The sequence below is a fragment of the Sulfitobacter sp. SK011 genome (assembly GCF_003352065.1).
Classification (GTDB): Bacteria; Pseudomonadota; Alphaproteobacteria; order Rhodobacterales; family Rhodobacteraceae; genus Sulfitobacter.
Genome location: NZ_CP025803.1, coordinates 3,650,001 through 3,703,608, shown reverse-complemented (window position 1 = coordinate 3,703,608; position 53,608 = coordinate 3,650,001). Strand labels below are relative to the sequence as shown.

Here is a 53,608-nt window from a genome sequence, read left to right as displayed (position 1 = left end):
GAATGAGAACTTTCTGCAAGCCGCACGTAACATCGAGGGTCTGGATATCCTGCCAACGATGGGTGCAAACGTCTATGATATCCTCAAGCGTGATACACTCGTGATCACCAAAGCAGGTATCGAAGCACTGGAGGCCCGTTTGAAATGACCGCCAAGCACACTCACTACGACGTGATCCGCAAGCCGATCATCACGGAAAAAGCCACCATGGCGTCAGAGCACAATGCCGTTGTGTTCGAAGTCGCGATGGACAGCAACAAGCCGATGATCAAAGAGGCCGTTGAGGCGCTCTTTGGTGTCAAGGTGAAGGCCGTGAACACGACCATCACCAAAGGCAAGGTCAAACGTTTCCGGGGCCAGATGGGCCGCCGCAAGGACGTGAAAAAGGCCTATGTGACGCTCGAAGAAGGCAACACCATCGACGTCTCCACCGGTCTCTGATCGGGTCAGACAAGCATGATTGAAAGGCCCTCGCACCCGCGGGGGCCTTTTGCATTTAGGCGGCGGCGGGTACGGGCGGGTTAAGCCCTTGTGAATAAAGATGCTTGCTATTGTGCGGCCAATGCCCCATGTGAGCGGTGCGACGTTACTATATCTATCGGAATTACTGCTCCTTACGGCTCAGTCTTACGATCTTTATGACTTAGCCGACCTGCCGCATTCTGTGGGCAGTAAATACAAGGAATACAATAATGGCCACTGGTACAGTAAAATGGTTCAACACCACTAAAGGTTTCGGTTTTATCGCTCCCGATGGCGGCAGCAAAGACGTGTTTGTGCACATCTCTGCCGTTGAGCAAGCTGGTTTGACCGGTTTGAACGATGACCAAAAAGTAACTTTCGACATCGAAGCAGGCCGTGACGGTCGCGAGTCCGCGACGAACATCGTTCTGGCGTAAGCTTTGGTTGGCTCCTTCGGGGGCTGATGATTGGAAGAGAATTGGAAGGGCGTGGCTTTAGGGCTACGCCCTTTTTTATTTGCAGCAAATGTCAGTTTCGAGCCCAGAGTCCCGGATGCCGCACGCTGCACAAATGACCTGAAACCGCGGAAAAGCTGCCTTACGACCTATTAGCTGAGCAAAGCAGAGTGTCAGTCCCAGCTCTTGATAGCCTGTTTTACACAGGAGTAATGATGTCCTCGGGCAGGTTTGATGGAAACAGGCTTTTTGATTAATTTCACGCTGGCTGATGCGCGCCCATCACCCGGACCCTGATAAACGAACTAAGCGACACCAAGATGATACCAATCGAGAACAGGCACCATATTGCGGGTTGTTCATTTGGGTTGGTCGTCAGTGCGAAGGCGAGAAATGGTCCGATCAACAAATGAAATAACGCAAAGCGCCATGCGCCGTACCAAAGAGGCAGGGCAAAAACAGCAAGAAAATAGGCTGGGAACCAGATGTGGATACCAAAGGTCGAGCTGAAACCTTCCATGAAACCGTTGAGCGGCAAAATCCAGCCAATGTGCCAATCGCCTGAGATCAGGCAAGTTTGTAGCCCGCAAAGTGGCGACCCGGGCGTGCAATTGCCAAGTGCCTGTAGCGGAACCAGTTTCAGCAGCATGAATCCTGTGGCGAGAGCAGCAAGGCCATATACTCTGCGTGCCTGCCACTTCGGCACCGGGGATGGTGCAATTGCCATTGCAAAAGCGTTGATGAACAAGGGCTGAAAGGCAATGTGTAGATAGGACAGCAATGTAATCGATTGGTTTGCGGGGTTCGAGCATTCATCTACAACTGCATATCCAACGGCTTGCAAACCCTCCATCACGGTGAAAAAGCCCAGAGTGATCCAAATCGCTTTCGGTTCACCGCGCATCGCTGTGACCGCGACTGCAGCGCCGCCCAATGCCACCATCGCGACAGACGCCGTTGCGCTCCAACACATGGCAAATACCTCCTGTTCGATCAACCGTGCCTCAAGATTGGACACATTAGCAAGGGTCTCTGATCTGGAAGCCTTTGTGACTGCGAGGCCGCAGAGGTTGGCTTGTTCGTCAAGTAGTTCAGACCACCAATTTCATGCGAGCTTTTGCACCAATGGCTGGAAAGACGATTTAGCAGGCATTCACAGATCAGAAGCGAAGGGCAGCAACGTCCGCAAAGCGGACTTCAGGCAATTACGGGCTTCTTCATTGGATCGGCATGTGCCGAGCGCATGCTCCGGTCGGCACCGGGGTGTGTTAATGCCTCGCCGCGCACGCATCCTTGACCCGGCGCTTTTCCGACCCTTGCACCGACGCAATACCGACGTTTTCCCAACAGCGGATTTCCCTTGTTTTGCTGACTTTCCAGGTGGGGTCCGGGGAGGGGGCGGAAATAACAGAGAGCGGTCGATTATCCCGCGGGCTGCTCTTGACCCCACATCCCTCATCCCCTAGACGGACGCATCGGCAAGGCCCCGGATTCGTCCGGGGCTTCGTTGTTGTTCTCCGTCAGGTTTTTTCTGACGATCAAGAACATCCAAACCGGGCACCTACGGGGGCCTATAAACCATAGCCGCCATGCGCGGCTGACAAGCAAAACGGAAGACAGACAACATGGCACTCAAGTCGTACAAACCGACGACGCCGGGCCAGCGTGGGCTGGTACTGATTGACCGTTCGGAGCTTTGGAAAGGTCGCCCTGTCAAGGCCCTCACTGAGGGACTTTCAAAACACGGCGGACGGAACAACACCGGACGGATCACAATGCGTCGCAAAGGTGGGGGTGCAAAGCGCCTTTACCGTATCGTTGATTTCAAGCGTAACAAGCTGGACATGTCCGCTGTTGTCGCTCGGATCGAATATGACCCGAACCGGACCGCGTTTATCGCGCTCATTCAATACGAAGATGGCGAACAGGCCTATATCCTCGCACCGCAGCGTCTGGCTGTTGGGGACAAGGTGATCGCAAGCGCCAAGGCAGACATCAAGCCCGGCAACGCGATGCCGTTCTCAGGCATGCCAATTGGTACCATCATCCACAACATCGAGATGAAGCCCGGCAAGGGTGGTCAAATCGCGCGTGCGGCTGGTACCTATGCCCAGTTTGTGGGTCGTGATGGTGGCTACGCTCAGATCCGCCTGTCATCAGGTGAACTGCGCTTGGTGCGTCAGGAATGTATGGCCACCGTTGGTGCCGTGTCTAACCCCGACAACTCCAACCAGAACTACGGTAAAGCGGGCCGCATGCGTCACAAGGGCATCCGCCCCTCTGTACGTGGTGTCGTGATGAACCCGATCGACCACCCGCACGGTGGTGGTGAAGGCCGGACATCTGGTGGTCGTCATCCGGTTACGCCTTGGGGCAAGCCGACTAAGGGTGCAAAAACCCGGAACAAGAAAAAAGCGTCAAGTGCACTGATTATCCGGTCACGCCACGCCAAGAAGAAGGGGCGTTAATTTATGTCTCGTTCAGTATGGAAAGGTCCTTTTGTTGACTCTTATGTCCTCAAAAAGGCCGAAGCCTCCCGCGAAAGCGGTCGCAGCGAAGTGATCAAAATCTGGTCGCGCCGTTCAACGATCCTGCCACAGTTTGTTGGCCTGACGTTCGGTGTGTACAATGGTCACAAGCACATCCCTGTAAACGTCAGCGAAGACATGATTGGTCAGAAGTTTGGTGAATATTCACCAACACGGACTTACTACGGTCATGCCGCCGACAAAAAAGCGAAGCGGAAATAAGCCATGAGCAAGGATAAAAATCCCCGCCGCGTGGCAGACAATGAAGCACGTGCAAAACTGCGCATGTTGCGGACGTCGCCGCAGAAACTGAACCTCGTCGCCGCATTGATCCGTGGCAAGAAAGTGGACAAGGCCCTGACGGACCTCACCTTCTCGAAAAAGCGGATCGCAGCAGATGTGAAGAAGTGTCTTCAGTCCGCGATTGCAAACGGCGAAAACAACCACAACCTCGACGTTGATGAACTGGTCGTTGCCGAAGCTTATGTTGGCAAGAACCTGATCATGAAGCGCGGTCGCCCGCGTGCGCGTGGCCGTTTCGGCAAGATCATCAAGCCGTTCTCAGAGATTACAATCGTCGTGCGTCAAGTTGAGGAGCAAGCATAATGGGTAACAAAGTAAACCCGATCGGCATGCGCCTTCAGGTCAACCGCACCTGGGACAGCCGCTGGTACGCCGACACGAAGGACTATGGTGACCTTCTGCTCGAAGACCTCGCCATCCGCGCCTTCGTCAAAGAAGAATGCAAGCAAGCGGGCATCAGCCGTGTGATCATTGAACGTCCGCACAAAAAGTGCCGCGTCACAATCCACACCGCACGCCCCGGTGTGATCATTGGCAAGAAAGGGGCAGACATCGAAGGTCTGCGTCAGAAGATCGCCAAGATCACCAAGTCTGACCTGCACCTCAACATCGTTGAGGTTCGCAAGCCAGAGCTGGACGCGGCATTGGTTGGTGAAAGCATTGCACAGCAATTGGAACGCCGGGTGTCTTTCCGCCGCGCCATGAAACGCGCCGTGCAGAACGCCATGCGCATGGGGTCTTTGGGCATCCGTGTGAACCTAGCCGGTCGTTTGGGCGGCGCAGAGATTGCGCGGACCGAATGGTACCGTGAAGGTCGCGTGCCGTTGCACACATTGCGTGCCGACATTGATTACGCCCATGTTGAGGCGATGACTGCTTATGGCATCATCGGCATCAAGACGTGGATCTTCAAGGGTGAGATCATGGAACATGATCCCGCCGCGCGTGATCGTAAGGCACAGGAACTTCAAGACGGCCCAGCACCTCGCGGTGCCGGCGGTCGGCGTTAAGGAGTAGATAGATGCTACAGCCAAAACGGACGAAATTCCGCAAGCAACACAAAGGCAAGATCAAGGGTCTGGCAAAGGGCGGGTCTGACCTGAACTTTGGCACCTATGGTCTCAAGGCAACCGAGCCTGAGCGTGTTACAGCACGCCAGATCGAAGCCGCCCGTCGTGCCATGACGCGCCACATGAAGCGCCAGGGCCGCGTCTGGATCCGGATTTTCCCGGATCTGCCAGTGACGTCAAAACCAACCGAAGTCCGTATGGGTAAAGGTAAAGGTTCTGTCGATTTCTGGGCCTGCCGGGTCAAACCGGGCCGGGTGATGTTCGAAATCGACGGCGTGAACGACGATATCGCACGTGAAGCCCTGCGTCTGGCGGCGATGAAGCTGCCAATCAAGACACGGGTTGTTGTACGCGAAGATTGGTAATCCCGTCGCCCCAGCAATGCTGGGGCTGACGCGTGTGTGGCAGTCGTCTTTTGTTCTTCACAAAAGGCGATGAGAACACACACCGGTAGAGTTTAAGTGAAACCTCCGTCGCGCAAGCGGCGGGGGTTTCTTATTTGAAGAATTTAGCACCGCAATATTGCGTTATTGGGTGACAATCCTGATATGTGGTGAAAGTAAGCTTTCAGTTGAGAGCGAGTTCAAAATGCCAGCAAGCACCAAACAATAACAGTGAAGGGTGGATGGATCGCCCGCAGCGCGAAGACAGGAAGATTTGTTGCTGTAGGTACCAGTTCAGGAACTTTCAAAAAGAGCCCAAAGTCTTCGGCAAAGATCAAGGAGGTTTCAAGTTGACGCAGTTCCGCTTTGAAACGGCTAGCAGATCGCGAGGCGCCATTATCGTCTGACTTTGGCTGACGCGCTAACTGCGCATGACGAAGCATTGACATATGGAGGAAGAGAGGGGATTTCCAGTCTGCACCTCATTCAGTCTGCCATTGCGCGCCCTTATTCTGGCTTTCATTTGCCGATCTCGTCAACGGCGGCTGCATTGCTACACAGTGTGGTTAGCATCACGGCTTCATTGATGGAAACAAGAGAACGGCGTGGGTACTTGTTGAAATCTTGGTGGAACGAAGCGGTTACCGACTTGATATTCTGGATGACGAGCCAATTGACGATCTTGTAGTGGACATAGCGAGCGGGCAGCTGGATTTTGAAGAAATCCGAAATTGGTTTAAAGATCGCCTAGTTCGCCAGTAACTCTATCGACTGATATATCCAATCACCCTACCTTCTACCCAACAAGCCCCACCACGGGCCACATCTAGAAAGATGTTTCTAATCCCACCACAGACGCCGACCTGATCCAGCAGTTCATCGACAAGTGCGGCGAAGCCAAACACGTCAAGAATAATTCCGTCCCTGAAAATCTGGGGCCAAACAGAAACTAACGGGCAAAGAGCGAACCAAATGGGAAAAAGCGTCGCGGAAGACGTCGGAAGAAGAAGCAGAGATAGGTAAGATTCCTAAGAGTTTGGACTGTTCGCGATCCAGTCGCTCACCCCCACCTATAATTAAAGCTCACCGACACCCGGTCCTCATCTACCAAGTTCATAGGCACCTCGTGCCTTAACCAGCTTTCCCACAACAACACATCGCCGACCTGCGGCGCGATATACATAAACGTCCGCATTTCCTCGCGCGCATCTTTCACCCGCGCGGGCGCGGCCATCATCATGGCCAGTCGGGGGTCCTCAAACTTGATCGCGCTGGCACCTTCGGGCATGGCCACATAGGTTGTGCCGGAAATCACCGAATGGGGATGGATGTGCGCCGTGTGGATGCCGCCCTGAGGCAGGATGTTGATCCACAGGTCCTCAAGCTTCAACTTTTTGCCATCCAGATCAAAGGCCAGATCCCTGGCAAATACCTTTACATGTTTATCCAGTACCTTTTTCAGGTCCTTGAAGATCGGAAAGCGCCAGGGCAGGTCGGTCAGGGACGCGTAAGAGGTGTAGCCCGGAAAGTCGTTTTCCGCGCACCAGTTCTGTCCGGCCTCGTCATCTTCGGCAACAGACAAGCATGAATCCTCCAATTCCTCCGCGTCAATCGGATTGCCCTGTTCTGACAGAGCGGCGTGATAGAGGCGGGTGGCAAAGAGCGATTTGATATCAGACATGACGTTTCATACCTGATCCGAACCGCCGATGCGATAGGCTGGATCAAAACGCCGTTTGATTGGCCCGCGAAAGGTGAAACCCATGGCCGCTCTCGTTACGACATTGCAGCCCGGACGTTGCGGAGTAACAGGTAAAGCCACCGAATTTGCCTTCTACATTGTATTCGGCGACGCCTTGCGTACCGGTTGGGCGCGCACCCGCCGGGGCACATGCGCCGCGCACGCCGCCGATGTCGTTCATCGAAAACGTGATTCCACGGCTCAGTGGGCAACCGGCCAGCGCGGCGACCTTTGCAGGCGCGCTGCGTTTGTAGATCGTGCACTCGATGTCGGAGCCTTCGAAATCTTCGCCTACGATACATTCGATGTTCCCCGACGGGGTGTTGAAGCTCCAGACATCCGCATGGACAGGGGACGAAATAAATGCGAGTGCGCAGAACAGGCGGATGGACATAATGAGCTCCTATCAAAATCGGTGTTCGAACGTGTAGAATAACGTAATTGCGCCGATCTGTCTTGAGTTGCGGTCATCGCCCTGCGCAGGGGGTTGCGCGGGCCATGAAACCCCCCTATACGGCGCACTTCACCCCACTCCACCGGGAATCAGGGTCACGCTTTTGCGGCCCTCCGGTGATGTTGAAAAGGAAGATGGCAATGAAAGCCAGCGAACTGCATGACAAGACGCCGGACCAGCTCCGCGACGAACTTGTGAACCTGAAAAAAGAATCGTTCAACCTGCGTTTTCAGCAGGCCACAGGCCAGTTGGAAAACCCTGCACGTCTGCGCACCGTCAAGCGTGACGTGGCCCGTGTGCACACCGTGTTGAACCAAAAAGCTGCCGCTGCAGCATCCGAAGAATAAGGAGCCTGAGAAATGCCCAAGCGTATCCTAACAGGCACCGTTACTTCGGACGCCAACGCCCAGACAGTTACCGTATCCGTAGAACGCCGCTTTACGCACCCGGTTCTGAAGAAGACCATTCGTAAGTCCAAGAAATACCGGGCCCACGATGAGAACAACACATTCAAAGTGGGCGATTCAGTTCGCATCATCGAATGTGCACCAAAGTCGAAAACCAAACGTTGGGAAGTGTTGCAAGCCGCTGAGGTCTGAACCACGCCCACTTAATCGAAACCCTGGGGACCACGCACGCATCGCGCCCCAAAGGTCGGGAGAAACCAAATGATCCAGATGCAGACCAACCTGGATGTTGCTGACAACTCAGGCGCGCGCCGAGTTCAGTGCATCAAGGTACTGGGTGGTTCCAAGCGTAAATACGCATCCGTCGGCGACATTATTGTCGTGTCGGTCAAGGAAGCCATCCCTCGCGGTCGTGTGAAAAAAGGCGACGTCCGCAAGGCCGTCGTTGTTCGCACCGCCAAAGAAGTACGTCGTGACGATGGCACCGCCATCCGTTTCGACCGCAACGCCGCCGTTATTCTCAACAACAACAACGAACCCATCGGTACACGTATCTTTGGCCCGGTTGTTCGTGAGTTGCGTGCGAAAAACTTCATGAAGATCATCTCGCTTGCGCCGGAGGTGCTGTAATGGCTGCTAAACTTCGCAAAGGTGACAAGGTCATCGTGTTGGCTGGTAAAGACAAAGGCAAGACAGGCAGCATTACGTCTGTTGACCCAAAGTCGAACAAAGCCATCGTGGACGGCATCAACATTTCCATCCGCGCCACACGTCAATCACAAGAAAGCCAGGGGGGCCGCATCCCCAAGGCGATGCCGATTGACCTGAGCAACCTCGCAATTGCAGATGCCAATGGCAAAGCAAGCCGCGTGGGTTTCAAAATGGACGGCGACAAGAAAGTCCGTTTCGCCAAGACAACAGGGGATGTGATCTGATGCTTGATAACGCAACATATACGCCTCGGTTGAAGGGCGTTTACAACGACACCATCCGCGCCGCGATGAAAGAACAGTTTGGTTACAAGAACGGGATGCAAATTCCGCGCTTGGACAAGATCGTTCTGAACATCGGCTGTGGTGCTGCTGCTGTCCGTGACAGCAAGAAAGCCAAATCCGCGCAAGAAGACCTGACGCTGATCGCGGGCCAAAAAGCCATGACGACCATCGCCAAGAAATCTATCGCTGGTTTCCGTGTACGTGAAGAGATGCCGATGGGCGCGAAAGTGACCCTGCGCGGCGATCGCATGTACGAATTCCTGGATCGTCTGATCACGGTTGCAATGCCCCGTATCCGCGACTTTCGCGGCGTATCGGGCAAGTCTTTTGACGGGCGTGGCAACTATGCCATGGGCCTCAAAGAGCACCTCGTGTTCCCTGAAATCGATTTTGATAAAATCGACGAAAATTGGGGAATGGATATCGTGATCGCCACAACGGCGAAAACCGACGACGAAGCCAAGGCGCTGTTGAAAGCTTTCAACATGCCCTTCAATTCGTAAGCGGAAGGATTAGACATGGCTAAGAAATCTATGATCGCACGCGAGAAAAAGCGTGAAGCACTGGTCAAGAAGTACGCCGAAAAGCGTGCTGCCTTGAAGGCGATTGTAAGCGACCAGGAAAAGCCGATGGAAGAGCGTTTTCGCGCCTCCCTCGCGCTGGCGAAACTGCCCCGCAACTCTTCTGCTGTGCGTTTGCACAACCGTTGCCAGCTGACAGGCCGTCCGCACGCTTACTACCGTAAACTGAAAATTTCGCGGATCGCGCTGCGGGATCTTGGCTCTGCTGGCCAAATCCCCGGCATGGTCAAGTCAAGCTGGTAAAGGAGCGCATCAGATGAACGATCCTATCGCAGATATGCTGACACGCATCCGTAACTCTTCGATGCGCGGCAAATCCACCGTTGAAACACCAGCTTCCAAGCTGCGTGCATGGGTGTTGGACGTGCTGGCAGACGAGGGCTACATCCGTGGCTACGAAGCAACAACTGGTAAAGACGGCCATCCGGCCATCGAAATCAGCCTGAAGTACTACGAGGGCGAACCTGTTATTCGCGAATTGAAGCGGGTCTCAAAGCCCGGTCGCCGCGTCTATATGGGCGTCAATGACATTCCGGTGGTCCGTCAGGGCCTTGGCGTGTCGATTGTCTCCACCCCCAAGGGTGTGATGTCGGATCAAAGCGCACGCAGCCAGAACGTTGGCGGCGAAGTGCTCTGCACCGTATTCTAAGGAGAGCAAGATGTCTCGTATTGGTAAAAAAGCGGTTGATCTGCCCAGCGGTGTTACCGCATCGGTGAGCGGCCAGACCATTGAAGTGAAAGGTCCCAAGGGAACCCGCACTTTCAAAGCAACGGATGATGTCACGATCACGGTCGACGACAATTCCGTATCCGTGATGCCCCGTGGCAAATCCAAGCGCGCGCGCCAGCAGTGGGGCATGAGCCGCACAATGGTTGCAAACCTGGTCACAGGCGTCACAGATGGCTTTCGCAAAGAGCTGGAGATTCAGGGTGTTGGTTATCGTGCCGCGATCACCGGGAACACGCTGAAACTGAACCTCGGCCTCAGCCACGACGTGGATTACACCGCACCCGAGGGTGTGACTGTAACCGCGCCGAAGCAAACCGAAATCGTTGTGGAAGGCATTGACGAACAGCTTGTTGGTCAGGTCGCTGCGAACATCCGCGCATGGCGCAAGCCCGAGCCCTATAAAGGCAAAGGCATCCGCTATAAGGGTGAGTTCGTGTTCCGCAAAGAAGGCAAGAAGAAGTAAGGACGCATACAATGGCAAACAGCAAAAGACAGTTGTTCTTGAAGCGCCGCATGCGCGTTCGGAACAAGCTTCGCAAAGTGAACGCAGGGCGCATGCGCCTTTCCGTTCATCGCTCCAACAAAAACATCTCCGTGCAGTTGATCGACGATGTGGCTGGCACAACCTTGGCCTCCGCATCCTCGCTTGAAAAAGCACTTGGTGTTGTGGGCAAAAACAACATCGACGCGGCCACCAAAGTGGGTTCGGCAATTGCCGAGCGCGCCAAGAAGGCTGGCGTTGAAAGCGCATATTTTGACCGGGGCGGTTTCCTGTTCCACGGCAAGGTAAAAGCACTGGCCGACGCCGCACGCGAAGGCGGTCTGAAAATATAAGAACGGCGGTGCGCAGTGAATGCGCACCCTACACAACACCGTAGGGTGTGCCTTTATCGCACACCTTCGATGACCGGGGCCTGATTGGCACTTCGGTTGGACAGTTAGGGCGCAGGCCCGCAGATCAAGGAGGCCAGCATGGCCAGAGACGACAACCGTGGCGGCAACCGCCGTAACCAACGTGATGAGACGCCTGAGTTCCAGGACCGCCTTGTCGCGATCAACCGTGTGTCCAAGACCGTAAAAGGTGGTAAGCGTTTTGGCTTTGCCGCTTTGGTCGTGGTCGGCGATCAAAAGGGCCGCGTCGGCTTTGGCAAAGGTAAAGCGAAAGAAGTGCCTGAGGCCATTCGCAAAGCCACAGAGCAGGCCAAGCGTCAGATGATCCGCGTGCAGCTGCGCGAAGGTCGGACGTTGCACCACGACATGGAAGGTCGCCACGGCGCAGGCCGCGTTGTGATGCGGACGGCCCCGGAAGGTACCGGGATCATCGCCGGTGGTCCGATGCGTGCCGTTTTCGAAATGCTGGGCGTTAAGGACGTTGTGTCCAAGTCCATCGGTTCGCAAAACCCGTATAACATGATCCGCGCCACCATGGACGGATTGCGCAAGGAATCTTCACCTCGCTCCGTCGCACAGCGTCGCGGCAAGAAGGTGGCGGACATCCTGCCAAAAACCGACGTCAAAATCGACGAGCAAAGCGATTTGGCCCACAACAGCCCGTCCGCTTCTGCGACAGCAGACGCGTAAGGAGAGAGCATCATGGCTAAAACAATCGTCATCAAACAGATCGGTTCCCCGATCCGCCGCCCCGCCAAACAGAAACAGACACTGATCGGTCTGGGCCTGAACAAAATGCACCGTGTGCGCGAACTGGAAGACACCCCAGCCGTGCGCGGCATGATCAACAAGATCAGCCATATGGTTGAGATTGTGGAAGAGAAGGGATAACGATTTCTTCGCTTCGAAGAAATCGGATCGGAGTTTTTGAAAACTCCGTGTGCCAGAGATTGAGCGCCTCGCAGGAAACTGCGGGGCGTTTTCAATGTTCTGTATCTGATAAACGGCTTTGCAATTTGTCTGCCGCCGCTCCGCTTTTTATCTCTCCAATGATCAACTTACCTGCAATGGTGCCTGCTCCAAAACCTATTGGATTCAAACCAGTTATCAGCGCGCCAATCGCTCCACAAAAAAGTATTACGCCCGCAGGGGCAGTTGTATGTCCCAGTGCTTCTGGCGAAATGTACTCTTGCAGTTTTGGAAGCGCAGAATTTACGTAACGCTCCGTCCAAGATGACAATTTTCTAAGTTCTTTCTCATCCGGTTCATTCGCGAGAGGAAGTATTGTCAGGAGTATTTCAAGATTTCTTGAAAGCGCATCTAGTAAGGCAATCAATCGCTCGCGATGCTCTGGCTTCTCAGCGCCTAGAAAATTATCCTTCCTAATCCGCTCTCGGAATTCGGCTATTGCTTCAAGTGTGCCTCGTGCCAACATGATTATACTCGTGGCGTTCCGTTTGGAATTTTCCCTGACTATATGTTCTGAAACATATCCGGCTACAACTTTATCTGCTAAACTTGGTTGCTTCTCTTCGCTGGTATTAGCAGCCATGGTTCTCAATGCCTCAACCATGATAAGAAAATCATTAAGATCAGTTTGAGTTACAATTTCACTATCCTGAATGCCAATCTCGTTAGCATCATTGAAGACTTGATCTAAAACGAGAAGCGTTTTCTGCGGTTCCGCCTGAAGGCAAAATGAAACAAGTCGATTGCCCTTGGAAGTTCCAAGATCGGCGTACCGTTCACTAGCAATGTCGACTGCCCAATGCTGCATGAACCAGTCTCTGAAGGAGGTGTCAGAGTGGTCTAATACATAGCCGATACCTCGAGGGTGAGAGACAAACTTTTTGATAGCGTGTTTTTGATGAGTAGTGAGCTTGGTCATTATCAATCGGTAGTATGCCCAGAGAGGTTCTTCAAGTGGACTGATATACCCTTGCCGCACTACCTGCTATCCCCTATACGCCCCCAGTGGCCCCGAATCCGGCCATCTTATTTATCAACGCCGCGTTTGCTCACTCCCGTCGCTGGGGAGCATTTCCGGCAAAAGGAGAAGCGACATGAAACTGCATGAACTTTCAGACAACGAAGGTGCCACCAAGAAACGCAAGCGCGTTGGTCGTGGCCCAGGCTCCGGCACCGGTAAGATGGGTGGCCGTGGTATCAAAGGTCAAAAATCCCGCTCAGGTGTGGCGATCAATGGCTACGAAGGCGGCCAAATGCCCCTCTACCAACGTCTGCCAAAGCGTGGCTTTAACAAGCCGAACCGCAAATCCTATGCCGTGGTGAACCTTGGTCTGATCCAGAAATTCATCGACGCCAAAAAGCTCGACGCAAAGAAAGCCATCGACGGCGCGGCATTGGTCGCGTCCGGCCTCGTGCGCCGTGAGCTTGACGGTATCCGCGTGTTGGCCAAGGGTGATATCACCTCCAAAGTCGATTTGCAGGTTGCTGGCGCATCCAAGTCAGCGATCGAAGCGGTGGAAAAAGCGGGCGGCAAACTGACCGTCGCGGCACCGAAAGTGGCCGAAACAACCGCGTAAAGCGGCCTTAAGGCTTGTGAGCGGGCCGCGTCCCGCTTACATAACTTCAAGTTTTCCTTAATGCCGCCTGCCGGAAAACGGTTCGGGCGGTATTTTCGTTATAGAAAAGAGCCCTCACATGGTATCTGCCGTCGAAAACATGGCCGCCAACACCAGCTGGTCCGCGTTGGGCAAAGCAACGGACCTGCGCAACCGCATCCTCTTTACCCTCGGCCTGCTGATCGTTTACCGCCTTGGCACGTTTATCCCGGTGCCTGGCATCGACGGTGGCGCGCTGCGCGACTTTATGGAGCAGGCGGGTCAGGGCATCGGCGGCATGGTCAGCATGTTCACCGGTGGCGCTTTGGGTCGGATGGGTATCTTTGCCCTTGGCATCATGCCCTATATTTCGGCCTCGATCATTGTGCAGCTTCTGACCTCGATGGTGCCTTCGCTTGAGGCAATCAAGAAAGAGGGCGAACAGGGCCGCAAAAAGATCAACCAGTACACGCGCTATGGAACCGTGGCGCTGGCGACGTTGCAGTCTTACGGGTTGGCCGTGTCACTGGAGGCGGGCGATATCGCCGCTGATCCGGGGCTTTATTTCCGCATTGCCTGTATGATCACGCTGGTGGGCGGCACCATGTTCCTGATGTGGCTGGGTGAACAGATCACCGCACGCGGCATTGGCAACGGTATTTCGCTGATCATCTTTGTCGGCATCATCGCCGAGGTTCCTGCGGCGATTGCACAGTTCTTTGCCTCTGGCCGGTCCGGCGCGATCAGCCCGGCGGTGATTATCGCGGTGCTGGTCATGGTGATCGTCACCATCATGTTCGTGGTGTTCATGGAGCGTGCCCAGCGCAAGATCCACATTCAATACCCGCGTCGTCAGGTCGGGATGAAGATGTATGATGGCGGGGCCTCGCACCTGCCGGTAAAAGTGAACCCTGCGGGCGTTATCCCGGCGATCTTTGCCTCATCCTTGCTGTTGCTGCCTGTCACCATCAGCACCTTTTCGGGGAATTCGACCAGCCCGATTATGTCATGGCTTCTGGCGAACTTTGGCCCCGGTCAGCCCCTCTATCTGTTGTTCTTTGTGGCGATGATCGTGTTCTTTGCGTATTTCTATACGTTCAACGTCAGCTTTAAACCCGACGACGTTGCCGAAAACCTCAAGAACCAAAACGGCTTTGTCCCCGGTATCCGTCCCGGTAAAAAGACCGCCGAATATCTGGAATACGTGGTGAACCGGGTTCTGGTTCTAGGTGCGGCCTATCTGGCGGCGGTTTGTATCCTGCCAGAAATCCTGCGCGGGCAGTTTGCCATTCCATTTTATTTTGGCGGCACATCGGTGCTGATTGTGGTATCCGTGACAATGGACACGATTCAACAGGTTCAAAGTCACCTGTTGGCCCATCAATATGAAGGTCTGCTGGAGCGGTCGCAGTTACGCGGCAAAGGTGCTGGCAAAAAAGGCCCACGCAAAAAACGGAGCCCAGTACGTCGATGAACATAATTCTTCTCGGGCCTCCGGGCGCAGGCAAAGGCACACAAGCACGCTATCTGGTTGAGAACCGCAACATGGTCCAGCTTTCCACTGGCGACATGCTGCGCGAGGCCAAGGATTCTGGCACGGAAATGGGCAAGATGGTCGCCGGTGTCATGGCGCGCGGCGAATTGGTCACCGATGAGATTGTCATCGGGCTGATCAAAGAGAAGCTGGAAAGTGATACAACCCACGACGGTTTCATCTTTGATGGCTTTCCCCGCACGTTGGAGCAAGCCGACGCATTGGCGGACTTGATGGAATTTGAAGGGCAACGGATCGACGCCGTGATTGAGATGCGCGTTGACGATGATGCCCTTGTGGAACGGATTACCGCGCGGTCTACCTGCGGCAATTGCGGTGAGGTCTTTAATGACAAAACCAAGCCGATCCCCGCTGATGGCAAATGTGACCACTGCGGCGGCACCGAATTCAAACGCCGTGCCGATGATAACGAAGAAAGCCTCAAGATCCGGTTGATGGCCTACTACAAACAGACCTCGCCGCTGATTGGGTACTACTATGCCAAAGGTTTGCTGAAGGCTGTGAACGGTCTGGGTGAGATCGAAGAGGTGCAGGCTGAGATTGCGGCGGCGCTTAAGGGCTAACGCATGTTCGCATGTCTCATTTTGCCGCTTCGGACCTCATTCTCGGCATGAAATTTTCCCAAGGCACCGGGGCCTGACCGCCGTCTGGGCGCGGCCCGATCAACGCGCCTTGACGCCCTGTGCAAAACCTCCTAATCACCCCTATCTCTAACGAGAATCAATTTGCGACGAGGGTAGCGCCCGACATCGCAAGATCACCTGATCAGCTCAAGCCCGGTGGCCTAATCGCCTCGGGCTAATGTTGTGAAAAAAGGGTCTGGTATGACGGACCCGCAACGAAAAGGAATATGACACGTGGCACGTATTGCCGGCGTAAACATCCCGACTGCAAAGCGGGTTCCAATCGCCCTCACATATATCACTGGTATCGGCAACTCTTCCGCAGAAGCGATCTGCGAAGCGGTTGGTATTGACCGTTCACGTCGCGTGAACGAGCTTTCTGATGCCGAAGTTCTGGCCGTGCGCGAGCACATCGACGCAAACTTCACCGTTGAAGGTGACCTGCGCCGTGACACCCAGATGAACATCAAGCGTCTGATGGACCTTGGTTGCTACCGTGGCCTGCGCCACCGTCGCAACCTGCCGGTTCGTGGTCAGCGTACCCACACCAATGCTCGCACCCGCAAAGGCCCCGCTAAGGCCATTGCCGGCAAGAAGAAATAAGGGAGGGTCTGACCAATGGCACGTGAAAAGACACGCGTTAAGAAGAAGGTTTCCAAGAACATCGCCGCAGGTGTGGCGCATGTGAACTCTTCCTTTAACAACACAAAAATCCTGATCTCTGACGTTCAGGGCAATGCGATTGCATGGTCCTCTGCGGGCACAATGGGTTTCAAGGGGTCACGTAAATCGACACCCTATGCCGCCCAAATGGCAGCAGAAGATGTGGGCCGTAAGGCTGCGGACCACGGCGTGAAAACGCTGGAGGTCGAAGTGCAAGGCCCTGGCTCAGGCCGTGAGAGCGCATTGCGCGCTTTGGCTGCCGCTGGTTTCAACATCACCTCGATCCGTGATGTGACGCCAATGGCCCACAACGGCTGCCGCCCACCAAAGCGCCGCCGCGTCTAAGAGAGATATTTCTATTCGGGGCCGGGTGTTTTGCTCGGCCCCATACCGCTTTTTTGAAACCTCGAGCGTTTGTGTCTTTTGGACATGAAGCACAAACAAGGATGGAGGGACCGCATGATCCATAAAAATTGGGCTGAATTGATTAAGCCAACACAACTTGAAGTCAAACAGGGCAATGACCCTGCGCGTCAGGCAACCGTTGTGGCCGAACCGCTGGAACGCGGTTTTGGTCTGACCATGGGCAACGCGTTGCGTCGCGTTCTGATGTCGTCACTGCAAGGTGCCGCGATCACGTCCGTGCAAATCGACAACGTGCTGCATGAGTTCTCAAGCGTCGCCGGTGTGCGTGAAGACGTCACCGACATCATCCTGAACCTCAAGGGTGTCAGCATCCGTATGGAAGTCGAAGGGCCAAAGCGCCTGTCGATTTCGGCCAAAGGTCCGGGCGTTGTCACGGCTGGCGATATCAGCGAATCCGCTGGCATCGAAATTCTCAACCGTGATCATGTGATCTGTCACCTTGATGACGGCGCGGACGTGTACATGGAACTGACCGTGAACACGGGCAAAGGCTATGTTTCGGCTGAAAAGAACAAGCCAGAGGATGCGCCAATTGGTTTGATCCCAATCGACGCGATCTATAGCCCGGTCAAGAAGGTGTCATATGATGTGCAACCAACCCGCGAAGGTCAGGTGCTGGATTATGACAAACTGACGATGAAGGTCGAAACCGATGGGTCGATCACGCCGGATGACGCCGTGGCGTTTGCCGCGCGTATCCTGCAGGACCAATTGGGTATCTTCGTGAACTTTGACGAACCTGAATCAGCGTCTCATCAGGACGATGACGATGGTTTGGAATTCAACCCGCTGCTCTTGAAGAAAGTGGACGAGTTGGAATTGTCTGTGCGTTCGGCAAACTGCCTCAAGAACGACAACATCGTTTACATCGGCGATCTGATCCAGAAGACCGAAGCGGAAATGCTGCGCACGCCGAACTTTGGCCGCAAGTCCCTGAACGAGATCAAGGAAGTGCTGTCAGGCATGGGTCTGCACCTTGGTATGGACGTCGAGGACTGGCCACCGGACAATATCGAAGACCTCGCCAAGAAGTTCGAGGATTCGTTCTAAACAACAAAGGTGGGCGATGCGCCCACCTTACGACACGACCGGGAATAATTCCCCAATAAGGCCGCTGACACGCATCACGGCTGGTACAAAGTATAAATGCCCGTAGAGGGCCATCTAGGAGACTACAAAATGCGTCACGCACGTGGATACCGCCGCCTGAACCGCACACATGAGCACCGCAAGGCGCTCTGGGCGAACATGGCAGGCTCGCTCATCGAACATGAGCAGATCAAGACAACATTGCCCAAGGCCAAAGAACTGCGCCCGATCATCGAAAAGATGATCACGCTGGCCAAACGTGGTGATTTGCACGCCCGCCGTCAGGCAGCGTCAAAACTGAAAGAAGATCAGTACGTTACCAAACTGTTCGACATCCTTGGCCCACGGTACAAAGATCGCCAGGGTGGTTATGTGCGCGTGCTCAAGGCCGGTTTCCGCTATGGCGACATGGCCCCGATGGCGATCATCGAATTTGTGGACCGTGACCGCGACGCCAAAGGCGCCGGCGACAAAGCCCGTGTGGCCGCCGAAGAAGCAGCTGCAGACGAATAAATTCAAGCCGCATTTTGCGACTGTAAAGCCCCGCCATTGGCGGGGTTTTTTATTTTGTGCGATGCGAAAGCATGACCAGATTGAGCAGAGGAGTTGCGCATCGCCGCAAGGCTGCGCATATCAGGACTATGAGATATTTACTTTTGATCCTTGCCTTGATGGCCGCCCCGCTGGCCGCGCAACAGGTCCCGCAATCGGCCGCACAGATGCAGCTCAGCTTTGTGCCGTTGGTCAAACAGGCCGCCCCGGCCGTCGTCAACATCTATGCCAAGATCATGTCCGCACCCCAGCGCACGCCGCTGCAATCCGATCCGTTTTTTGAGCGGTTCTTTCGGGATCCGTTCTCGGAAAAGCCGCGTGTGCAGAATTCTCTTGGGTCCGGGGTGATCTTGTCCGAGGACGGGATTATCGTGTCGAATTATCATGTGGTCGGAATGGCCACGGATATTCGTGTGGTGTTGAACGACCGGCGCGAATTCAGCGCGCGGGTGCTTTTGAGCGATGCTGATGCGGATCTTGCGATCCTCAAGATTGACGCACCCGAGAGTTTGCCCTTTCTCCCTCTGCGCGAAAGCGATGGGGTTGAGGTGGGTGAATTGACGCTGGCGATTGGAAACCCGTTTGGTGTGGGGCAAACCGTCAGCAGCGGGATTGTGTCCGGTCTGGCGCGGTCAGGTGCCGCGGGCAATGGCGGACTTGGGTATTTCATACAGACCGACGCGCCGATCAATCCCGGCAACTCTGGCGGTGCCTTGATTGATATCGAGGGGCGTTTGATTGGGGTAAATACGTCGATCCTGACCAGATCCGGCGGGTCAAATGGCATCGGTTTTGCGATCCCTGCCGATCTGGTTGCAGCATTTGTTGCGCAGGCGCGTGCAGGTGCTGCGCAGTTTGAGCGGCCTTGGGCGGGGATCAATGGTCAGCCGGTTGATGCGGATATGGCGGGACCCTTGGGCCTGGATCGGCCTGGCGGCATCATTGTGTCCGGCCTGCATGCGGTGAGCCCCTTCTTGACTGCGGGTCTGGCGGTTGGGGATGTCATCGTCTCTGTGGACGGTCAGTTGGTGAACACGCCCGCAGAGATGATCTATCGCATGAGTGTCGCGGGGTCCGGGCAGACAGTCCAAGTGGCGCGGCTGCGCGACGGCCAATCCGCTGAAATCGAGGTGGCGTTGATCGGAGCACCTGATGATCCACCGCGTGCGCAACTGGCCTTGGATGAGCAGAGCATGCTGCCCGGTCTGACCATCGCGCGGGTCAATCCGGCACTGATATCTGAGATGAATTTGCCGTTGGAGGCCACCGGGGTCGTTGTTGTGGATGCAGGTCCGTTTGCGCCGCGCGTGGGCCTGGGTACCGGCGATCTTATTCTCAGCGTCAACGGCGTTGAGATCACGCACCCTGATGAGGTTGCAACTGTGCTTAGTGGGCAGGTGCGGCGTGTTCAGATGCTGATTCAACGTGGTGATCGGCGTATTTCCCTGCGGTTTCGGGTCTGAGCATGGTCGATTTATTCGATAACGGCGCGGCTTTGCCCGACAGCGCCCACCGGCCTTTGGCGGATCGGTTGCGTCCCAAGGCCTTGTCGGAGGTCATCGGCCAGCAAAAGGTACTGGGACCGGACGCACCCCTGACCGTCATGTTGGCCTCTGGTGCGCTAAGCTCGCTTATTTTTTGGGGCCCGCCCGGCGTTGGCAAAACCACCATCGCGCGGTTGCTGGCGGATGAGACGGACCTGCATTTTGTGCAAATATCTGCGATTTTCAGCGGTGTGCCGGAACTGCGCAAAGTATTTGAGGCCGCCAAGATACGGCGTCAAAACGGGCAGGGGACATTGCTTTTCGTTGATGAAATCCATCGCTTTAACAAAGCGCAGCAAGACGGGTTTTTGCCGCATATGGAGGATGGCACCATCCTTCTTGTCGGGGCGACCACGGAAAACCCCAGTTTTGAGCTGAACGCCGCTGTGCTGAGCCGCGCTCAGGTTTTGGTGTTGGAGCGGCTGCCGCTGTCCGATCTGGAGAAACTCGCGCAGCGGGCTGAGCAGGAGGTGGGCAAACCGCTGCCATTGGACGGTCCGGCGCGTGAGGCATTGCTTGAGATGGCGGACGGCGACGGGCGCGCGTTGTTGAACCTGATCGAACAAGTGGTGGCGTGGAAGGGCGAAGGCAAGCTGGATAAAACTGCGCTTGCGACTCGTCTGATGCGCCGGGCGGCGCAATACGACAAGGGCGGCGATGCGCATTACAATCTGATTTCCGCGCTGCACAAGTCGGTGCGAGGGTCGGACCCGGATGCGGCACTTTATTGGTTTGCGCGGATGTTGGAGGGTGGTGAGGATCCACGCTATCTGGCGCGCCGGATCACCCGGATGGCGGTGGAGGACATCGGTCTGGCCGACCCACAGGCGCAGGCGGTGTGTTTGCAATCATGGGAGACCTTTGAACGCCTAGGCAGCCCCGAGGGGGAACTGGCGCTGGCCCAAGCGGTGGCCTATCTGGCGCTCGCCCCGAAATCGAACGCCGCCTATGTTGCCTATAAAGGGGCGCGCAAGGCAGCCAAGGAAACCGGGTCAGAACCGCCGCCAAAGCATATTCTGAATGCGCCGACCAAGATGATGAAAGAACAAGGATACGGCGCGGGTTATGCCTATGACCATGATGCAGAGGATGGGTTTTCGGGGCAGGATTATTTTCCCGAAACCATGAAACGGCCGGTGCTTTATGCCCCGGTTGAACGTGGGTTTGAACGCGAGCTGAAAAAGCGGCTCGATTATTTCACCAAGCTGCGGATGAAACGCGACGACCAGACGTAAGTGCCAGTCAAACTTGACTCTGGCGTCCGCCCGCGCGATGGGATGCGAATGATTTCAACCCTGTCCCTTGTTGCCCTTGGTGGTGCGATTGGCGCGTCTTTGCGTTTCATTTTCGGCACGGTCGCCCTGCGTCTGGCTGGCCCGACCGAATTCCCGTTTGCGATCCTGACTGTAAATGTCATCGGATCCTTTCTGATGGGCTTTTTTGTTGTTGCCGCTGCACATCGCGGGCTGACACACCTTAGCCCCTTTGTGATGACCGGGTTGCTGGGTGGCTTCACCACGTTCTCGGCGTTTTCGCTGGAAACAGTCACGTTGATGGAACGCGGGCAGATTGGGGCGGCGGCTGGATATGTCGCGCTCTCTGTGGGGTTGTCGATAATTGGATTGATGTTGGGCCTATGGTTGGCCCGAGGAGTATTTGTATGAGCCGGGTTCAGACCCTGATTGTGGAAGATGGCGACGGCGACCAGCGGCTGGACCGCTGGTTCAAGCGCACGTTCCCGTTAATCTCGCAGGGGCGCATCGAAAAGATGTGCCGCAAGGGCGACATTCGTGTCGATGGCGGTCGCGTTAAGGCGTCGACGCGGCTGGAGGTTGGTCAACAGGTCCGCATCCCGCCGCTGCCTGATAAAGAAGCACCGCCGCCGCCCAAACGCACGCGGGTGACGGAAGCGGATGCCAAATTCATCCGATCTTGTGTGATTTACCGCGACGATCATGTGATTGCGCTGAACAAACCACCCGGCCTGCCGGTGCAGGGGGGATCTGGGCAATCGGACCGTCATGTTGATGCCTTGGCAGAGGCGTTGATGTTTGATCTGGATGAAAAACCAAGGCTGGTGCACCGGATCGATAAGGATACGTCTGGTGTTCTGTTGATGGCGCGCACCCGGTCGGTTGCGGCGGCACTGACGGCAAGTTTCCGGCACCGGGAGACGCGCAAGATATATTGGGCCGCTGTCGCAGGCGTGCCGCATCCAAAACATGGTCAGATCAAATATGGTCTGGTCAAAGCGGGCGGCCATGGCGCACGGGGCGAAGGCGAAAAGATGATCGCAGTCCATCCGCGTGACGTCGACACAACCGAAGGCGCAAAGCGCGCGGTAACGGACTACGCGGTGCTGGCGCAGGCCGGAACACGCACCTGCTGGGCGGCGCTGATCCCGGTGACGGGCCGCACCCACCAGTTGCGCGCGCACATGGCCGAGATTGGGCATCCGATTGTCGGTGATGGCAAGTATGGTGGATCCGGTCAGGACAACATGGGTGACGGATGGGGCGCACAGCTGGGCGGTGATATCTCGAAAAAGCTGCATCTGCACGCGCGCTCTCTGACAATCGAGCATCCCGTGACCAAAGCACAGCTCAAGTTGATTGCCCCAATGCCGGATCACATGCAGCGCACGTGGGATACGTTTCAGTGGTCCGCCTCTGATGTTCCTGACGATCCGTTTGAGGAGGATTGGGGGTGAGCGCCCCCTTGCGTTTAGTGATCTTTGATGTCGATGGCACGCTTGTAGACAGCCAAGGCGATATTGTCGCAGCGATGACGGCGGCTTTTGCGTCTGTGAAGGTGCCATTGCCACCGCGTGAGACGTTGTTGAGCATTGTCGGGCTGTCTTTGAATGTCGCAATACCCGTCCTTGCGCCTGACGCTGCCAGTGATGTCCATGCGAAGATGGTTCAGGCCTATAAGGACGCCTACATTCAGCTGCGCGCGGATGCCGGTGTGGCGCAGTCATCGCCGCTTTATCCGGGGGCATTGGCGGCACTCAAGATATTGGGCGCAAGGCCGGATACGTTGTTAGGTGTGGCGACGGGAAAATCGCGACGTGGTCTGGACAAGCTGATCGAAGGTCATGCGCTGCATGACGTATTTATTACTCAACAGGTTGCGGATTTTCATCCGTCAAAACCACACCCATCGATGATCCTGCAGGCGATGACGGATGCAGGCGTGACCGCTGACAACACCGTGATGATCGGCGATACCAGCTTTGACATGGATATGGCGGTGGCTGCTGGGGTCAGAGGCATTGGCGTAAGCTGGGGCTATCATGGCCGCGAAAAGCTGGGCAATGCCCACTTGGTGATTGACGGATTTGCTGATCTGCTTCCGACCCTTCAATCGGTATGGGGTGAGGCGAGATGAGCGACTGGAAAGCAAAACGATTCTGGAAAGAAGCTGTTGTCGTGCCTTCAACGGGTGGCTTTACCATCGAGCTTGATGGGCGATTGGTCAAAACGCCTGCCAAACGCCCGCTGATCTTACCAACTGAGGTGATCGCAGATGCTGTTGCTGCAGAATGGCAGGCCCAAGAGGGTGTGATCAAACCTCAGACCATGCCAGTGACCAAAACCGCCAACGCCGCGATTGACAAAGTGTCGGTGCAGCACGCTGAGGTCGCGGATATGCTGGCGGCCTACGGCGACGCTGATTTGATGTGTTACCGCGCCGAGGCCCCCGAGGCGCTGGTTGCAAGGCAGACGGCGCAATGGGATCCTATGCTGGATTGGGCGGAACAAGCGCTGAATGTTCGGTTGCAGACCCGCCCTGGTGTGATCCATCAGCCCCAGGACCCTGTTGAATTGCATAAACTCAGCGCCCGAACGCACGCGTTTGACGCCTTTGAACTGACCGCATTTCATGATCTGGTCAGTCTGTCAGGCTCACTTATTTTGGGGTTTGCTGCCACACTTGAAGCACGCGACCCACAAGAGCTGTGGGACCTATCGCGGTTAGACGAAATCTGGCAGGCTGAACAATGGGGTCACGACGACGATGCCGAAGCGATGGCAGCACTGAAAAAGGCTGGTTTCCTGCATGCCTGCCGCATGTTCCGGCTTTGTCAGACCAATTAATACGGTTTTAATCGCCTTACACGGGTCTCAGAGCCTTGGTTTACGCGATTTTGAACAACCCACCCTTGACCTTCAAATGGGAATCCGACCACACTGCGGGCGACTGAGTAGAGATCACTTTGCACAGTATCACCTCCGGCTTCAAAAGAGGTCGGTTTAACCGCCCATAAACGCGGCGGAATATCAGGAAGAGGTAACAATGAAAAAATCCGTAATTTTTGGCGCGCTGACCGTAGCTGGTCTTGCTGCCGGTGCCGCAGCAGCTGGCACAATTGACGACGTGAAAGCGCGCGGCAAGCTGAACTGTGGTGTGACAACCGGTCTGGTTGGTTTCGCTGCTCCGGACGCCAATGGCGTTTGGGATGGCTTTGACGTCGCGGTCTGCCGCGCTGTTGCAGCCGCGGTTCTGAATGATCCGACAGCTGTTGAATTCATTCCAACAACGGGCAAAACACGCTTTACCGCGCTGGCGTCTGGCGAAATCGACATGTTGGCTCGTAACACAACATGGACATTCTCACGTGATGTCGACCTTAAGTTCGATTTCATCGGCGTGAACTACTATGACGGCCAAGGCTTCATGGTACCCAAAGCACTGGGTGTTTCATCTGCCAAGGATCTGGACGGCGCAACCGTCTGCATTCAGACCGGTACAACAACAGAGCTGAACCTCGCGGATTTCTTCCGTGCGAACAACATCAGCTATGAGCCGGTGCCAATTGAAACAAACGCCGAAGGCCAGCAGCAGTACCTTGCCGGTGCCTGCGACACGTACACCACAGACGCATCCGGTCTGGCTGCGACACGTGCGACCTTTGAAAACCCAGGCGATCACGTTTTGCTGCCTGAGATCATTTCAAAAGAACCACTTGGCCCGCTTGTTCGCCATGGCGACAACGAATGGGGTGACGTTGTCCGTTGGACATTGAACGCACTGATCGCAGCGGAAGAGCTGGGTGTGTCATCGGCCAACATCGAAGAGATGGCTGGCAACACCACCAACCCCGAGGTTGCCCGTCTGTTGGGTACCGAAGGTACATTGGGTGAAATGCTGGGTCTTGACGCTGGCTGGGCCAAAGCGGCCATTATGGCTGGTGGCAACTATGGCGAAATCTTTGCCAAGAACATTGGCGAAGAAACACCAATCGGTCTGGCCCGTGGCCTGAACGCACAGTGGACAGATGGCGGGCTGCTTTATACGCCTCCGTTCCGCTAAGAACTGATGCCAAAGGGCGCGAGGATCACCTCGCGCCCTTTGCGCTTAGACGATTATGCTGCACATAAGATGCAGTGGGACGACCAATAAATGACCCGGCCACGCATCAAAAAGATGCACCATAAAAAAGGCCAGGGACACAGGGAACAGTTTCATGACGACACTCACCGACGCCCCGAAGGGAGAGTTCCGGCTCTCCATGCTATTGTACGATACGCGCTATCGCGCAATGACAATGCAAGCCATTGCCTTGATCTTACTGGTTGCGGCCTTTTGGTATCTTGGCTCCAACCTTGCCGCGAACCTCCGCGCCGCTGGCCTGAATATCAGCTATGAATTCTTGGGCAGCCCCGCCGGGTATGACATCAACCAGACGCTTATCTCTTATACCAGCCAGTCCTCGAACCTTCAGGCGGCCTGGGTCGGGATTCTAAACACGCTACTGGTTGCTTTTCTGGCTTGTATTACCGCCACCATCTTTGGCGTGCTCGCCGGGGTGCTGCGCCTTTCCAAAAACTGGCTGGTGCGCAAGTTGATGTCTTTTTACGTCGAGATATTCCGCAACATCCCGGTGCTGATCTGGATTTTGATCATCTATACGATCATGACGGTTTCCATGCCTGCGCCGAACGCGTTCCGGGGTGAAACGCCAAGCTCGACCTTGTTCCTGGATGCGGTCGCCTTTACCAACCGTGGCGTCTATATTCCATCTCCTGTCTGGGGACCGGGATCAATGGTGGTCGTGGCAACGTTTCTCTTGTCGATAATCGGTGTGTTCGCGTATCGCCGATATGCCACAAAGCTGCTGTTTGATACGGGCCGCCTGTTGCCAATGCTCTGGCCATCAATTGCGATCTTTTTCGTACCGACGATCCTGATGTACTTCATCATGGGGTCACCGATCGGGCTCGATTATCCTGCACTTAAAGGCTTTAACTTTCAGGGGGGGCTGCAGATTGGTGCGCCCTTGATCGCACTGTGGTTCGCTTTGTCGATCTATACCGGTGCCTTTATCGCTGAAAACGTCCGTGCTGGCATTCAAGCGGTTTCACGTGGCCAAACCGAAGCGGCATCTGCGCTGGGCCTGCGTCCCGGTCGTGTGATGAACCTTGTGGTGCTGCCACAGGCGTTGAGGGTGATCATTCCACCGCTCATTTCACAATACCTGAACATCACCAAAAACTCGTCACTGGCGATTTTGGTGGGCTATGCGGACATCACAGCGACCCTTGGCGGGATTACCCTCAACCAAACAGGCCGCGCGATTGAATGCGTCCTGCTGCTGATGTTGTTCTATCTGATCATATCGCTGTCGATCTCGCTGGTGATGAACGTCTACAACAATGCCACCAAGCTGAAGGAGCGTTAAGCCATGTCAGATACACATGCACAATCCGTCGCTTTTGTCCGTGAAACGGCGCTGCCTCCGGTGGCACCACCCACGGCGGCAAGTGGCCCTGTTCTTTGGATGCGCACCAATCTTTTTGCCACATGGCCGAATGCGCTTCTGACCGTTGCGGCGATCTATGTGATCTATGTGATCCTGACAGCAACCTTGCCTTGGATGCTGAACGGACTTTGGAACACTACAAGTCTGGCAGAATGCCGCGAAGCCCTTGATGGGGTGACCGGCGCATGCTTTTCGGTTCTGACAGAACGCTGGAACCAGCTTTTGTTTGGGTTTACCTATCCAAGTGACAGCTACTGGCGTCCGACGCTCGCATTCGTGCTGCTGTTTGTAGCCGCCGCACCGGTGTTGTTCTTTGACCTGCCCCGCAAGTTGTTGCTTTTCACAGGCGTCTATCCATTTCTTGCCTATTGGCTGATTTGGGGCGGCACGATCTTTGTGCCAATTCTGGCGCTCCTGGGTTTTGTCGCGGGCTATTTCGTTTATGAACGGTTCGTAAAAAACAGCTTTGCCGCAGGGTTCTTTGGCGGGATCGCCGTCGCCTGTGTGGTCTGGTACATCGGTGGCCTGCTGATCCCTGCCGGCGCGTCTGACAATGCGATGCTTGCCGCTGTACCCAGCCGCAATCTGGGTGGTTTCATGCTGAACATGATGCTGGGCGTGACATGTGTGTCATTGTCAGTACCGATCGGGATCGCGCTCGCATTGGGGCGTCAATCCAACCTGCCGGTCGTCAAGATGATCAGCGTTTTGTTCATCGAATTCATCCGGGGCGTCCCGTTGATCACGCTGCTTTTTGTGGCGAATGTCATGCTGGCGTATTTCTTTCCACCGGATGCGACGGTTGATTTGTTCCTGCGCGTGGTGATCATGATCACGATGTTCTCGTCGGCCTATATCGCCGAAGTGATACGGGGTGGTCTGGCTGCCTTGCCAAAAGGACAATATGAAGCGGGCGATTCACTGGGGTTGGACTATGCGCAATCCATGCGGCTGATCATCCTGCCGCAGGCGCTTAAGATCTCGATCCCCGGTATCGTCAATATCGCCGTGGGCTTGTTCAAGGACACCACGCTGGTTTCCGTGATCTCGCTTTTCGACATTGTCGGTATGATCCGCGGGCCGATCCTTGCCTCTACAGACTGGAACGGAGTCTATTGGGAACTCTTTATGTTCGCTGCCGTCCTGTTCTTCATCGTTTGCTATGGCATTTCACAATATTCGCAGTGGCTTGAACGCCGCCTCGCGACAGATCACCGTTAAGAAAGGGCTAAACAATGGCCGAAGCAAAACAGATGCAAGTATCCGACGAAATCGCGATCAGCATTAACAGTATGAACAAATGGTACGGCACATTCCATGTGCTGCGCGACATTGATCTGACCGTCCATCGCGGCGAACGGATCGTGATTTGCGGGCCGTCCGGTTCTGGTAAATCCACGCTGATCCGCTGCATCAACGCGCTGGAAGAGCATCAAAAAGGAACGATTGAGGTGGACGGCACATTGTTGTCCTCGGACCTCAAGAACATCGACAAGATCCGGTCGGAAGTCGGCATGTGCTTTCAGCACTTCAACTTGTTCCCACATCTCACAATCCTTGAGAATTGTACGCTGGCTCCGATCTGGGTGCGGAAAACACCCAAGAAAGAGGCCGAAGAAACGGCGATGCATTTCTTGAAAAAGGTTAAGATCCCGGAACAGGCGGATAAATATCCCGGTCAGCTTTCCGGTGGTCAGCAACAGCGTGTGGCGATTGCGCGTTCGTTGTGCATGCGCCCACGTATCATGCTTTTCGATGAACCAACATCGGCGCTTGATCCTGAGATGATCAAGGAGGTTCTCGACACCATGATCGAGCTTGCCGAAGAAGGCATGACCATGCTCTGCGTCACGCACGAGATGGGCTTTGCCCGTCAGGTTGCGAACCGGGTTATCTTTATGGATGAAGGGCAGATCGTCGAACAGAATGAGCCTGAAGAGTTCTTTAACAACCCAAAATCGCCCCGGACGCAGCTGTTCCTGAGCCAGATTCTGGGTCACTAAGACCGGCGGGGTCCTGGCCCCACCAGCACAGAATTACAGATCGCGCGGCACGACAAAGTGTCGCGCGACTGCGTTTCCCCAATCTGCATCACGCCAGTGATCAATCTCAAAATCAGCGACCAGCGTGGCACCTGTCGGGTATTGATTAAATTTCGGGTGGTCCGGTGGTGTCGAAACCAGCTGTGCCGCAGTGATTGAGATACCGGGATTATGCCCCAACATCAGCACCACGTTTCCCGTCGCCTGACGCAAGGCCGCCAACAAGTCGTTGTGTGTGGCAAGATAAAGATCACGTGTGAAAGTCGTCGGCGTATCATCGGCCAGTCCAAGCCCGATGAAAGTCTGACCTGTGCGCTTCGACGACGAGCTTAGGACCTGATCTGGCAACAGATCCTGCGCGCGAAGCCAATCCCCAAGCGCTTGGGCCGCTGCCACGCCGCGCGCATTCAGTGGCCTGTCGTGATCAGACCCGGCCCCAGCGGACCAATCTGATTTTGCGTGTCGCATCAGGATTAGGCGTTTCATCTCAATCTCCTTTAAACGCGCGCATGTGAAAGGCCGATTGGGCAGGGATGCGGCCAAATCTCTGGGACACCGGGCATGCGCGGCGCACAGCGCAGCCGCTGGTCAAACAGTCTGCACCCGCTGCCGTATCCAGATAGTCCTTGCATCCTACCACATCATAGCCTTCGGGGGTTAGGGCACCCACGGGGCACGCGGTTCTGCAGGGCTGGTCAGGGCAGGTGAGGCATGGGTTTGGCGGTGCTGCCGGTAACGGTATTTTATCTTTGAGACACAGCGCCCCACGGAAGGACACAAACAATCCGGCCCTATCGTGTACGAGAAAATTAATGGGCGAGGCGTGAATGCGCCCTGTGCGCAGCGCCCATGTATAAAACGGATGATACGGCGCGCCACCAAAAGGATAGAGCGCCGTTGCATTCAGTTCTTGCGCCAAGGCACCGACGACCCGCGTTGACCAGCGATCAAGGGGGTTTGCGGCACCGTCGGTATATTCGCCTGACGCGATAAACGCGGGCCAAAATGCGGGCTCGTTCGGGCCAAGCAGGATAAGCGTCTGGCATCCCTGAGGTACAATATCGTCAGCGCTTGGATGAAACCCGCCCAATACGCTCAGATGATGCGCGCACGCTTTGGTTTTCAGGGCGTCCCAGTTCATCCGTTACGGATGATGCTGCCTGCACCGTGTTCGGTGAAGAGTTCCAGCAAGCAGGCATTGGGCGCACGACCGTCCAGGATAACTGCAGCACGCACACCACCGTCCAACGCATCAAGCGCTGTCTGGGTTTTCGGGATCATACCGCCCGCAATGGTCCCATCGGCCACCATGTCGCGAATCTGACCAGCGCTGAGTTCAGTCAGCACGTCACCTGACGCATTCTTGACCCCGGCAACGTCCGTTAACAGCAACAGGCGATCCGCCTTGAGTGCAGCAGCAATCGCACCCGCAGCCGTGTCGCCATTGATGTTAAATGTCTCGCCGTTTTCGCCCATGCCCAGCGGTGCAATCACTGGAATGATCCCCTTGTCGGCAAAGTCGCGCAACAGGCGCGGGTTCACTTTGGTGGGTCTGCCGACCAGCCCCAGTTCGGGATTTTCCTGATCGCAGATGATCAATCCGCCATCCTTGCCCGAAACGCCAACAGCGCGCCCCCCCTGTTCGGTGATGGCCTGCACGATTTTGGAGTTCACGACGCCGCTTAACACCATTTCGACCACTTCCATGGTCGCGGCATCGGTAACACGCTTGCCATTCACAAACTCAGATTTGATGTCAAGCCGTCTGAGCATGTCGTTGATCATCGGGCCACCGCCATGCACGATCACCGGGTTCACGCCGACTTGCCGCATCAATGCAACGTCGCGGGCAAATTCGTCCATCGCGTCGTCACTGCCCATGGCGTGACCACCAAGTTTTATGACCACAGTCGCATCTGCATAGCGCTGCAGATAGGGCAGCGCTTGCGATAAGGTACGGGCCGTGCCAATCCAATCACGATTCATGTCTTGTGTTCTCATTCTTTTGACCCTTGAGCAGACCAGCGGAAAGCGGGCCTGTGATGCTATTCCAGCGTGGCGATGATGGCACGCAATGTTGGGATGCCCCAGCCTTTTTCTGAAGAGGTCACAATAATTTCTGGATACGCTGCAGGGTGCTTGGCGAGCGCGCCGCGTACCTGATCCAGTACCTTGGCGCGTTCGGCTTCTTTCACTTTATCGGCCTTGGTCAGCACCGCCTGAAAAATGACCGCCGAACTGTCGAGCAGCGACATGATTTCATCGTCGACCTTTTTGACGCCGTGGCGCGCATCAATCAAAACAAAGGCACGGCGCAGGGTTTGGCGGCCCGACAAATATTGCTTGAGCAACCGTTGCCATTTTTCAACGACTGGGACCGGCGCGTTGGCATATCCATAGCCGGGCAAATCAACCAGATAATGTTCCTCACCTGCGGTGAAATAGTTAATCTCTTGCGTGCGACCCGGGGTGTTGGACGCTCGTGCCAAGGCCTTCATGCCGGTCAGCGCGTTGATCAGAGTGGATTTGCCCACGTTGGATCGCCCGGCAAAGCAGACCTCCATCCGATCGGCAGGGGGCAGGCCGTCCATGGCCACCACACCTTTGACAAACTGGGTTTCACCCGCGAAAAGAAGCCGGCCTTTTTCGATGGCGATCGCATCCGGCTCTTCGGCAACGGGAAATGGCAATTGCATGTCAGTGTACCGTCAGGCTGTCGCCCAATGCGACTGGCCCGCCCTTGATAACTTCGGCGTAAATGCCGAAATTCTGATGATCCCACGTGCTGTTGAGGATGCCCAATGTATCGACATCGCGCGCACCGGTCTCGGGGTTCGCGGTCGTCGCCAGGCAGCGCTGGATCGGTTCGCGGATGGCGAGCGTGGCCGCGCCAAGCGCTATTTCCTTGCCGATCCAATCCATTTCCTGCCACGGTGCCTCGCCCTCAAACCAGATGTTGCCACGCCAGCGCAGGGGCGACAAATCTGTGCCGGCCCGTTCTGACACGGCTGCATGGGACGCGGTATTGCACAGGCTGATTGACGCATAGTCTGAATCAGTGAAACCACGCCCGGACAACTGCAATATGCGGTCCGGCAGGGCGCGGTTCTGGGGCACCAGCGGCTTGACCCATTTTAGGAAAATATCTGCTTCCTGATTTGGATCAAAGGTCAGATCGGGACGGTCCGGGTGGCTAAGGGTAAGCCGCCCCGACTTTTCATCCAGCACGGCGTTGATGGCCATCAGCGCGGGGGCCTTGGACCCCCGGCTGAAATTCTGGCACGGTGCCCAGGTGCTGCCATCCGCCTTGGACGCGTCATGGGCCACTGCCCAGCTGCGGTCAAAAGGCATGCTTTGACCAGCATGCAAAGTGACCGTTTGCAGTGCTTCGCGCCCATGGCTTTTCAGCGGATGCCGATAAAGGGCTGTAATCTGCATTACTTTTTGCTCTTGCCGGACGGCGCTTTTGTATCATTGGCAGCAGCCGCTTTTTTGCGTTTCAGGCCGCTGGTGATGTTGCCCAGCAGATCAGGTTTGTACCCTTGGCTGCGCATGATCAGATACTGCTGCGTAAAGGTGATCGTGTTGTTCGCGATCCAGTACACCACGAGGCCAGAGGCAAACCCGCCCAGCATGAACATGAACACCCAAGGCATCCATGCAAAGATCATTTGCTGTGTCGGGTCGGTGGGGGCCGGGTTCAGCTTTTGCTGAAGGAACATTGAGATGCCCAGCAACAGCGGCAGGATGCCGATAAAGATCAGCGCCATGATTGAACCCGCTTCGGGACCAGCCCAGGGGAGCAGGCCAAAAAGGTTCAACAGCGATGTCGGGTCGGGGTTGCTGAGGTCCTGGAAGGGGCCAAAGAACGGCGCGTGGCGCAATTCAATGGTGACAAAGATCACCTTGTAGAGCGAGAAAAAGATCGGGATTTGCAGCAGGATCGGCAAACAGCCCGCGGCCGGGTTCACTTTTTCGCGCTTGTAAAGCTCCATCATGCCTTGCTGCATTTTCTGGCGATCATCGCCTGCGTCTTTCTTGAGCTTCTCCATCTGCGGTTGCAGCTCTTTCATTTTGGCCATGGAGACATAGGACTTGTAGGCCAGCGGAAACAGCATGGCCTTGATCAGCAGTGTCAGACCGATGATGGCAATGCCCATATTCCCGATCAGGCCGTTCAGATAGTGCAACAGCCAGAAGATCGGTTTGGTCAGGAAAAAGAACCAGCCCCAGTCAATGCTGTCGATAAATTTCGTAACCCCGTCAGCTTCGTAGGCGCGCAGTGTTTCCCACTCTTTCGCCCCTGCAAAAAGCTTGGTGGTCGATGTTGTCGTTGCCCCTGCTGCAATGGTCTGGGTCGGAAGGCGGGCAAACGCACGGTAGATGTCGCTGCGCGCATCATAGGTCAATGCCTGGTCGTATGCCTGTTCGGTCGCGGGGATCAGGACCGCTTGCCAATAGTGGTCGCTAAAGCCAATCCAGCCGTCGGCGACGTCCTCGGTCACAATCGCCGGGCGGCCCCATTTGGCATTCACTTCGGCCTCTGCGATGTCATCCCAATCGGTTTCGGCCAATTCGCCATCGGCGTGTGCAACCGCACCTTCGTGCAGAATAAAGAACTTTTTGAGGTCTTGCGGTTCACCGTGTTGGGCGATCATGCCGTAGGGGGCCATGCTGATTGGGGCATCGCTGTTGTTGGTGACAGATTGCGAGACCGTGAACATATATTCGTCATCCACGGCGATGGTGCGTGAAAACACCTGTCCAGCGCCATTGTCCCAGGTCAGGGTGATTGGGCTGTTGATGCCAAGTGTTTCACCCGTGCTGAGCGTCCATTCGGTGTCCACGCCGGGTACCGAAGCGGCGTCAACGCCCGCACCGGGTGCCCAGCCATGCAGGGCATAGTAAGCGTCATTGGTGCCTTCGGGTGACAACATGGTCACGACCTCAGCATCCGCATCAAGCGTTGTGCGATAGTCATTGAGCTTCAAATCGTCGATCCGCCCTCCTAACAGAGAGATCGATCCGCTCAGGCGGTCAGTGGCAATTGGCACACGAGGCGCATTTGCAAGCGCTTCGGTCGGCGATTGAGGGCTTGTGCCGATGGCAGCAGCGGGGGCTGTGGTATCTGCGGGTGCGATGGGCACAACAGCGCCATCCACGGCCCCTTCAGTCGTCTGAACCGTGCCGTCGATGGGTGTTTCCGGCTCAGGCGGCGGGAAGAGAACGAACCAAACAAGGATCACGATGAAACTGAGCGCCGTAGCAAGGATGAGATTCTTGTTCTGTTCGTCCATTGGGACAGCCACCTGATGTCTGTGATATATCAGCGTGGGTTCAACAGAGTGCAGCACCAAAGGTCAAGCGGAATCGGGTTTTTGGGCTATTTGAGCGGGTATTCTTCACCGCATTTTTTCGTATTTGCGCCATAACGCGCAGGCGGCTCATTTTGGTTCTTTTGATCGGGAAAGCGTTACGTTGCTTTGCCGTTCATGATGCGCGGGACTTCTTGCAGTTTGGCCGTGTGTCGCGCGATCCAATCCAAGGTCTGCTCGAACGGCATGGGGCGGGCGATGCCGAACCCCTGAACATGGTCGCAGCCCAGTTGCGCCAGCAGCACATGTTCTCCAACAGATTCGACGCCTTCAGCCAAGGTTTCTACACCCAGCCGCTCTGCCATTGTCAGGATTGCCCCGATCATGCGTTGTTGTTCCGGGTCCCGGTCTGCTTTCATCACAAATGACCGATCAATCTTGATCCGGCTGACTGCAAAGCGTCGGATCGACGCGATTGAGGCGTTTCCAGTGCCAAAGTCATCCAGATCGATACGGCATCCCAACTTGCCCAAAGCATTGATATTGCGGGTGATGACATCGTCCGGAGCGCTGGCCACCACGGTTTCTAAAACCTCGACCGCCAACCTGTCAGGGGTCAGATCAAAGCGATCCAGTTCCCATTTTATCTTTTCCAATAACTGCGGATTGTTCAATTCCGACCCGGCAAAGTTCACGCCCACCTGTGGCACATCAACGCCCGCACCATCCCAAGCTTTCAGGGCCGCAAATGCGTGATACATCATCACCTCGGCCAACCGTTCCAGCATTCCCATCTCTTCAATTGCGGGAAGAAAATCGGCAGGCGCGATCATGCCCCGTTCAGGGTGCGACCAGCGGGCCAATGCCTCAAACCCGGTAATCTGTCCCGTGTCAGTCGAGATCTGGGGCTGGAACCAAGGCTGAATTTGCCCTGAGTTAAGGGCCTGCACCACCTCTTCGCGCAATTCTGCACGGGTCTGGGTATCGCGGCGCATTTGGTCTGAAAAGGCCCTGATCGCCGACGGTCCACGGCGCTGTGCCTCTCGCAATGCGGTTGCCGCGGCTTGCAGCCAGCCGTATCCATCTTTGGCTGGCGATCGGGCGTGCTGGCAAAAGCCGATTGATACCGACACATAGACGCTGATCCCATCGACCGAAATGGGTTCTTCTGCAACATTTTGCAATCGACCGGCCAATTGGATGCACATTTCAAGATCAAGGTGGCGCACCGGTGCCATGCAGATCGCAAATCGGGCATCGCCCATCTGTCCGACGTTGTCATCACCGCGCAGTGCCGCGATCAGACGCTCACCTGTACGCTGCACCACGATGTCAGCCGCAGCTTGTCCATAACGGTCGATGAGTTGTTGATAGTCTTCGATTGCGAGAAAAAAGGTGGCTGAGTGCCGTCCGTTTTCAGCGGCGCGTAAATAGACTTGATTGGTCAATTCTTCGAATGCGCTGCGTTGGAACAGGCCGGTGACAGCGTCGCGTGAGACCATCAGGTTTGTTGGGATTGCAGTGCTGAGCAAATAGATGACAGGCAATAATGCGGAGACAATGACCAGGGTCGCCTCACCACCAAACCAATAGGCTCCAAGCGAAATCGCAGGCAAAAATGCAAGTGCGGCCGTGCTGGAAAATACAGTTGTGATGTTGCGCTGCAATCTGGTGAGTGCTGAAAAATATCGCTGGCTCATCGTCGTCTCCCGAATCCAACGCAGAAACGGCGTTGATCTCAGGCGAAATTAACCCGCCAGAGTTGATGTGCCGGTTAACAGAACACGCTTTGTTCTTTCAGATTTGTCTAAGATTTGTCTGATTTTCGCAGCAGGCCCGCAAAATCAAACAGCGCCGGATCCAAAAGATGCGAAGGTCGGGCGTTCATCAGTGCGCGAAACATGATCTGACGTCTGCCGGGGCTGTTGGCCTCCCAGCCATCCAAAATCGCTTTGACCTGTTGGCGTTGCAACCCATCCTGCGAGCCGCACAAATCACACGGAATAATCGGGTAATTCATGGACTTGGCGAACTTTTCACAATCGGCTTCGGCCACATGGGCGAGGGGACGATAGAGAAACAGATCACCTTCTTCATTCACCAACTTTGGCGGCATGGTGGCCAGACGTCCGCCGTGAAACAGGTTCATAAAGAACGTTTCAAGAATGTCATCGCGGTGATGGCCAAGGACAACAGCGGAACAGCCTTCTTCGCGCGCAATCCGGTAAAGATGCCCGCGCCGCAGACGCGAACACATGGTGCATAGCGTGCGCCCGGCGGGAGTTTTGTCCATCACGACGGAATAGGTGTCCTGATATTCAATCCGGTGTGGCACGCCCATCTTTTTCAGGAATGCGGGCAGGACAGTGGCGGGAAACCCGGGTTGGCCCTGGTCCAGATTGCAGGCCAGCAGATCAACAGGCAGCAGCCCGCGCCATTGCAGCTCATGCAGCACAGCAAGCAACGTATAGCTGTCTTTGCCGCCCGACAGGCACACCAGCCAGCGCTTTTTTGGCGTGCCGTTTTCAATCATCCCGTATCGGTCAATCGCCTCGCGGGTCATGCGCACAATGCGTTTGCGGAGTTTTTTAAACTCTGTCGTCTGGGGGGCACCATCAAAGAGCGGGTGAATGTCTTTGGGTTGATCAAGCATGGGTTTGAATTAGATGATCCACAGTTGGCGTTCAAGCAGCGGTTTCAGAGGGGTAAATGAGATGCGGATTTTGGTGATGGTGTGGATGCTGGCTGTTGGTTTGGCCGGGTGCACCGGCAAACCTTCAATTGATGATCCCAAATTATCTGACCGCGTGCTCAAGATCGAAGAGTTTTTTGATGGACATGTGTTGGCAACGGGGCAGTTTCAGGACACTTTCGGCACGGTGCGCCGCCGTTTTGATGTTGATATCAAGGGCACATGGGACGGCACAACGCTGACACTGGTCGAGGATTTCGTCTATGAGGACGGGTCAGAGGAACAGCGGATCTGGCGCATGACCAAGACCGGGCAGAACACCTGGACCGGCAAGGCAGATGGCGTTCTGGGCACTGCCAAGGGGAGGTCGGATGGTGACACGTTCAACTGGGCCTACAAGATCGATCTGCCGGTGCCGGACGGCACGTTGCGGGTGGCTTTTGATGATTGGCTTTGGCAATTCAGCGACACCCGCGTTTACAATCGGGGCTACATGAAAAAGTACGGCGTTGATATTGGCGAGGTTCAGATCACCTTTGACAAGGTGCGTTAGTCGGGGACGTTATCGACGCCGCTGTCACCCCATGGGTGGCACCGGGCGATACGCCGGGCGGCCAACCAGCCGCCTTTGAGGCCACCGTGCTTTTTCAATGCCTCCAGCGCATAGGCGCTGCACGTGGGATGGTAGCGGCAGTTGTACCCAACCCATGGGCTGAATATCAGACGATAGGCGCGTATGGGCAAGGCGAGGGCATGCGCAAGCAATGTCATTTGCGCCGACCATGCAGAATACCAAGCGCCTTGTGCATATCCGATTGCAATTGGGTAAACGGCAGCTCAGCCGTGGCACCACGGCGGCCGATCAACACGTAATCCATACCGGGCTGACCATGGTGAGGTAAAATCAGGCGGGCGACTTCGCGCAAACGACGCTTGGCGCGGTTGCGGGCGACGGCATTGCCAACTTTCTTGGAACAGGTAAATCCCACACGTATACCGCCGGGATGCGCTGTTGTCTCACCCGGTCGTCGTTGACGCATTTGCAAGATGAACCCGGTGGTCGCCACATGCAGTGCGCGGCTGGCGCGTTGAAAATCCGCGCGTTTGCTAAGTATGTCCACACGTAAAGAAACCGCCGGGGGCGTTTCCCCTTGGGCGGCGTTTGTGCCATCCTTGGGTGCCTCCGGCGGTGTCAATTTCATAGACCTTTTGGGCGCGGTTTACGCGCTTAGTTCTTTGCGGCCCTGGGCGCGGCGTGCATTGATGATCTTACGACCCGCTTTGGTGGCCATGCGCGCGCGAAAACCATGGCGCCGCTTGCGCACGAGGTTGGATGGTTGAAAGGTGCGTTTCATCGCTCCGTCTCCACTTAATACTTTGCCCGTTGCAGGAATCGATCTTGGATTCGTGTAACGTACGTCAATTCAAGCCCGGTCTCTACTGCCGTCATCGGCCCAAGTCAAACCCTCGGGGGCGAAAATCTGCTTTGGTTGCAACAATTGAAGGGTTTGGGCGGAAGATATGTTTCAATAAATCAGGAATGACGTGGAAAACAACACACGAACCACACTGTCTATCAAGCACCTGTGATCGGCCTGTCCCTTTGCGCTGTAACCCGCCATTTATGTTCTCAACCACGCAAACACCTTTGCCCAGAGGCAGAAATGACCGATATGATCGACGAAGCAAATCAAAAACCCGCCCTGGTCCGCTACTTGCCACTGATGGCCATCGCTTTGGTGGCCGCAATCGGCGCGTTTACCTTGCGTGACTATCTGTCGTTTGATGCCTTGCGCGACAACAGAGAGACATTGATCGCGTTCCGGGACAGCAATTATGTGATGACAGCGCTCGTTTTCATGTTGGCCTATATGGTGATTGTTGCCTTCTCTTTGCCCGGTGCCGCAATTGCCACGCTGACAGGAGGGTTCCTGTTTGGCGTCTTTCCCGGAGTTTTGTTCAACGTCATCGGTGCGACGTCTGGGGCGGTGATTATCTTCTTGGCGGCTCAATGGGGGCTGGGTGAAAAGTTGCAGGAACGGATGGACGCCTCTGACGGGATGGTGGCCAAGATCAAACATGGCATCGACGAAAACCAATGGTCGATGTTGTTCTTTATCCGTCTGGTGCCTGCGGTGCCGTTCTTTGTCGCAAACCTGATCCCTGCGTTTTTGGGTGTGCCGCTTTATCGCTTTGTGATCTCGACATTTTTTGGAATCATGCCCGGAGGATTGGTTTACACATCCGTTGGTTCGGGCCTTGGCGAAGTCTTTGCCAAAGATGAAACGCCCAATCTCGGCATCATCTTCGAACCACACATATTGCTGCCCATTCTTGGTCTGTGTGCTCTGTCATTAATGCCAATAGTCATTAAGAAAATCACCGGCAAAAAGGACCTGCTGAAATGAACCGGATGAAAACAGATATTCTGATCATTGGTGCAGGTTCTGGTGGCCTGTCAGTGGCCGCGGGAGCGGTGCAGATGGGCGCGGATGTTGTCCTGCTTGAAGGGCATAAAATGGGCGGTGATTGCCTGAACTACGGCTGCGTGCCGTCAAAGGCGCTTATTGCGACGGGCAAGGCCGCTTATGGTCAGCAACATTCCGCACAATACGGCGTGGAAAACGCGCCCGGTGATGTGGATTATGCTGCTGCCAAGGATCATGTGGCAGATGTGATTGCGCAAATCGCGCCGGTGGACAGCCAGGAACGGTTCGAAGGGCTTGGCGTCAAAGTGATTCGCGACTTTGGCCGGTTCATTTCCAGCGATGAAGTGCAGGCGGGTGATACAATCATCAAAGCGCGCCGTATCGTCATTGCCACAGGTTCATCGCCGCTTGTGCCGCCAATTCCGGGACTTGAAACCGTCCCATATGAAACCAACGAAACGCTGTTTGATCTGCGCGAAAAACCCGAAAATCTGCTGATCGTTGGGGGCGGACCAATCGGCATGGAGATGGCACAGGCGCACATTCGCATGGGTATGAAAGTCACCGTGATCGAGGGCGAAAAGGCGCTGGGCAAAGATGACCCCGAACTGGCCGCCATCGTTCTGGACAGTTTGCGTGACGAAGGTGTGGTCATTGAAGAAGGTGCAATGGCTGCCGAAATTCGCGGCAAGAAAGGTGCGATCGAGGTCGAGGCGAAGGATGGCCGCGTGTTCAAGGGGTCTCATCTGCTTATGGCTGTGGGGCGCAAGGCGAACACAGATCGGCTTGATCTGGAAAAGGCCGGGGTTGAGCCCGTGCGGGGCGGCATCAAAGTGGATGCAAGCCTGCGCACAACAAACCGTAAGGTTTATGCAATTGGTGATGTGGCAGGTGGACTGCAATTTACCCATGTGGCGGGATATCATGCGGGTGTGATCATCCGTTCAATGCTGTTTGGTCTGCCTTCAAAGGCCAAGACACATCACATCCCCTGGGCGACCTATACGGAGCCTGAACTGTCACAGGTTGGTCTGACCGAAGCTCAGGCGCGCGATCAGCATGGTGATAAACTGGAAGTGGTGCGGTTTCACTATCATCACAATGACCGCGCAATCGCGGAACGCAAAACCAAAGGATTTATCAAAGTGATGGTCGTCAAAGGCCGCCCCATTGGCGCGTCGATTGTGGGTTATCAAGCGGGAGAATTGATTAATTTGTGGGCCTTGGCGCTGGCTAATACCATGAAAATGAGCCAGATTGCCGCCATGGTTGCACCGTACCCCACCATCGGCGAGATCAACAAACGCGCGGCTGGCGCGTATTTCAGCCCACGTCTGTTTGAGAGCGATATGGTTAAACGGGTGGTCGGCTTTGTGCAGCGCTTTGTCCCCTAAATGTCGATGATCAATTCCCTCTCTGGTCGATTGCTGATCCTGACGATCGTCTTTGTCATGCTGGCAGAGGTATTGATCTTTGTGCCGTCGATTGCCCGGTTTCGGGAAGATTACATGCTGAACCGTTTGGAACGGGCGCAGATTGCATCATTGGCGCTGTTGGCAGACGACATGCTTGATCCCGCGCTCGAGACAGAACTGCTGAACAATGCCGAGGTGTTCAACGTGGTGTTGCGCCGCGATGAAGTGCGGCAGTTGATGTTGTCATCTGATATGCCGCAATCCATCTCTGCAACCTTTGATCTGCGCGATGCGACTGCGATGTCGCTGATCAAAGACGCGATGATGCGGCTCTTTCGTCCGGAAAACGATGTGATCCGGGTGATTGGGGCACCTGTGCGCGAGGCCGGTTTGCTGATCGAAGTGACGATGGAGACCGCCCCAATGCGGATGGCGATGCTGGACTATGGCAAGCGGATTCTGGCGCTCTCTGCGGCAATCTCTGTGTTCACCGCGTTTTTGTTGTTCGGTGCGATGAGGGTGTTTTTGGTCAAACCGATCAAGGGCGTTGTGGGGCACATGCAGAACTATGCAGAGGCACCCGAAGACGCGCGGCGCATCATTACCCCCAGTGCGGGGGTGACCGAGCTGCGCGAGGCAGAAGAAGCGCTGAAGAAATTGCAAACAGATCTGACCCAGGCGCTAAAGCAAAAAGAGCGGTTGGCGCAGCTGGGGTCTGCCGTGAGTAAGATCAGCCATGATTTGCGCAACATCCTGACCTCGGCGCAGCTCTTTACCGACCGGATCGAGATGTCAGAGGATCCAGCGGTCAAGCGCATGGCACCCAAACTGGTGGGGTCTATCACCCGCGCGGTACACTTGTGCGAATCCACCTTGGCCTTTGGCAGGGCCGAAGAACCGGGGCCTACTCTGACCATGGTCCATCTGGCCGAATTGATCGGTGATGTGATCGAAGGCGAAAAGCTGGCCGCCAGAGAACACGTCATCGACTTTACCACGGAGATCCCAGAGCAGTTGTTGGTCCGCGCTGATCCCGAACAAATGTACCGTGTCTTGTCCAATCTGGTGCGCAATGCGCGACAGGCAATCATGGCAACCGGCCAGCCCGGACAGATCAGTATTCAAGCTTTTGATACGGACGCCGCATGGCAGATCACCGTAAGGGACACCGGTCCGGGACTGCCACCAAAAGCGCAGGCGCATCTGTTCACGCCATTTCAAGGTGGGGCGCGCAAAGGGGGGTCCGGGCTGGGCCTTGCCATTGCCTCAGAACTTGTGAAAGGCCATGGTGGCACCCTTTCTCTGGTCACGACCGACGCATCTGGCACGCAATTTATCATCACTCTGCCAAAGGGCGACGGTACCGTGTGATCCGGGCAAGCGAAAATCGATTTGACGGCAATCAGGGGCTTGCAAACCGCACCCCATCCCACTAAACCGCCCGGCAGTGGACCGATAGCTCAGCTGGATAGAGTACCTGACTACGAATCAGGGGGTCGGGGGTTCGAATCCTCCTCGGTCCGCCACTTATCCAACTTAAGTCATTGTTTTTATAGATAACTAGGAATTGCATCCCCCAATGTATCCCCCACCTCGCCAAGGATCACATTGGAGCACTACGGATCCCAAGGTAATGAATCACTCGGCAGCGAAGTGCGCTAGGCTATCTGCAGGCCGCAATTGATTTTGGGATAAACGACTTAGAGATGTCATTCCATTAGTCGAACACTCATCACTTTGAGAATGTTGCGGAGTGCGCCTGTCGGGCACTTAGGAAGCCTTGACTGACGTTCCCAGCGTAACACCGTTGATGGCGCAACATTGGCGGCCCGAGCTACTTCTCTCATGCTCGCGCCGAAAAACTGAACCCAGCGGGCATTCAAATCTGATCCGGTGCAAACAATTACTGAGCTACCCCCCCCGAAATTGGGACACTGACGTAAGCTGCGATTTGTTGTCTGCTGATCTTCAAGACGAAGGAGATAGGACATGTCGAAACGGAAGCAACATCACGCAGAGTTTAAGGCCAAGGTCGCGTTAGAGGCGTTGAAAGGCGAAGAGACGGTCAGCGAGTTGGCCAGTCGGTTCGGGGTGCAGCCTACATGCTCTTTAAGTGACGCGACAGAGAGTTTCAAAAGTGGTTGATAAAATGAACAAATTACCGACCTGTTAAATTCGGTCAAATTTGGGGAAAGTTTGTCTTAAGCCTTTACTCAAAAACGATGCGGGGGGGGGGAATGCCAGCTTTCAGTCATGCGCGACCGTTCGCTATACTGATCCCGGCTGGAACCCAAATCGGTGAAATGAAAGGCGGCGCATGGATAATCTCACGACTGCACCCACACTGACGACCACGCGGTTGGTGTTGCGCGGACCAGAACGGGATGATTTGCCGGCGTTCACCCGTTTCATGACCAGTGCTCCGTCGATGATAGCGCAGGCAGAGACGGTGACAGCGGAACAAGCCTGGTTCGGGTTTCTGATTGGTATTGGCCACTGGCATTGGCACGGCTTCGGCTTCTTTATCGTCGTTGAGCAAAGCACGGGGCATCCTGTCGGCCGGGTCGGCTTGATCAAGCACTCAAACTGGCCGGATGTAGAGCTGGCATGGCATCTGTTTGAAGGCGCGGAGGGAAAGGGCTTCGCCACGGAAGCGTCTTTCGCCGTCAAAAGATGGGCTTGTGAGGTTCTGGGGTTAGAGAGGCTATACAGCTACATAGACTGCGGAAATACGAGGTCACAGGCTGTGGCAACGAGGCTTGGTGCGGTCACGGACGGAACGCGGGCGAGCCATGAACCTGAGGCAGAAGTTTGGGTGCACTTAATCGATCGCGACAGCACGTCTCAAGAAACCTGAATCACCGGGGCCCGCGCCGGGGAAGGTGCAAAACCGCACAAGCGGCGTCAGGGCGGGCGGAACTTTCAGTTTCGGTCGTTCGCACCCATCTGGTGAAAGTCAGAATTATCCAGCACTGCAGCCAGAAAAACCTCCAAACGAAAAAAGCCGCCCCCGAAGGAGCGGCTTTGATCACGCACTGGTCGGATATCAACCCTGACGGGCTTTGAACCGACGCTGTGTTTTGTTGATCACGTAAACACGGCCCTTGCGACGCACAACGCGGCAATCACGGTGCCGGTTTTTGAGCGAGCGGAGCGAATTGCGAACTTTCATGTTCTTATCCTTCCATCTGTGGCCCCGCCTTATCAATTAAGACAAGGACCAGCGCCGGGTTACGGGCGACCCTGCGGCATGCAGGGCCAATGAAACAGGTGGTGGGCGATACTGGGATCGAACCAGTGACCCCTTCGATGTCAACGAAGTGCTCTACCGCTGAGCTAATCACCCACGTATATAGCGCGAAACCCTTTGCCCCAAACAAAATGGGGCGCGAAATGCCGCGCCGGTTCCGGTGCTATAAAAGGAGTCGTGGATATGATCAAGGGCTTTTGGCAATTGCGAAATATGCGCTAAGGTAGTGGCGAGAGGGACGCTCATGCCGATGTCAGCTTATGAAGTACTGCACCCGGACCAAAACAGGTCTTGCGTGGTGTTCGCATCACCCCATTCGGGGTGCGATTATCCGTGGTCGTTCCTGCGCACAACGGTGTTGGATGAACATGCGATCAGATCGTCAGAGGATGCCTTTGTTGACCAGCTTTTTGAATGCGTCCCGCAATTTGGGGCCCCTTTTATTCGGGCCGGCGCACCACGCGCCTATGTCGACCTGAACAGGTCCTGTGAGGAACTTGATCCTGCATTGATCGAAGGGGTGGGCAGGCAGGGCCATAACCCGCGGGTTGCCTCCGGTCTTGGGGTGGTGCCGCGTGTGGTGGCCAACGGACGGGCGATATATCGCGGCAAGATGAGCCGCAGCGAGGCAGAGCATCGCATCCAGAATTTCTGGCACCCCTATCATAAAAAGCTGCGAGAGCTTTTGGATGCGGCGCAGCAACGCCACGGTCAGGCGGTTCTGATTGATTGCCATTCGATGCCACATGAGGCGATGGACGGGGTGGTGCGATCGGGCATGCTCAGACCGGATGTGGTGCTGGGAGATCGTTTTGGGGCCGCTGCCAGTGGTGACGTCGTTGACCGCGTGGAGGCGGCATTTGCCGCGGCAGGGTTTACGGTGACCCGCAACACGCCGTTCGCAGGGGCCTACATCACCCAGGCCTATGGCCGCCCATCGCGGGGACAGCACGCAGTGCAGGTCGAAATTGACCGATCCCTTTACATGAACGAAGCATTGATCCGCCCGAACGGCAATTACGACACCGTGCGGGCCGCGCTGCGTCAGGTGGTGGCCGAAATCGCAACAATCGGCCAAGGGCGTGTGCCTCTGGCCGCTGAGTAGCGTTCCTTAGGTGCATTTTCCCTGAGCGCGGCTATCGCAGGGCGCGGCCCTTTACGATTGCCTTGGTCCCGAATCGGGTGCGAATGGCATCGGTCGCGCGTTCCGCATTGCTGCGCTTTTCGGCGTTTGGATCCAGCAAATCCCCGGCAAGGTCCGCGCCTTCGGGACTGCTGAGGTCGGAAATGCCGCAGCCGATCAGCCGGTAAGGGCCCGGATCATCCAACTGATCAAACAAGGCGCGCGCGGTTCGGTAAATGCGGTCTGCCAGTTGGGTCGGGTCGTGCAGGGACACGCGGCGTGTCAATTGGGTGAAATCAGACCGTTTGAGTTTGAGGGTGACGACGCGACCGGCCAATGCCTTGGCTTTGGCGCGGTCGGCAACCTGTTCAGACAGCCGCCAGATGTGGCCATCCAGAATGTCTCGGTCAGAGGTGTCGTCGTTGAATGTGGTCTCCTTGCTGATCGACTTTACCGGCTCATGTGACGACACCCTGCGCCGGTCCTGCCCCCGTGCCAGATGCCAAAGCCGATCCCCCATGCCGCCAAATCGCGCGATCAGATCGGTCTTTTCCCAGCGCAGCAGGTCAGAGAAGGTGCGAATGCCCGCCTTGTCGAGAGATGTCTGTGTCGCGGCTCCGACGCCCCAGATCATCCGAACCGGTTTTTCCCGCAGGAAATCCGCCGTCTCAGCGGCACCGATGACCGAAAACCCATGTGGTTTGTCCAAATCTGAAGCCACCTTGGCCAGAAATTTGTTGTGGCTCAACCCAATCGACCCGGTTAGCCCAAGCTCATCCTTCATGCGGCGCACCAGACCGGCCAGCATCACGGCGGGTGGCGCACCATGCAGCCGCGCAGTCCCGCTCATATCCAAAAACGCCTCGTCCAGTGACAGCGGTTCGATGGCAGGGGTCAGTTCTTCCATCATCGCGCGGATAGCACGGGATGCTTCGACATAGGCATCCATGCGGGGTTTGATGATCACGGCATCCGGGCAGAGCTTGAGCGCCTGAAACATCGGCATCGCGGACCGGACCCCGCGAATACGCGCGACATAGCAGGCGGTCGACACGACACCGCGCCGTCCGCCGCCAATGATCACCGGCTTGCCGTTCAGGGCGGGATTGTCGCGTTTTTCGACAGAAGCATAAAAGGCATCGCAATCCATATGGGCAATGGAAAGATCAAAAAGCTCGGGATGGGACAGGATCCGGGGGCTTGTGCAGACAGGGCACCGGCGCACAGCGGAAACTTCGGCAAGGCAATCGCGGCAGAGGGCGGCCATTTTAGATACCATTTCGTCATGAACCTGTGATTAGTCTAATCAATCGAGAGGAGATTGAACATGGCAGAACCCACCCCCTTTGACGGGGCCAAACTGGCCTTGCTTCTGGACGATGACCTTCTGGCAATTTTGCGTGATGACACACCGGGTCTGCCATATGCGGGGTACTGGGATTTGCCCGGCGGGGGTCGCGAAGGGGACGAGGGGCCTTTGGAATGTGCGCTGCGTGAGTGCCACGAAGAATTGGGCCTGCACGTCTCAGACACATCTGTCATCTGGCGAAAGGCCTTCCATGAAGACGGCTGTCTTAAATGGTTCTTTGTCGCCAAGTTGCCACCGGCGACGGCGGCGGAGGTGGTTTTTGGGGATGAAGGGCAACGCTGGTCACTGATGAGCATTACAGAATTTCTGGCCCATCCCAAAGCCATCCCATCATTTCAGAATCGGTTGCGGGGATATCTGGAAGGTGAAGCCTGCGATCCGCCCTGATGCAGAAAGCCCCCCGCTGCGTTAAGCGGGGGGAGGTGACGAACATCAGGAAGAACCAGTTCGTCGGGGAGTATCACCTAGGGTAACGCTAGCACGGGGACGTCCTATGACATAGTCAGGAATACCTGAACCTGCTGTAGAGCCGGCGTTTGTGGTGTATTTGTTACAGTCTTAGGTTGAATTGGTCGGATTGAGCCGCGCTGCTGTGTGACAGAACGGGCCGCAGAGGGCGTTAAGTCGCCGGATCGACTCTAAGACCTGTCAGCGGTTTGGGCTTTGCGCCTGCGGTGACAGCATTTCAGCGACAATCGCCTGAGCTGCCGACAACGGATCATCAGATTGCCAAACCGGGCGGCCGACAACCACATGATCTGCGCCACTGGCAATCGCCTTGGCTGGTGTGGCTACACGTTTTTGATCACCCAATTCTGCGCCTGCCGGGCGTACGCCGGGGGTCACGATCAACTTGCCCGCCGCCTGCGGCAAGGCACGAATGGCGGCGGCCTCTTGCGGAGAGGCGATGACGCCGTCGGCACCTGCGTCAAAGGCCCGATCTGCGCGGGTCAGAACCAGATCTGCCAGGTCTCCCGGTTGGATCAGTGCCGCATCCAGATCCGCGCGGTCGAGCGACGTCAGGATTGTCACGGCAAGGATCTTTAGATCCGAACCGGCAGCGCCCTGTTTGGCGGCATTCACAACATTCGGATCGCCATGTACGGTCAGGAAATCCAGATCAAACTGGGCCAAGCCGCGCACAGCAGCTTCTACCGTGGTACCGATATCAAACAGCTTCATATCCAGGAATATGCGTTTGCCATGTTCTTGCTTCAGCTCATTGGCGAGGGCCAGTCCGCCGCCCGTCAGCATCCCCAGACCGATCTTGTAGAAACTGACACTATCGCCAAGTTTCGTGGCAAGTTCGAGCCCCGCAACAGCATGGGGAACGTCAAGGGCGACAATCAGGCGGTCATCGGACATTTGGGCAGGCTCCTGCAGTAAGAATTCAAACGATCCTGCAGTACGCCGGGGCGACGGCCAAGTCCATCAAAGAAAAACCCGGAACGCGCCTTGGGCGGGATCCGGGTGAGGGTCAGCAACGTTCGGGCAGGCAAACGAAACTGAATTGGGGTCGGGGAATATCTTTATGCGGCGCGACGGCCCGACAGGTCCGCCAGATTTTCCAACCAGCGCATTGGATCAAAACTGCGCCGGCCCGCGCGTTGGGTTGGGGCCGGAAATCTGACCTCGGAGTAAACGCCGACTTTGGATTTATGGCGACGCAGTGCTTGTCTGGCCAATCCATCCGCAGCGTCCTGAAAACTGGTCGAGATCGGTGCATTGATTGCACAGGCATATTTGCGAGAACATTTACCATCATGCACCGTTAACAGTGCTTCAAAGCTTTGATTGGCGGCATTGTATACGACGTCTGTCAACTGAATTGGTCGGGTCTGCATCGTGAGTACCTCATATATCGTTTCTTTGGCCGAGCAGTTGATCTGCTCCGATAGGGCTTTGGTTTTCCCTTTGTCTGAATTATTAACCTGCATTGGCGCAAGAAAGTTCCAATGATACCGAAACATTGTGGATAACTTGATATTGATCAAAGAAATCAGTAATTTATTGCTCTAGAATGTTTGTGTGTTTGGGGCAATATTGCTGCCTAAAGACCTTTCTGATGATCCGTGTTGTCCGAAATACACGGGCTGTCAGTGGCAAGAAATGCAGCACATGTTACGTTCACAACCTCTTGAAACGAGGTGATCAATACCCAAATCGAACCTGAGGCCGAAACTGATGCGTGCCGCCGGGCGGGCGCATCTTGAAACGGCGCTTTTAAAAAGGAGAGACCCATGGACCTAAGCAAGTTCACGGAAAGATCGCGCGGCTTTGTTCAAGCGGCGCAGACGATTGCCACACGGGAAAATCATCAACGGTTGGCCCCGGAACACATCCTCAAAGCAGTTTTGGACGATGAACAGGGATTGGCCAGCAATCTGATCACTGCTGCCGGCGGTAACCCTGGTCGCGTGATGGAGGCATTGTCGCTGGCAATGGGTAAAATGCCCAAGGTGACCGGCGATGCGGCCCAAGTTTATCTGGATGGGACGACCGCCAAAGTACTGGCCGAGGCCGAGGCATTGGCCAAGAAAGCTGGTGACAGTTTTGTCCCTGCTGAACGCATTCTGATGGCGCTTTGCATGGTGAAATCCGGTGCCAAGACCGCGTTGGAAGCAGGTAATGTGACGGCCCAGGCGCTGAACAGTGCGATCAACGATGTCCGAAAGGGGCGCACAGCGGACACTGCGACAGCCGAGGAAGGGTATGAGGCGCTGAAGAAATACAGCCTTGATCTGACTGAACGGGCGCGGGAAGGTAAAATTGACCCCATCATCGGGCGGGACGAGGAAATTCGTCGCGCCATGCAGGTCTTGAGCCGCCGGACCAAGAACAATCCTGTTTTGATTGGTGAACCGGGCGTGGGTAAAACCGCGATTGCCGAAGGACTGGCATTGCGGATTGTCGATGGTGATGTGCCGGAATCCTTGCGCAACAAACGTTTGTTGGCGTTGGATATGGGTGCACTGATCGCCGGTGCGAAATACCGTGGTGAGTTTGAAGAGCGGCTCAAGGCCGTCTTGACCGAGGTCACAGAGGCCGTTGGCGAGGTGATCCTGTTCATTGATGAAATGCACACGCTTGTCGGAGCAGGGGCCAGCGAAGGGGCGATGGATGCCTCGAACTTGTTGAAACCAGCGTTGGCGCGTGGTGAATTGCATTGTGTGGGTGCCACAACTTTGGATGAATACCGCAAGTACGTTGAGAAAGACGCAGCTTTGGCGCGGCGTTTCCAGCCTGTGATGGTGTTGGAGCCAACAGTCGAAGACACCGTATCAATCCTGCGCGGCATCAAGGAGAAATACGAGCTGCATCATGGTGTGCGGATCAGTGACAGCGCGTTGGTCGCGGCAGCAACCCTGAGCCATCGCTATATCACGGATCGGTTTCTTCCCGACAAAGCCATCGACCTGATGGACGAGGCGGCAAGCCGTTTGCGTATGGAAGTCGATAGCAAGCCAGAAGAGCTGGATGCGCTGGACCGTCAGATTCTGCAGTTGCTGATCGAAGAACAGGCGCTGAAAGCAGAAGATGATGTGGCGTCCAAGGACCGGCTCGATACCTTGCAAAAGGATCTGAGTGGTTTGCAGGAACGCAGTGCAGAGATGACGGCACAGTGGCAGGCCGAGCGGGACAAGCTGGCCGGTGCACGCGACATCAAGGAAAAACTGGACCATGCGCGCGCTGAGTTGGACATCGCCAAGCGTGAGGGCAATCTCGCCAAGGCGGGTGAGCTGTCTTATGGCGTGATCCCCCAGCTTGAGCGTGATCTGGAAGCCGCTGAATCGCGTGAAGAAGGTGTGATGGTCGAAGAGGCGGTGCGTCCCGACCAGATCGCCAGCGTCGTGGAGCGGTGGACAGGCATTCCTGCCGGCAAAATGCTGGAAGGTGAGCGGGACAAGCTTTTGCGCATGGAAGAGCAGTTGCATGGCCGGGTGATCGGTCAGAATTCTGCGGTGAAGGCTGTTGCGGATGCGGTGCGTCGTGCGCGGGCGGGTTTGAACGATGAAAACCGCCCCCTGGGATCGTTCCTGTTCCTTGGGCCAACCGGCGTCGGCAAGACCGAACTGACCAAAGCTGTGGCAGAGTTCCTGTTTGACGACGACAACGCCATGGTACGAATTGATATGTCTGAGTTCATGGAGAAACACAGCGTCGCGCGGCTCATTGGGGCGCCTCCCGGTTATGTTGGCTATGACGAAGGCGGTGTGCTGACCGAAGCGGTACGGCGCAGGCCCTATCAGGTGGTGCTGTTTGACGAGGTCGAAAAGGCGCATCCGGATGTGTTCAACGTGCTGTTGCAGGTTCTTGACGACGGGGTGCTGACCGATGGTCAGGGCCGCACCGTTGATTTCAAGCAGACGCTGATCATCCTGACCTCGAACCTTGGTGCGCAGGCGTTGAGCCAACTGCCCGATGGTGGGGATATGGCGCAGGCAAAACGGGATGTCATGGACGCGGTCCGGGCGCATTTCCGGCCTGAGTTCCTGAACCGTCTCGACGAGACGATCATCTTTGACAGGCTGCAACGCAGCGACATGGCAGGGATCGTTGATATCCAGCTTGCGCTTTTGCTCAAGCGTCTGGCCGGGCGCAAGATCGTGCTTGAACTTGATGAAGGGGCGCGGGACTGGCTGGCAGATGAAGGGTATGACCCGGTATTTGGGGCGCGTCCGTTAAAGCGGGTGATTCAGCGTACGTTGCAAAACCCCCTGGCAGAAATGCTGTTGGCCGGTGATATCCACGATGGCGATACAATCGAAGTCACTGCGGGTGCCGATGGTTTGGTCATTGGCGATCGGATTGCCGCCAGTAGCAAACCCAAACCGGATGATGCAACGGTGCATTGATCGGCACTATATATATGCACAAGAAAAAGAGGCCCGCCAGAATTTCTGGCGGGCCTTTTTCGGTCGGGTAAGAAACCGCGTCGCGACATGTGCCTTATTCGGGCAAAATCACCTTGTCGATCACATGGATCACGCCGTTTGTGGCTTCGATATCGGCGGTGGTCACTGTTGCGCCGTCAACCATGACGCCATTGTCCAGATCGATCATGACTGTCGTGCCCTGTACGGTCATCGCCTCGGTGTCGTCGACGAGGTCTGTGGACATGACTTTCCCAGCGATCACGTGATAGGTCAGGATGGCTGCCAACTGGTCTTTATTCTCTGGCAGAAGCAGCGTTTCGACGGTGCCTTCGGGAAGGGCAGCAAAAGCCTCGTCTGTAGGGGCGAAAACGGTAAATGGACCTTCGCTTTTGAGTGTATCGACCAGGCCGGCAGCCTCAGCAGCGGCGAGCAGGGTTGTGAACGATCCTGCCGCGCCGGCAGTATCTACGATGTCTTTGGCGTGGCCATCAGCCAAAGCGGTTGTTCCCATCAGTGTGGCAACGGTAAGTGCGAGTGTTGTTGAACGTAGCATATTCTTCTCCTCAGAGGTTGATAAACAATGCTTGCGTTAGCATTGAAAGAGATACGTCAATCGAAAGGGTTTGGTTCACCGGGGTTATTTGCCGATGCCGTTTGACGAAAACGAAACGTGCGCTAAGCCGCGCACAATTCCAATTTCCACTCACAAATAAGTTATCAAAGCGGGGTGATCCGGTGCGGTTCCGTGCCTATTCTTGTCCGATCGCGGATCTGGCTATGGCGTCCAGCAAGGCCTGCACATCTTGCATCGCCCCGTCAGGAAAGCTGCGATATCCGATGGTGACCATATCGCTGTCCGGGAGTTGCATCACGAAGATGTTGTAGGGACAAAACCGGATGTTCATCACGTCAGCCTCCATCACCTTGCGCGACACTGTCGCAGAGCAAAAGCTGAAGACCTCGGCTGCCTCAAACAAGACAACGTCTGATCCGACATCATCTCGTGTGCGTTCCAGCATCTCGCCGACATGGCTGACGTTCTCGGCGATTAGACCCTGGTCGATGATGGCGTTTTCAACGCCAAATACAACATCATCAAAACTTTGGTCTGTGGTGTAGGTGATCAGATCGTCCGCGAATGCAGGCAGGGCAAAGGCAAGTGCAGCAGCATAAATGAGGCGGTTCATGATGATTTCCCTAATGATGGCGCTATTCTAACAATTGAGTGTGCTGCCTGAAATGTGCGCCGAATTGGTTTGGTGGAGCAGAGCAGCGGCACTACTTACAGATAATACATTAAGGAGCGTCCCATGGCCAATCGTTGGATCAACACGTTAAAAGACAGTGACGTTACGCCAGAGCAGGCTTTTCTCAATCGCCGTCAACTGATGGCGGGTGGTGCTGCCGCGGCGGGGTTGGCCAGCATTGGTGGATCGATACAGGCACAAGAGGCACTTGAGCCGAATGCCTATGAAGACATCACGCAGTACAACAACTATTATGAATTTGGCACCGGAAAAACAGATCCCGCCGCCAATGCCGGATCCCTTGTGACCGCGCCCTGGACGGTTGAGATTAACGGTCTGGTCGACAAACCGGGGGCCTATGCGTTTGAGGACATCATGAAAGCGATGACCATCGAGGAACGCATTTACCGTTTCCGCTGTGTCGAGGCATGGTCGATGGTGATCCCGTGGAATGGTTTTGAACTGGCCGATCTGCTGAATTTGGCCGGTGTTCAGTCGGGCGCGAAATATGTGGCGTTCGAAACTGCACTGCGGCCCGACGAGATGCCCGGCGTTCGGTATCCGGTGCTGGACTGGCCCTACGTCGAAGGCCTGCGCCTTGATGAGGCGATGCATCCGTTGACGATCATGGCGACCGGCATTTACGGCAAGGACATTCCAAACCAGAATGGTGCGCCGCTGCGTTTGGTGGTGCCTTGGAAATACGGGTTCAAGTCGATCAAGTCGATTGTCAGGATCACGCTGACGGACAAAGAGCCGCCGACAAGCTGGAACAAAGCGAATGCGCGTGAATATGGGTTCTATAGTAATGTGAACCCAGAAGTCAGTCACCCACGTTGGTCTCAGGCCAGCGAACGGCCCGTCGGGGGCGGTCTTTTTTCAAAGCGCGTGCCGACGCTGATGTTCAATGGGTATGAAGCTGAGGTGGCGGGCCTTTATGAAGGTATGGACCTCAAGGCGAACTTCTGATGGGTAGTGCTGCCGAATTTCGCGCTGAATGGATCGGTTCTGCTGGCTGCGCTTATTCTCAGCCTTGCTGTAGATTGCCTGGCTGCTATCGGGAATTG

Annotated in this window: 68 protein-coding genes and 2 tRNA genes (1 of these 70 running past the window's edge); 48 read left to right on the top strand and 22 right to left on the bottom strand. The window is 55.7% G+C overall.

All coding sequences use genetic code 11. The annotated features are described in order from the left end of the window. From rplD to C1J02_RS18230, 3 genes are all read left to right on the top strand, one after another. Positions 1–148, top strand: the 3' end of a protein-coding gene (gene rplD, locus C1J02_RS18240; RefSeq protein ID WP_114879839.1) for a 50S ribosomal protein L4. Its footprint begins 470 nt before the window's first position; 148 of the gene's 618 nt are visible here — the last part of the coding sequence; its start codon lies beyond the left edge, outside the window; it ends in the stop codon at positions 146–148. Beyond that, entirely contained in the window at positions 145–441 is a 297-nt protein-coding gene (locus C1J02_RS18235) for a 50S ribosomal protein L23 (RefSeq protein WP_114879838.1), read from the top strand. The genes rplD and C1J02_RS18235 overlap by 4 nt, the downstream gene beginning before the upstream one ends. 251 nt (positions 442–692) lie before the next feature. Beyond that, a complete protein-coding gene (locus tag C1J02_RS18230; RefSeq protein ID WP_114879837.1) occupies positions 693–899 on the top strand; it encodes a cold-shock protein in 207 nt (68 codons plus the stop codon). A gap of 277 nt (positions 900–1,176) precedes the next feature. On the opposite strand, the gene C1J02_RS18225 is transcribed toward C1J02_RS18230, so the two are convergent. Then, positions 1,177–1,890, bottom strand: coding sequence for a DUF5765 domain-containing protein (locus tag C1J02_RS18225; protein ID WP_114880491.1), 714 nt, complete (start codon positions 1,888–1,890; stop codon positions 1,177–1,179). 652 nt (positions 1,891–2,542) lie between these two features. Here C1J02_RS18225 and rplB point away from each other — a divergent pair. The 6 genes from rplB to C1J02_RS21325 all read left to right on the top strand — a co-directional run bounded on the left by rplB (position 2,543) and on the right by C1J02_RS21325 (position 5,963). Then, a complete protein-coding gene (gene rplB, locus C1J02_RS18220) occupies positions 2,543–3,385 on the top strand; it encodes a 50S ribosomal protein L2 (protein WP_114879836.1) in 843 nt (280 codons plus the stop codon). A gap of 3 nt (positions 3,386–3,388) precedes the next feature. After that, entirely contained in the window at positions 3,389–3,667 is a 279-nt protein-coding gene (gene rpsS / locus C1J02_RS18215) for a 30S ribosomal protein S19 (protein ID WP_114879835.1), read from the top strand. Between the two features lie 3 nt (positions 3,668–3,670). Beyond that, positions 3,671–4,051 carry a 50S ribosomal protein L22 gene (rplV, locus tag C1J02_RS18210; protein ID WP_114879834.1) on the top strand — a complete coding sequence of 127 codons (381 nt, stop codon included), beginning with the start codon at positions 3,671–3,673 and terminating at the stop codon, positions 4,049–4,051. Next, positions 4,051–4,758 (top strand): 30S ribosomal protein S3, encoded by a 708-nt coding sequence (gene rpsC, locus C1J02_RS18205; protein ID WP_114879833.1) that lies wholly within the window; start codon positions 4,051–4,053, stop codon positions 4,756–4,758. The genes rplV and rpsC overlap by 1 nt, the downstream gene beginning before the upstream one ends. A gap of 11 nt (positions 4,759–4,769) precedes the next feature. Continuing rightward, complete coding sequence (gene rplP, locus C1J02_RS18200; RefSeq protein WP_114879832.1) at positions 4,770–5,183, top strand: 50S ribosomal protein L16; 414 nt, start codon at positions 4,770–4,772, stop codon at positions 5,181–5,183. A 600-nt stretch (positions 5,184–5,783) separates the two neighbouring features. Then, positions 5,784–5,963 (top strand): hypothetical protein, encoded by a 180-nt coding sequence (locus C1J02_RS21325; RefSeq protein ID WP_368073789.1) that lies wholly within the window; start codon positions 5,784–5,786, stop codon positions 5,961–5,963. A gap of 298 nt (positions 5,964–6,261) precedes the next feature. On the opposite strand, the gene C1J02_RS18190 is transcribed toward C1J02_RS21325, so the two are convergent. Next, complete coding sequence (locus C1J02_RS18190) at positions 6,262–6,882, bottom strand: 2OG-Fe(II) oxygenase family protein (RefSeq protein WP_114879830.1); 621 nt, start codon at positions 6,880–6,882, stop codon at positions 6,262–6,264. Between the two features lie 43 nt (positions 6,883–6,925). After that, positions 6,926–7,336, bottom strand: coding sequence for a DUF6636 domain-containing protein (locus C1J02_RS18185; RefSeq protein ID WP_114879829.1), 411 nt, complete (start codon positions 7,334–7,336; stop codon positions 6,926–6,928). A gap of 200 nt (positions 7,337–7,536) precedes the next feature. Between C1J02_RS18185 and rpmC the strand changes: the two genes are divergently transcribed. The 11 genes from rpmC to rpmD all read left to right on the top strand — a co-directional run bounded on the left by rpmC (position 7,537) and on the right by rpmD (position 11,891). Beyond that, complete coding sequence (gene rpmC / locus C1J02_RS18180; RefSeq protein ID WP_114880702.1) at positions 7,537–7,743, top strand: 50S ribosomal protein L29; 207 nt, start codon at positions 7,537–7,539, stop codon at positions 7,741–7,743. A 12-nt stretch (positions 7,744–7,755) separates the two neighbouring features. Beyond that, complete coding sequence (rpsQ, locus tag C1J02_RS18175) at positions 7,756–7,995, top strand: 30S ribosomal protein S17 (RefSeq protein ID WP_114879828.1); 240 nt, start codon at positions 7,756–7,758, stop codon at positions 7,993–7,995. A 69-nt stretch (positions 7,996–8,064) separates the two neighbouring features. Further along, positions 8,065–8,433 carry a 50S ribosomal protein L14 gene (rplN, locus tag C1J02_RS18170; RefSeq protein WP_013963207.1) on the top strand — a complete coding sequence of 123 codons (369 nt, stop codon included), beginning with the start codon at positions 8,065–8,067 and terminating at the stop codon, positions 8,431–8,433. Further along, on the top strand, positions 8,433–8,738 hold the full coding sequence (gene rplX / locus C1J02_RS18165; RefSeq protein WP_114879827.1) for a 50S ribosomal protein L24: 306 nt from the start codon (positions 8,433–8,435) through the stop codon (positions 8,736–8,738). Before rplN ends, rplX begins: the two co-directional genes overlap by 1 nt. Next, on the top strand, positions 8,738–9,301 hold the full coding sequence (gene rplE / locus C1J02_RS18160) for a 50S ribosomal protein L5 (RefSeq protein ID WP_114879826.1): 564 nt from the start codon (positions 8,738–8,740) through the stop codon (positions 9,299–9,301). The genes rplX and rplE overlap by 1 nt, the downstream gene beginning before the upstream one ends. A 15-nt stretch (positions 9,302–9,316) precedes the next feature. Further along, complete coding sequence (gene rpsN, locus C1J02_RS18155; RefSeq protein WP_114879825.1) at positions 9,317–9,622, top strand: 30S ribosomal protein S14; 306 nt, start codon at positions 9,317–9,319, stop codon at positions 9,620–9,622. A gap of 13 nt (positions 9,623–9,635) precedes the next feature. Further along, positions 9,636–10,028, top strand: coding sequence for a 30S ribosomal protein S8 (gene rpsH, locus C1J02_RS18150; RefSeq protein WP_114879824.1), 393 nt, complete (start codon positions 9,636–9,638; stop codon positions 10,026–10,028). A gap of 10 nt (positions 10,029–10,038) precedes the next feature. Next, entirely contained in the window at positions 10,039–10,572 is a 534-nt protein-coding gene (rplF, locus tag C1J02_RS18145; protein WP_114879823.1) for a 50S ribosomal protein L6, read from the top strand. 11 nt (positions 10,573–10,583) lie between these two features. Then, positions 10,584–10,943 carry a 50S ribosomal protein L18 gene (gene rplR / locus C1J02_RS18140; protein ID WP_114879822.1) on the top strand — a complete coding sequence of 120 codons (360 nt, stop codon included), beginning with the start codon at positions 10,584–10,586 and terminating at the stop codon, positions 10,941–10,943. Between the two features lie 138 nt (positions 10,944–11,081). Continuing rightward, positions 11,082–11,690, top strand: coding sequence for a 30S ribosomal protein S5 (gene rpsE / locus C1J02_RS18135; RefSeq protein WP_114879821.1), 609 nt, complete (start codon positions 11,082–11,084; stop codon positions 11,688–11,690). A gap of 12 nt (positions 11,691–11,702) precedes the next feature. Then, a complete protein-coding gene (gene rpmD / locus C1J02_RS18130; protein ID WP_114879820.1) occupies positions 11,703–11,891 on the top strand; it encodes a 50S ribosomal protein L30 in 189 nt (62 codons plus the stop codon). Between the two features lie 91 nt (positions 11,892–11,982). Here the strand turns inward: rpmD and C1J02_RS18125 are convergent, their stop codons facing one another. Continuing rightward, positions 11,983–12,888 (bottom strand): hypothetical protein, encoded by a 906-nt coding sequence (locus tag C1J02_RS18125; RefSeq protein ID WP_114879819.1) that lies wholly within the window; start codon positions 12,886–12,888, stop codon positions 11,983–11,985. A 175-nt stretch (positions 12,889–13,063) separates the two neighbouring features. Here C1J02_RS18125 and rplO point away from each other — a divergent pair, with 175 nt between their 5' ends. The 17 genes from rplO to C1J02_RS18040 all read left to right on the top strand — a co-directional run bounded on the left by rplO (position 13,064) and on the right by C1J02_RS18040 (position 28,785). Beyond that, positions 13,064–13,546, top strand: coding sequence for a 50S ribosomal protein L15 (rplO, locus tag C1J02_RS18120; RefSeq protein WP_114879818.1), 483 nt, complete (start codon positions 13,064–13,066; stop codon positions 13,544–13,546). Positions 13,547–13,664: 118 nt separating this feature from the next. Then, positions 13,665–15,038 carry a preprotein translocase subunit SecY gene (gene secY, locus C1J02_RS18115; protein WP_114879817.1) on the top strand — a complete coding sequence of 458 codons (1,374 nt, stop codon included), beginning with the start codon at positions 13,665–13,667 and terminating at the stop codon, positions 15,036–15,038. Continuing rightward, the gene (locus C1J02_RS18110; RefSeq protein WP_114879816.1) at positions 15,035–15,682 is read left to right on the top strand and encodes an adenylate kinase; all 648 of its coding nucleotides are present in this window, start codon (positions 15,035–15,037) and stop codon (positions 15,680–15,682) included. The genes secY and C1J02_RS18110 overlap by 4 nt, the downstream gene beginning before the upstream one ends. A gap of 294 nt (positions 15,683–15,976) precedes the next feature. Next, complete coding sequence (gene rpsM, locus C1J02_RS18105; RefSeq protein WP_114879815.1) at positions 15,977–16,345, top strand: 30S ribosomal protein S13; 369 nt, start codon at positions 15,977–15,979, stop codon at positions 16,343–16,345. Between the two features lie 15 nt (positions 16,346–16,360). Beyond that, on the top strand, positions 16,361–16,750 hold the full coding sequence (gene rpsK, locus C1J02_RS18100; RefSeq protein ID WP_114879814.1) for a 30S ribosomal protein S11: 390 nt from the start codon (positions 16,361–16,363) through the stop codon (positions 16,748–16,750). Between the two features lie 114 nt (positions 16,751–16,864). After that, on the top strand, positions 16,865–17,881 hold the full coding sequence (locus C1J02_RS18095; protein ID WP_114879813.1) for a DNA-directed RNA polymerase subunit alpha: 1,017 nt from the start codon (positions 16,865–16,867) through the stop codon (positions 17,879–17,881). Between the two features lie 129 nt (positions 17,882–18,010). Continuing rightward, positions 18,011–18,433 (top strand): 50S ribosomal protein L17, encoded by a 423-nt coding sequence (gene rplQ / locus C1J02_RS18090; protein ID WP_114879812.1) that lies wholly within the window; start codon positions 18,011–18,013, stop codon positions 18,431–18,433. Positions 18,434–18,561: 128 nt separating this feature from the next. After that, positions 18,562–19,935, top strand: coding sequence for a trypsin-like peptidase domain-containing protein (locus C1J02_RS18085; RefSeq protein WP_114879811.1), 1,374 nt, complete (start codon positions 18,562–18,564; stop codon positions 19,933–19,935). A 2-nt stretch (positions 19,936–19,937) separates the two neighbouring features. Next, on the top strand, positions 19,938–21,251 hold the full coding sequence (locus C1J02_RS18080; RefSeq protein ID WP_114879810.1) for a replication-associated recombination protein A: 1,314 nt from the start codon (positions 19,938–19,940) through the stop codon (positions 21,249–21,251). A 48-nt stretch (positions 21,252–21,299) separates the two neighbouring features. After that, positions 21,300–21,680, top strand: coding sequence for a fluoride efflux transporter CrcB (gene crcB / locus C1J02_RS18075; RefSeq protein WP_114880701.1), 381 nt, complete (start codon positions 21,300–21,302; stop codon positions 21,678–21,680). Further along, entirely contained in the window at positions 21,677–22,726 is a 1,050-nt protein-coding gene (locus tag C1J02_RS18070) for an RluA family pseudouridine synthase (RefSeq protein ID WP_114879809.1), read from the top strand. The genes crcB and C1J02_RS18070 overlap by 4 nt, the downstream gene beginning before the upstream one ends. Continuing rightward, complete coding sequence (locus C1J02_RS18065) at positions 22,723–23,406, top strand: HAD-IA family hydrolase (protein ID WP_114879808.1); 684 nt, start codon at positions 22,723–22,725, stop codon at positions 23,404–23,406. The genes C1J02_RS18070 and C1J02_RS18065 overlap by 4 nt, the downstream gene beginning before the upstream one ends. Continuing rightward, on the top strand, positions 23,403–24,116 hold the full coding sequence (locus C1J02_RS18060; RefSeq protein WP_114879807.1) for an ATP12 family chaperone protein: 714 nt from the start codon (positions 23,403–23,405) through the stop codon (positions 24,114–24,116). Before C1J02_RS18065 ends, C1J02_RS18060 begins: the two co-directional genes overlap by 4 nt. Positions 24,117–24,315: 199 nt before the next feature. Next, positions 24,316–25,332, top strand: a complete 1,017-nt coding sequence (locus tag C1J02_RS18055; RefSeq protein ID WP_114879806.1) for an amino acid ABC transporter substrate-binding protein — start codon at positions 24,316–24,318, stop codon at positions 25,330–25,332. 154 nt (positions 25,333–25,486) lie between these two features. Next, positions 25,487–26,701 (top strand): amino acid ABC transporter permease, encoded by a 1,215-nt coding sequence (locus C1J02_RS18050; protein ID WP_114879805.1) that lies wholly within the window; start codon positions 25,487–25,489, stop codon positions 26,699–26,701. Positions 26,702–26,704: 3 nt separating this feature from the next. Further along, on the top strand, positions 26,705–28,003 hold the full coding sequence (locus tag C1J02_RS18045) for an amino acid ABC transporter permease (RefSeq protein WP_114879804.1): 1,299 nt from the start codon (positions 26,705–26,707) through the stop codon (positions 28,001–28,003). A gap of 14 nt (positions 28,004–28,017) precedes the next feature. Then, positions 28,018–28,785, top strand: coding sequence for an amino acid ABC transporter ATP-binding protein (locus C1J02_RS18040; protein ID WP_114879803.1), 768 nt, complete (start codon positions 28,018–28,020; stop codon positions 28,783–28,785). Positions 28,786–28,818: 33 nt separating this feature from the next. On the opposite strand, the gene C1J02_RS18035 is transcribed toward C1J02_RS18040, so the two are convergent. From C1J02_RS18035 to ttcA, 8 genes are all read right to left on the bottom strand, one after another. Beyond that, positions 28,819–29,310, bottom strand: a complete 492-nt coding sequence (locus tag C1J02_RS18035) for a histidine phosphatase family protein (protein WP_114879802.1) — start codon at positions 29,308–29,310, stop codon at positions 28,819–28,821. A 1-nt stretch (position 29,311) separates the two neighbouring features. Further along, positions 29,312–29,965 carry a ferredoxin gene (locus C1J02_RS18030; RefSeq protein ID WP_114879801.1) on the bottom strand — a complete coding sequence of 218 codons (654 nt, stop codon included), beginning with the start codon at positions 29,963–29,965 and terminating at the stop codon, positions 29,312–29,314. Beyond that, positions 29,962–30,825: an acetylglutamate kinase gene (argB, locus tag C1J02_RS18025; protein WP_205389826.1), complete on the bottom strand. Its 864-nt coding sequence runs from the start codon at positions 30,823–30,825 to the stop codon at positions 29,962–29,964. The genes C1J02_RS18030 and argB overlap by 4 nt, the downstream gene beginning before the upstream one ends. Before the next feature lie 44 nt (positions 30,826–30,869). Further along, entirely contained in the window at positions 30,870–31,520 is a 651-nt protein-coding gene (gene yihA, locus C1J02_RS18020; protein ID WP_114879799.1) for a ribosome biogenesis GTP-binding protein YihA/YsxC, read from the bottom strand. Position 31,521: 1 nt separating this feature from the next. Further along, on the bottom strand, positions 31,522–32,262 hold the full coding sequence (locus tag C1J02_RS18015; protein WP_114879798.1) for an MOSC domain-containing protein: 741 nt from the start codon (positions 32,260–32,262) through the stop codon (positions 31,522–31,524). Next, entirely contained in the window at positions 32,262–34,121 is a 1,860-nt protein-coding gene (gene yidC / locus C1J02_RS18010; protein WP_114879797.1) for a membrane protein insertase YidC, read from the bottom strand. The genes C1J02_RS18015 and yidC overlap by 1 nt, the downstream gene beginning before the upstream one ends. Before the next feature lie 176 nt (positions 34,122–34,297). After that, positions 34,298–35,839 carry a bifunctional diguanylate cyclase/phosphodiesterase gene (locus C1J02_RS18005; RefSeq protein WP_114879796.1) on the bottom strand — a complete coding sequence of 514 codons (1,542 nt, stop codon included), beginning with the start codon at positions 35,837–35,839 and terminating at the stop codon, positions 34,298–34,300. Positions 35,840–35,946: 107 nt separating this feature from the next. After that, entirely contained in the window at positions 35,947–36,792 is an 846-nt protein-coding gene (gene ttcA, locus C1J02_RS18000) for a tRNA 2-thiocytidine(32) synthetase TtcA (RefSeq protein WP_114879795.1), read from the bottom strand. 61 nt (positions 36,793–36,853) lie between these two features. Between ttcA and C1J02_RS17995 the strand changes: the two genes are divergently transcribed. Next, a complete protein-coding gene (locus tag C1J02_RS17995; protein ID WP_114879794.1) occupies positions 36,854–37,384 on the top strand; it encodes a DUF3833 domain-containing protein in 531 nt (176 codons plus the stop codon). On the opposite strand, the gene yidD is transcribed toward C1J02_RS17995, so the two are convergent. The 3 genes from yidD to rpmH are packed head-to-tail and all read right to left on the bottom strand — an operon-like array spanning position 37,381 to position 38,186. Next, on the bottom strand, positions 37,381–37,602 hold the full coding sequence (gene yidD / locus C1J02_RS17990) for a membrane protein insertion efficiency factor YidD (protein WP_114879793.1): 222 nt from the start codon (positions 37,600–37,602) through the stop codon (positions 37,381–37,383). The genes C1J02_RS17995 and yidD overlap by 4 nt on opposite strands. Beyond that, the gene (rnpA, locus tag C1J02_RS17985) at positions 37,599–38,027 is read right to left on the bottom strand and encodes a ribonuclease P protein component (protein WP_114879792.1); all 429 of its coding nucleotides are present in this window, start codon (positions 38,025–38,027) and stop codon (positions 37,599–37,601) included. The genes yidD and rnpA overlap by 4 nt, the downstream gene beginning before the upstream one ends. A 24-nt stretch (positions 38,028–38,051) precedes the next feature. Continuing rightward, positions 38,052–38,186: a 50S ribosomal protein L34 gene (gene rpmH, locus C1J02_RS17980; protein WP_025063397.1), complete on the bottom strand. Its 135-nt coding sequence runs from the start codon at positions 38,184–38,186 to the stop codon at positions 38,052–38,054. 318 nt (positions 38,187–38,504) lie between these two features. Here rpmH and C1J02_RS17975 point away from each other — a divergent pair, with 318 nt between their 5' ends. From C1J02_RS17975 to C1J02_RS17950, 6 genes are all read left to right on the top strand, one after another. Further along, a complete protein-coding gene (locus C1J02_RS17975; RefSeq protein WP_114880700.1) occupies positions 38,505–39,239 on the top strand; it encodes a TVP38/TMEM64 family protein in 735 nt (244 codons plus the stop codon). Next, positions 39,236–40,654, top strand: coding sequence for an NAD(P)/FAD-dependent oxidoreductase (locus C1J02_RS17970; RefSeq protein ID WP_114879791.1), 1,419 nt, complete (start codon positions 39,236–39,238; stop codon positions 40,652–40,654). The genes C1J02_RS17975 and C1J02_RS17970 overlap by 4 nt, the downstream gene beginning before the upstream one ends. 6 nt (positions 40,655–40,660) lie before the next feature. Next, a complete protein-coding gene (locus tag C1J02_RS17965; protein WP_114880699.1) occupies positions 40,661–42,046 on the top strand; it encodes a HAMP domain-containing sensor histidine kinase in 1,386 nt (461 codons plus the stop codon). Between the two features lie 78 nt (positions 42,047–42,124). After that, positions 42,125–42,201: transfer RNA gene (locus tag C1J02_RS17960), tRNA-Arg, on the top strand. 463 nt (positions 42,202–42,664) lie between these two features. Next, positions 42,665–42,820 (top strand): transposase, encoded by a 156-nt coding sequence (locus C1J02_RS17955; RefSeq protein ID WP_114879790.1) that lies wholly within the window; start codon positions 42,665–42,667, stop codon positions 42,818–42,820. A gap of 172 nt (positions 42,821–42,992) precedes the next feature. Further along, positions 42,993–43,532: a GNAT family N-acetyltransferase gene (locus tag C1J02_RS17950; protein WP_114879789.1), complete on the top strand. Its 540-nt coding sequence runs from the start codon at positions 42,993–42,995 to the stop codon at positions 43,530–43,532. Between the two features lie 189 nt (positions 43,533–43,721). Here the strand turns inward: C1J02_RS17950 and ykgO are convergent, their stop codons facing one another. Continuing rightward, the gene (gene ykgO, locus C1J02_RS17945; protein ID WP_005850168.1) at positions 43,722–43,847 is read right to left on the bottom strand and encodes a type B 50S ribosomal protein L36; all 126 of its coding nucleotides are present in this window, start codon (positions 43,845–43,847) and stop codon (positions 43,722–43,724) included. Between the two features lie 99 nt (positions 43,848–43,946). Further along, positions 43,947–44,021 (bottom strand) — tRNA-Val (locus C1J02_RS17940). A gap of 148 nt (positions 44,022–44,169) precedes the next feature. Between C1J02_RS17940 and C1J02_RS17935 the strand changes: the two genes are divergently transcribed. Next, positions 44,170–45,030 carry an N-formylglutamate amidohydrolase gene (locus C1J02_RS17935; protein WP_114879788.1) on the top strand — a complete coding sequence of 287 codons (861 nt, stop codon included), beginning with the start codon at positions 44,170–44,172 and terminating at the stop codon, positions 45,028–45,030. Between the two features lie 31 nt (positions 45,031–45,061). Here the strand turns inward: C1J02_RS17935 and C1J02_RS17930 are convergent, their stop codons facing one another. Further along, positions 45,062–46,315: a DNA polymerase IV gene (locus tag C1J02_RS17930; RefSeq protein WP_114879787.1), complete on the bottom strand. Its 1,254-nt coding sequence runs from the start codon at positions 46,313–46,315 to the stop codon at positions 45,062–45,064. A gap of 60 nt (positions 46,316–46,375) precedes the next feature. On the opposite strand from C1J02_RS17930, the gene C1J02_RS17925 reads away from it, so the two are divergent. Then, positions 46,376–46,804 carry an NUDIX domain-containing protein gene (locus C1J02_RS17925; protein ID WP_114879786.1) on the top strand — a complete coding sequence of 143 codons (429 nt, stop codon included), beginning with the start codon at positions 46,376–46,378 and terminating at the stop codon, positions 46,802–46,804. Between the two features lie 261 nt (positions 46,805–47,065). On the opposite strand, the gene pyrF is transcribed toward C1J02_RS17925, so the two are convergent. Together pyrF and C1J02_RS17915 are read right to left on the bottom strand one after the other, a co-directional pair. Further along, positions 47,066–47,782 (bottom strand): orotidine-5'-phosphate decarboxylase, encoded by a 717-nt coding sequence (gene pyrF / locus C1J02_RS17920; protein WP_114879785.1) that lies wholly within the window; start codon positions 47,780–47,782, stop codon positions 47,066–47,068. A 164-nt stretch (positions 47,783–47,946) separates the two neighbouring features. Beyond that, entirely contained in the window at positions 47,947–48,261 is a 315-nt protein-coding gene (locus C1J02_RS17915; RefSeq protein ID WP_114880698.1) for an orotidine 5-phosphate decarboxylase, read from the bottom strand. 396 nt (positions 48,262–48,657) lie between these two features. Between C1J02_RS17915 and clpB the strand changes: the two genes are divergently transcribed. Continuing rightward, positions 48,658–51,273 carry an ATP-dependent chaperone ClpB gene (gene clpB / locus C1J02_RS17905; RefSeq protein ID WP_114879783.1) on the top strand — a complete coding sequence of 872 codons (2,616 nt, stop codon included), beginning with the start codon at positions 48,658–48,660 and terminating at the stop codon, positions 51,271–51,273. A gap of 94 nt (positions 51,274–51,367) precedes the next feature. On the opposite strand, the gene C1J02_RS17900 is transcribed toward clpB, so the two are convergent. Beyond that, the gene (locus tag C1J02_RS17900) at positions 51,368–51,847 is read right to left on the bottom strand and encodes a fasciclin domain-containing protein (RefSeq protein ID WP_114879782.1); all 480 of its coding nucleotides are present in this window, start codon (positions 51,845–51,847) and stop codon (positions 51,368–51,370) included. 196 nt (positions 51,848–52,043) lie between these two features. After that, positions 52,044–52,481 carry a DUF302 domain-containing protein gene (locus tag C1J02_RS17895; RefSeq protein ID WP_114879781.1) on the bottom strand — a complete coding sequence of 146 codons (438 nt, stop codon included), beginning with the start codon at positions 52,479–52,481 and terminating at the stop codon, positions 52,044–52,046. A 123-nt stretch (positions 52,482–52,604) separates the two neighbouring features. Between C1J02_RS17895 and msrP the strand changes: the two genes are divergently transcribed. Then, positions 52,605–53,510: a protein-methionine-sulfoxide reductase catalytic subunit MsrP gene (gene msrP / locus C1J02_RS17890; RefSeq protein WP_114879780.1), complete on the top strand. Its 906-nt coding sequence runs from the start codon at positions 52,605–52,607 to the stop codon at positions 53,508–53,510. Positions 53,511–53,608: the final 98 nt, after the last annotated feature.

Excerpts from the sequence above, each read along its gene's own strand:
- rplN (WP_013963207.1), top strand. The coding sequence starts at position 8,065 with ATGATCCAGATGCAGACCAACCTGGATGTTGCTGACAACTCAGGCGCG.
- rpsS (WP_114879835.1), top strand. The coding sequence starts at position 3,389 with ATGTCTCGTTCAGTATGGAAAGGTCCTTTTGTTGACTCTTATGTCCTC.
- clpB (WP_114879783.1), top strand. The coding sequence starts at position 48,658 with ATGGACCTAAGCAAGTTCACGGAAAGATCGCGCGGCTTTGTTCAAGCG.
- C1J02_RS18185 (WP_114879829.1), bottom strand. The coding sequence starts at position 7,336 with ATGTCCATCCGCCTGTTCTGCGCACTCGCATTTATTTCGTCCCCTGTC.
- C1J02_RS17895 (WP_114879781.1), bottom strand. The coding sequence starts at position 52,481 with ATGAACCGCCTCATTTATGCTGCTGCACTTGCCTTTGCCCTGCCTGCA.
- rpsC (WP_114879833.1), top strand. The coding sequence starts at position 4,051 with ATGGGTAACAAAGTAAACCCGATCGGCATGCGCCTTCAGGTCAACCGC.
- rpmD (WP_114879820.1), top strand. The coding sequence starts at position 11,703 with ATGGCTAAAACAATCGTCATCAAACAGATCGGTTCCCCGATCCGCCGC.
- yihA (WP_114879799.1), bottom strand. The coding sequence starts at position 31,520 with ATGCAATTGCCATTTCCCGTTGCCGAAGAGCCGGATGCGATCGCCATC.
- C1J02_RS18055 (WP_114879806.1), top strand. The coding sequence starts at position 24,316 with ATGAAAAAATCCGTAATTTTTGGCGCGCTGACCGTAGCTGGTCTTGCT.
- rpsQ (WP_114879828.1), top strand. The coding sequence starts at position 7,756 with ATGCCCAAGCGTATCCTAACAGGCACCGTTACTTCGGACGCCAACGCC.
- C1J02_RS18070 (WP_114879809.1), top strand. The coding sequence starts at position 21,677 with ATGAGCCGGGTTCAGACCCTGATTGTGGAAGATGGCGACGGCGACCAG.
- rplQ (WP_114879812.1), top strand. The coding sequence starts at position 18,011 with ATGCGTCACGCACGTGGATACCGCCGCCTGAACCGCACACATGAGCAC.
- C1J02_RS17955 (WP_114879790.1), top strand. The coding sequence starts at position 42,665 with ATGTCGAAACGGAAGCAACATCACGCAGAGTTTAAGGCCAAGGTCGCG.
- argB (WP_205389826.1), bottom strand. The coding sequence starts at position 30,825 with ATGAGAACACAAGACATGAATCGTGATTGGATTGGCACGGCCCGTACC.
- C1J02_RS17900 (WP_114879782.1), bottom strand. The coding sequence starts at position 51,847 with ATGCTACGTTCAACAACACTCGCACTTACCGTTGCCACACTGATGGGA.
- rpsH (WP_114879824.1), top strand. The coding sequence starts at position 9,636 with ATGAACGATCCTATCGCAGATATGCTGACACGCATCCGTAACTCTTCG.
- msrP (WP_114879780.1), top strand. The coding sequence starts at position 52,605 with ATGGCCAATCGTTGGATCAACACGTTAAAAGACAGTGACGTTACGCCA.
- yidC (WP_114879797.1), bottom strand. The coding sequence starts at position 34,121 with ATGGACGAACAGAACAAGAATCTCATCCTTGCTACGGCGCTCAGTTTC.
- pyrF (WP_114879785.1), bottom strand. The coding sequence starts at position 47,782 with ATGTCCGATGACCGCCTGATTGTCGCCCTTGACGTTCCCCATGCTGTT.
- C1J02_RS17995 (WP_114879794.1), top strand. The coding sequence starts at position 36,854 with ATGCGGATTTTGGTGATGGTGTGGATGCTGGCTGTTGGTTTGGCCGGG.
- rpmC (WP_114880702.1), top strand. The coding sequence starts at position 7,537 with ATGAAAGCCAGCGAACTGCATGACAAGACGCCGGACCAGCTCCGCGAC.
- C1J02_RS17925 (WP_114879786.1), top strand. The coding sequence starts at position 46,376 with ATGGCAGAACCCACCCCCTTTGACGGGGCCAAACTGGCCTTGCTTCTG.
- rplV (WP_114879834.1), top strand. The coding sequence starts at position 3,671 with ATGAGCAAGGATAAAAATCCCCGCCGCGTGGCAGACAATGAAGCACGT.
- rplO (WP_114879818.1), top strand. The coding sequence starts at position 13,064 with ATGAAACTGCATGAACTTTCAGACAACGAAGGTGCCACCAAGAAACGC.
- rplR (WP_114879822.1), top strand. The coding sequence starts at position 10,584 with ATGGCAAACAGCAAAAGACAGTTGTTCTTGAAGCGCCGCATGCGCGTT.
- C1J02_RS18050 (WP_114879805.1), top strand. The coding sequence starts at position 25,487 with ATGACGACACTCACCGACGCCCCGAAGGGAGAGTTCCGGCTCTCCATG.
- crcB (WP_114880701.1), top strand. The coding sequence starts at position 21,300 with ATGATTTCAACCCTGTCCCTTGTTGCCCTTGGTGGTGCGATTGGCGCG.
- C1J02_RS18095 (WP_114879813.1), top strand. The coding sequence starts at position 16,865 with ATGATCCATAAAAATTGGGCTGAATTGATTAAGCCAACACAACTTGAA.
- rpsN (WP_114879825.1), top strand. The coding sequence starts at position 9,317 with ATGGCTAAGAAATCTATGATCGCACGCGAGAAAAAGCGTGAAGCACTG.
- rpsK (WP_114879814.1), top strand. The coding sequence starts at position 16,361 with ATGGCACGTGAAAAGACACGCGTTAAGAAGAAGGTTTCCAAGAACATC.
- C1J02_RS18030 (WP_114879801.1), bottom strand. The coding sequence starts at position 29,965 with ATGAACTGGGACGCCCTGAAAACCAAAGCGTGCGCGCATCATCTGAGC.
- C1J02_RS18085 (WP_114879811.1), top strand. The coding sequence starts at position 18,562 with ATGAGATATTTACTTTTGATCCTTGCCTTGATGGCCGCCCCGCTGGCC.
- C1J02_RS17915 (WP_114880698.1), bottom strand. The coding sequence starts at position 48,261 with ATGCAGACCCGACCAATTCAGTTGACAGACGTCGTATACAATGCCGCC.
- C1J02_RS18110 (WP_114879816.1), top strand. The coding sequence starts at position 15,035 with ATGAACATAATTCTTCTCGGGCCTCCGGGCGCAGGCAAAGGCACACAA.
- rplB (WP_114879836.1), top strand. The coding sequence starts at position 2,543 with ATGGCACTCAAGTCGTACAAACCGACGACGCCGGGCCAGCGTGGGCTG.
- C1J02_RS18235 (WP_114879838.1), top strand. The coding sequence starts at position 145 with ATGACCGCCAAGCACACTCACTACGACGTGATCCGCAAGCCGATCATC.
- C1J02_RS18190 (WP_114879830.1), bottom strand. The coding sequence starts at position 6,882 with ATGTCTGATATCAAATCGCTCTTTGCCACCCGCCTCTATCACGCCGCT.
- rplX (WP_114879827.1), top strand. The coding sequence starts at position 8,433 with ATGGCTGCTAAACTTCGCAAAGGTGACAAGGTCATCGTGTTGGCTGGT.
- C1J02_RS17975 (WP_114880700.1), top strand. The coding sequence starts at position 38,505 with ATGATCGACGAAGCAAATCAAAAACCCGCCCTGGTCCGCTACTTGCCA.
- C1J02_RS18060 (WP_114879807.1), top strand. The coding sequence starts at position 23,403 with ATGAGCGACTGGAAAGCAAAACGATTCTGGAAAGAAGCTGTTGTCGTG.
- C1J02_RS17930 (WP_114879787.1), bottom strand. The coding sequence starts at position 46,315 with ATGGCCGCCCTCTGCCGCGATTGCCTTGCCGAAGTTTCCGCTGTGCGC.
- C1J02_RS17970 (WP_114879791.1), top strand. The coding sequence starts at position 39,236 with ATGAACCGGATGAAAACAGATATTCTGATCATTGGTGCAGGTTCTGGT.
- C1J02_RS17935 (WP_114879788.1), top strand. The coding sequence starts at position 44,170 with ATGCCGATGTCAGCTTATGAAGTACTGCACCCGGACCAAAACAGGTCT.
- C1J02_RS18015 (WP_114879798.1), bottom strand. The coding sequence starts at position 32,262 with ATGCAGATTACAGCCCTTTATCGGCATCCGCTGAAAAGCCATGGGCGC.
- C1J02_RS18125 (WP_114879819.1), bottom strand. The coding sequence starts at position 12,888 with ATGACCAAGCTCACTACTCATCAAAAACACGCTATCAAAAAGTTTGTC.
- rpmH (WP_025063397.1), bottom strand. The coding sequence starts at position 38,186 with ATGAAACGCACCTTTCAACCATCCAACCTCGTGCGCAAGCGGCGCCAT.
- C1J02_RS17965 (WP_114880699.1), top strand. The coding sequence starts at position 40,661 with ATGATCAATTCCCTCTCTGGTCGATTGCTGATCCTGACGATCGTCTTT.
- C1J02_RS18230 (WP_114879837.1), top strand. The coding sequence starts at position 693 with ATGGCCACTGGTACAGTAAAATGGTTCAACACCACTAAAGGTTTCGGT.
- yidD (WP_114879793.1), bottom strand. The coding sequence starts at position 37,602 with ATGACATTGCTTGCGCATGCCCTCGCCTTGCCCATACGCGCCTATCGT.
- ttcA (WP_114879795.1), bottom strand. The coding sequence starts at position 36,792 with ATGCTTGATCAACCCAAAGACATTCACCCGCTCTTTGATGGTGCCCCC.
- C1J02_RS18035 (WP_114879802.1), bottom strand. The coding sequence starts at position 29,310 with ATGAAACGCCTAATCCTGATGCGACACGCAAAATCAGATTGGTCCGCT.
- C1J02_RS18080 (WP_114879810.1), top strand. The coding sequence starts at position 19,938 with ATGGTCGATTTATTCGATAACGGCGCGGCTTTGCCCGACAGCGCCCAC.
- rpsE (WP_114879821.1), top strand. The coding sequence starts at position 11,082 with ATGGCCAGAGACGACAACCGTGGCGGCAACCGCCGTAACCAACGTGAT.
- rplP (WP_114879832.1), top strand. The coding sequence starts at position 4,770 with ATGCTACAGCCAAAACGGACGAAATTCCGCAAGCAACACAAAGGCAAG.
- secY (WP_114879817.1), top strand. The coding sequence starts at position 13,665 with ATGGTATCTGCCGTCGAAAACATGGCCGCCAACACCAGCTGGTCCGCG.
- C1J02_RS18225 (WP_114880491.1), bottom strand. The coding sequence starts at position 1,890 with ATGTGTTGGAGCGCAACGGCGTCTGTCGCGATGGTGGCATTGGGCGGC.
- rplE (WP_114879826.1), top strand. The coding sequence starts at position 8,738 with ATGCTTGATAACGCAACATATACGCCTCGGTTGAAGGGCGTTTACAAC.
- ykgO (WP_005850168.1), bottom strand. The coding sequence starts at position 43,847 with ATGAAAGTTCGCAATTCGCTCCGCTCGCTCAAAAACCGGCACCGTGAT.
- C1J02_RS18045 (WP_114879804.1), top strand. The coding sequence starts at position 26,705 with ATGTCAGATACACATGCACAATCCGTCGCTTTTGTCCGTGAAACGGCG.
- C1J02_RS17950 (WP_114879789.1), top strand. The coding sequence starts at position 42,993 with ATGGATAATCTCACGACTGCACCCACACTGACGACCACGCGGTTGGTG.
- C1J02_RS18005 (WP_114879796.1), bottom strand. The coding sequence starts at position 35,839 with ATGAGCCAGCGATATTTTTCAGCACTCACCAGATTGCAGCGCAACATC.
- C1J02_RS18040 (WP_114879803.1), top strand. The coding sequence starts at position 28,018 with ATGGCCGAAGCAAAACAGATGCAAGTATCCGACGAAATCGCGATCAGC.
- rplF (WP_114879823.1), top strand. The coding sequence starts at position 10,039 with ATGTCTCGTATTGGTAAAAAAGCGGTTGATCTGCCCAGCGGTGTTACC.